This window comes from Janthinobacterium sp. SUN120, from assembly GCF_030397735.1.
GTDB lineage: Bacteria > Pseudomonadota > Gammaproteobacteria > Burkholderiales > Burkholderiaceae_D > Janthinobacterium > Janthinobacterium kumbetense.
The window spans coordinates 1,782,860-1,835,485 of record NZ_JAPUBW010000002.1; the positions used below are offsets into that span (position 1 = coordinate 1,782,860).

At 62.6% G+C, this 52,626-nt stretch carries 44 protein-coding genes and 1 rRNA gene; 9 read left to right on the forward strand and 36 right to left on the reverse strand.

Annotation, left to right across the window (positions count from 1 at the left end):
* Positions 1-92 precede the first annotated feature (92 nt).
* The 9 genes from O0879_RS17755 to O0879_RS17795 form a co-directional block, all read right to left on the reverse strand.
* Positions 93-1,073: a DUF2167 domain-containing protein gene (locus O0879_RS17755; protein WP_289917797.1), complete on the reverse strand. Its 981-nt coding sequence runs from the start codon at positions 1,071-1,073 to the stop codon at positions 93-95.
* 148 nt (positions 1,074-1,221) lie between these two features.
* Positions 1,222-2,253, reverse strand: a complete 1,032-nt coding sequence (locus O0879_RS17760) for a succinylglutamate desuccinylase (protein ID WP_289917799.1) — start codon at positions 2,251-2,253, stop codon at positions 1,222-1,224.
* Entirely contained in the window at positions 2,253-6,980 is a 4,728-nt protein-coding gene (locus O0879_RS17765; protein WP_289917802.1) for an NAD-glutamate dehydrogenase domain-containing protein, read from the reverse strand. Before O0879_RS17765 ends, O0879_RS17760 begins: the two co-directional genes overlap by 1 nt.
* A 153-nt stretch (positions 6,981-7,133) precedes the next feature.
* Positions 7,134-8,474 carry an N-succinylarginine dihydrolase gene (gene astB, locus O0879_RS17770; protein ID WP_289917803.1) on the reverse strand — a complete coding sequence of 447 codons (1,341 nt, stop codon included), beginning with the start codon at positions 8,472-8,474 and terminating at the stop codon, positions 7,134-7,136.
* A gap of 9 nt (positions 8,475-8,483) precedes the next feature.
* Positions 8,484-9,974, reverse strand: coding sequence for a succinylglutamate-semialdehyde dehydrogenase (gene astD, locus O0879_RS17775; RefSeq protein WP_289917805.1), 1,491 nt, complete (start codon positions 9,972-9,974; stop codon positions 8,484-8,486).
* The gene (gene astA, locus O0879_RS17780; protein WP_289917807.1) at positions 9,967-11,019 is read right to left on the reverse strand and encodes an arginine N-succinyltransferase; all 1,053 of its coding nucleotides are present in this window, start codon (positions 11,017-11,019) and stop codon (positions 9,967-9,969) included. Before astA ends, astD begins: the two co-directional genes overlap by 8 nt.
* Before the next feature lie 13 nt (positions 11,020-11,032).
* Positions 11,033-12,064: an arginine N-succinyltransferase gene (locus O0879_RS17785; protein WP_289912683.1), complete on the reverse strand. Its 1,032-nt coding sequence runs from the start codon at positions 12,062-12,064 to the stop codon at positions 11,033-11,035.
* Between the two features lie 107 nt (positions 12,065-12,171).
* A complete protein-coding gene (astC, locus tag O0879_RS17790; protein ID WP_099666216.1) occupies positions 12,172-13,413 on the reverse strand; it encodes an acetylornithine/succinylornithine family transaminase in 1,242 nt (413 codons plus the stop codon).
* Between the two features lie 141 nt (positions 13,414-13,554).
* Complete coding sequence (locus O0879_RS17795) at positions 13,555-14,499, reverse strand: helix-turn-helix domain-containing protein (RefSeq protein WP_289917809.1); 945 nt, start codon at positions 14,497-14,499, stop codon at positions 13,555-13,557.
* 131 nt (positions 14,500-14,630) lie between these two features.
* Here O0879_RS17795 and O0879_RS17800 point away from each other — a divergent pair, with 131 nt between their 5' ends.
* The 3 genes from O0879_RS17800 (at position 14,631) to O0879_RS17810 (ending at position 16,444) form a co-directional block, all read left to right on the forward strand.
* Positions 14,631-15,065 (forward strand): MarR family transcriptional regulator, encoded by a 435-nt coding sequence (locus O0879_RS17800; protein WP_289917811.1) that lies wholly within the window; start codon positions 14,631-14,633, stop codon positions 15,063-15,065.
* Positions 15,066-15,110: 45 nt separating this feature from the next.
* Complete coding sequence (locus O0879_RS17805) at positions 15,111-15,395, forward strand: hypothetical protein (protein WP_070220679.1); 285 nt, start codon at positions 15,111-15,113, stop codon at positions 15,393-15,395.
* Between the two features lie 200 nt (positions 15,396-15,595).
* Positions 15,596-16,444 (forward strand): HDOD domain-containing protein, encoded by an 849-nt coding sequence (locus O0879_RS17810; protein ID WP_046684532.1) that lies wholly within the window; start codon positions 15,596-15,598, stop codon positions 16,442-16,444.
* On the opposite strand, the gene O0879_RS17815 is transcribed toward O0879_RS17810, so the two are convergent.
* From O0879_RS17815 to queA, 9 genes are all read right to left on the reverse strand, one after another.
* Positions 16,441-16,605, reverse strand: a complete 165-nt coding sequence (locus tag O0879_RS17815; RefSeq protein WP_289912680.1) for a hypothetical protein — start codon at positions 16,603-16,605, stop codon at positions 16,441-16,443. The two genes, O0879_RS17810 and O0879_RS17815, sit on opposite strands and share 4 nt — an antisense overlap.
* A gap of 196 nt (positions 16,606-16,801) precedes the next feature.
* Positions 16,802-17,428 (reverse strand): glutathione S-transferase family protein, encoded by a 627-nt coding sequence (locus O0879_RS17820; RefSeq protein ID WP_289907242.1) that lies wholly within the window; start codon positions 17,426-17,428, stop codon positions 16,802-16,804.
* Positions 17,429-17,502: 74 nt separating this feature from the next.
* The gene (locus tag O0879_RS17825; protein ID WP_251351343.1) at positions 17,503-18,204 is read right to left on the reverse strand and encodes a YafY family protein; all 702 of its coding nucleotides are present in this window, start codon (positions 18,202-18,204) and stop codon (positions 17,503-17,505) included.
* Complete coding sequence (locus tag O0879_RS17830; RefSeq protein WP_289917813.1) at positions 18,201-18,950, reverse strand: hypothetical protein; 750 nt, start codon at positions 18,948-18,950, stop codon at positions 18,201-18,203. Before O0879_RS17830 ends, O0879_RS17825 begins: the two co-directional genes overlap by 4 nt.
* A gap of 74 nt (positions 18,951-19,024) precedes the next feature.
* Positions 19,025-20,047 (reverse strand): protein translocase subunit SecF, encoded by a 1,023-nt coding sequence (secF, locus tag O0879_RS17835; protein WP_289917815.1) that lies wholly within the window; start codon positions 20,045-20,047, stop codon positions 19,025-19,027.
* Between the two features lie 90 nt (positions 20,048-20,137).
* Entirely contained in the window at positions 20,138-22,003 is a 1,866-nt protein-coding gene (secD, locus tag O0879_RS17840) for a protein translocase subunit SecD (RefSeq protein ID WP_289917817.1), read from the reverse strand.
* A 97-nt stretch (positions 22,004-22,100) separates the two neighbouring features.
* Positions 22,101-22,433 (reverse strand): preprotein translocase subunit YajC, encoded by a 333-nt coding sequence (gene yajC, locus O0879_RS17845; protein ID WP_077408845.1) that lies wholly within the window; start codon positions 22,431-22,433, stop codon positions 22,101-22,103.
* 196 nt (positions 22,434-22,629) lie between these two features.
* The gene (gene tgt, locus O0879_RS17850; RefSeq protein ID WP_077408846.1) at positions 22,630-23,769 is read right to left on the reverse strand and encodes a tRNA guanosine(34) transglycosylase Tgt; all 1,140 of its coding nucleotides are present in this window, start codon (positions 23,767-23,769) and stop codon (positions 22,630-22,632) included.
* Position 23,770: 1 nt separating this feature from the next.
* Entirely contained in the window at positions 23,771-24,826 is a 1,056-nt protein-coding gene (queA, locus tag O0879_RS17855; protein WP_289917819.1) for a tRNA preQ1(34) S-adenosylmethionine ribosyltransferase-isomerase QueA, read from the reverse strand.
* A gap of 177 nt (positions 24,827-25,003) precedes the next feature.
* Between queA and recG the strand changes: the two genes are divergently transcribed.
* A complete protein-coding gene (recG, locus tag O0879_RS17860) occupies positions 25,004-27,106 on the forward strand; it encodes an ATP-dependent DNA helicase RecG (RefSeq protein WP_289917822.1) in 2,103 nt (700 codons plus the stop codon).
* 13 nt (positions 27,107-27,119) lie between these two features.
* Here the strand turns inward: recG and O0879_RS17865 are convergent, their stop codons facing one another.
* The 11 genes from O0879_RS17865 to O0879_RS17915 all read right to left on the reverse strand — a co-directional run bounded on the left by O0879_RS17865 (position 27,120) and on the right by O0879_RS17915 (position 38,273).
* Positions 27,120-27,245: a hypothetical protein gene (locus tag O0879_RS17865; protein ID WP_255206293.1), complete on the reverse strand. Its 126-nt coding sequence runs from the start codon at positions 27,243-27,245 to the stop codon at positions 27,120-27,122.
* On the reverse strand, positions 27,245-28,459 hold the full coding sequence (locus tag O0879_RS17870; RefSeq protein ID WP_289917823.1) for an MFS transporter: 1,215 nt from the start codon (positions 28,457-28,459) through the stop codon (positions 27,245-27,247). The genes O0879_RS17865 and O0879_RS17870 overlap by 1 nt, the downstream gene beginning before the upstream one ends.
* An 11-nt stretch (positions 28,460-28,470) precedes the next feature.
* Complete coding sequence (locus tag O0879_RS17875; RefSeq protein WP_289917824.1) at positions 28,471-29,460, reverse strand: Gfo/Idh/MocA family oxidoreductase; 990 nt, start codon at positions 29,458-29,460, stop codon at positions 28,471-28,473.
* 1 nt (position 29,461) lies between these two features.
* On the reverse strand, positions 29,462-30,280 hold the full coding sequence (locus tag O0879_RS17880) for a DUF3025 domain-containing protein (RefSeq protein ID WP_289917826.1): 819 nt from the start codon (positions 30,278-30,280) through the stop codon (positions 29,462-29,464).
* Between the two features lie 7 nt (positions 30,281-30,287).
* On the reverse strand, positions 30,288-31,352 hold the full coding sequence (pyrC, locus tag O0879_RS17885; protein WP_289917830.1) for a dihydroorotase: 1,065 nt from the start codon (positions 31,350-31,352) through the stop codon (positions 30,288-30,290).
* A gap of 150 nt (positions 31,353-31,502) precedes the next feature.
* Positions 31,503-32,951, reverse strand: coding sequence for an amidohydrolase family protein (locus O0879_RS17890; protein WP_289917832.1), 1,449 nt, complete (start codon positions 32,949-32,951; stop codon positions 31,503-31,505).
* 31 nt (positions 32,952-32,982) lie between these two features.
* Complete coding sequence (locus O0879_RS17895) at positions 32,983-33,708, reverse strand: amino acid ABC transporter ATP-binding protein (protein ID WP_099666201.1); 726 nt, start codon at positions 33,706-33,708, stop codon at positions 32,983-32,985.
* 19 nt (positions 33,709-33,727) lie between these two features.
* A complete protein-coding gene (locus O0879_RS17900; protein WP_152254769.1) occupies positions 33,728-34,420 on the reverse strand; it encodes an ABC transporter permease subunit in 693 nt (230 codons plus the stop codon).
* 1 nt (position 34,421) lies between these two features.
* Positions 34,422-35,171 (reverse strand): amino acid ABC transporter permease, encoded by a 750-nt coding sequence (locus O0879_RS17905; protein WP_077409318.1) that lies wholly within the window; start codon positions 35,169-35,171, stop codon positions 34,422-34,424.
* A 99-nt stretch (positions 35,172-35,270) separates the two neighbouring features.
* Entirely contained in the window at positions 35,271-36,227 is a 957-nt protein-coding gene (locus O0879_RS17910; protein ID WP_099666199.1) for an amino acid ABC transporter substrate-binding protein, read from the reverse strand.
* A 195-nt stretch (positions 36,228-36,422) separates the two neighbouring features.
* Entirely contained in the window at positions 36,423-38,273 is a 1,851-nt protein-coding gene (locus O0879_RS17915; RefSeq protein ID WP_289907231.1) for an ABC transporter ATP-binding protein/permease, read from the reverse strand.
* 61 nt (positions 38,274-38,334) lie between these two features.
* Here O0879_RS17915 and O0879_RS17920 point away from each other — a divergent pair, with 61 nt between their 5' ends.
* Together O0879_RS17920 and O0879_RS17925 are read left to right on the forward strand one after the other, a co-directional pair.
* Positions 38,335-38,775, forward strand: a complete 441-nt coding sequence (locus tag O0879_RS17920; protein WP_052139932.1) for an acyl-CoA thioesterase — start codon at positions 38,335-38,337, stop codon at positions 38,773-38,775.
* Between the two features lie 42 nt (positions 38,776-38,817).
* The gene (locus tag O0879_RS17925) at positions 38,818-40,410 is read left to right on the forward strand and encodes an alkaline phosphatase D family protein (protein WP_289917835.1); all 1,593 of its coding nucleotides are present in this window, start codon (positions 38,818-38,820) and stop codon (positions 40,408-40,410) included.
* Here O0879_RS17925 and O0879_RS17930 read toward each other — a convergent pair.
* Positions 40,407-41,273 (reverse strand): LytTR family DNA-binding domain-containing protein, encoded by an 867-nt coding sequence (locus O0879_RS17930; protein ID WP_289917836.1) that lies wholly within the window; start codon positions 41,271-41,273, stop codon positions 40,407-40,409. The two genes, O0879_RS17925 and O0879_RS17930, sit on opposite strands and share 4 nt — an antisense overlap.
* A gap of 158 nt (positions 41,274-41,431) precedes the next feature.
* Here O0879_RS17930 and O0879_RS17935 point away from each other — a divergent pair, with 158 nt between their 5' ends.
* Positions 41,432-42,604 (forward strand): acyltransferase family protein, encoded by a 1,173-nt coding sequence (locus O0879_RS17935; RefSeq protein ID WP_289917838.1) that lies wholly within the window; start codon positions 41,432-41,434, stop codon positions 42,602-42,604.
* Here O0879_RS17935 and O0879_RS17940 read toward each other — a convergent pair.
* From O0879_RS17940 to O0879_RS17955, 4 genes are all read right to left on the reverse strand, one after another.
* Complete coding sequence (locus tag O0879_RS17940; RefSeq protein WP_289917839.1) at positions 42,601-44,283, reverse strand: long-chain fatty acid--CoA ligase; 1,683 nt, start codon at positions 44,281-44,283, stop codon at positions 42,601-42,603. The two genes, O0879_RS17935 and O0879_RS17940, sit on opposite strands and share 4 nt — an antisense overlap.
* Before the next feature lie 55 nt (positions 44,284-44,338).
* Positions 44,339-46,021, reverse strand: coding sequence for a long-chain fatty acid--CoA ligase (locus O0879_RS17945; RefSeq protein WP_289912663.1), 1,683 nt, complete (start codon positions 46,019-46,021; stop codon positions 44,339-44,341).
* Between the two features lie 276 nt (positions 46,022-46,297).
* Positions 46,298-47,347, reverse strand: coding sequence for an aminopeptidase (locus O0879_RS17950; protein WP_289917841.1), 1,050 nt, complete (start codon positions 47,345-47,347; stop codon positions 46,298-46,300).
* A gap of 2 nt (positions 47,348-47,349) precedes the next feature.
* Positions 47,350-49,425, reverse strand: coding sequence for a molybdopterin oxidoreductase family protein (locus O0879_RS17955; protein WP_289917845.1), 2,076 nt, complete (start codon positions 49,423-49,425; stop codon positions 47,350-47,352).
* A gap of 207 nt (positions 49,426-49,632) precedes the next feature.
* Between O0879_RS17955 and O0879_RS17960 the strand changes: the two genes are divergently transcribed.
* Complete coding sequence (locus O0879_RS17960) at positions 49,633-50,826, forward strand: M20 aminoacylase family protein (RefSeq protein WP_289917847.1); 1,194 nt, start codon at positions 49,633-49,635, stop codon at positions 50,824-50,826.
* Between the two features lies 1 nt (position 50,827).
* Here O0879_RS17960 and O0879_RS17965 read toward each other — a convergent pair whose 3' ends face one another.
* Positions 50,828-51,712: an NAD(P)-dependent oxidoreductase gene (locus O0879_RS17965; RefSeq protein ID WP_289917904.1), complete on the reverse strand. Its 885-nt coding sequence runs from the start codon at positions 51,710-51,712 to the stop codon at positions 50,828-50,830.
* A gap of 119 nt (positions 51,713-51,831) precedes the next feature.
* On the opposite strand from O0879_RS17965, the gene O0879_RS17970 reads away from it, so the two are divergent.
* Complete coding sequence (locus O0879_RS17970; protein ID WP_289917848.1) at positions 51,832-52,392, forward strand: acyloxyacyl hydrolase; 561 nt, start codon at positions 51,832-51,834, stop codon at positions 52,390-52,392.
* Positions 52,393-52,518: 126 nt separating this feature from the next.
* On the opposite strand, the gene rrf is transcribed toward O0879_RS17970, so the two are convergent.
* Positions 52,519-52,626: ribosomal RNA gene (gene rrf / locus O0879_RS17975) — 5S ribosomal RNA — on the reverse strand; the annotation flags it as partial.

Genomic DNA, 52,626 nt, shown 5'->3' on the forward strand with positions numbered 1-52,626 from the left:
GAACGATGAGCCAGTGTACCCGAGGCGCCGTCTTCCGGCAGCGCGCACCATGCCACTCCTGTGCGCCAGCGCACCGAGCGGCACAGTTGCTATTACTTGTCCAGGTTTACCTTGCCATCCGGCGCATGGCCGGGCTGTTCCGCCGCTTCCGGCTGCAGTACTGGCTGCGGCTGCGGCGCCGGCTTATCCTTGCGCTTGCCGCCGAAAAACTTGACGATGGCCGCACCGCCGCCTACCACGGCCAGGATCAGCACTTTCTTGAAGGCCAGCAACAGCGCCAGCAGTTTGCCAAACAGGCCCAGCTTGCTGGCCACGCCACCTGCCACCAGCGCCGCCAGGCCATATTCGGCCACCTTGTCCGTCTTGCTGTCGAAATCCGTGTAGCGGTTACCCTCGGTAAATTCCGTGAACGCCGTCACTTGCTGCATCTCTTTCTTGATCGCCTCGATCTGCTGCATGCTGGCGATCGCGTTCAGGTTCAGCACGCCTTCGCGGCCCAGCACGCGCACGTTGTAGTTCAGTGAATGCTCGCCGCCATCGACCATCAAGTCCTTGGCCCAGTACAGCTTGTGCGTATCCTTGGCATAGCTGGGCTTTTCCGCCCAGCCCATCAAATGGATGCCCGGATAGCCCTGCTTCTTGCGCTCCGCATTGTTTTCCAGCACGGACGTCTGCATATCCTTGAGCAATTCGTCGTACTTGATGCTGTCCGCATCGTCATCCTTGATATGCCCTTCCTTTTCATACGTGACGATGACACCCCAGCTGTCACGCTCGAGCACGCTGGTCTTGGCGGGCACGATCATGCCCAGCGATACCATGCCCGGTGGATTGCCCCAGGCATCGACCAGCACGCGCTCGGCGTCCGTCGGCGACAGATAACGGAAGTTGGCGGGCAAATCCAGGGTAGCGATGCCGCCCGGCAAGGTGATCTTGCCGCGCTGCAGGTGCAACTGGGCGAGGAATTGCTCGGCCGTCATTTCCGGCGCAGAAGCCTTCTCATCGGCGGGGGCGGCAGCCGTCAGGCCGGAGAGGGTCAGGCACAGCAGGGCTGTCAGCAGGCGTTTCAACATGAACGGTCCAATAAATTGCAAAAGGGAAAATATTTTAAACCAGTTGATTGCCTAATGGATAATTATTTCTGTGCGGCATCTTTTTGGCAAAAAAAGCGCCAGGCGGGTTTCCCCGGCTGGCGCCTGATGCTGCGTGATGGCGGGACGATCAGGAGGTACGCACCACCATCAAGCCCGCGCGCAAGCCCACGCGCACGTCCGGGTTCGGGAACACCACCAGCTCTTCCGCATGCTGCACCGTGTAGACATGGTCGCCATCGCTGGCGATCACGGCGTGCTGCGGCAGGGACGTGAAATTCTGCGTGCTGCGATCGAACGCCATGCGGAATTCATCGCTGTGCTTGATGATTTCCTGCGCCACCTTGAACACGTGCGGTTGCGCCTTGACGGGCTGCGCAGGCAAGCCGCGCAGCAAGCCATCGAGCGCCCGCGACACATCGTCGAACAGGGACAAATCGTTCTGCCCCAGGGTACCCACGCGGCCCAGTTCCACCGTGCTGGCGGCCGCGCCGAAATGCTCGGCCGAGTAATAACTGTAGGTGCCGGCCGACTGCGGGTTCATGATGATGGCGCCGATAGCCGCCTGGCCCAGCCAGTCGATCAGCTGTGCCTTGGCGTCGTCGGCCACCAGGTCGGGCACGATGGCAAACGTGGGGTACACGGAAGGCCGGATGGCCGTGTGCAAGTCCAGGTGCCAGCGCACGGGGCCCGCCGCGTCAAAGAACGCTGCTGTCGCAGCGATCATTTCATCGGCGCGCGCGCTTTCCGCCGCTTGCGCCAAACTCCCCCGCACGGGACGGAACATGCGATTCAGGTCGGCGTCGATGAAACGCTTGCCGGCCCGGATCGCATCGACATTGCCCACGCAAACGAGCAGGTCGACGGCCAGCGCCGACGCATCGCGCGACAAGGCGTCGAGCAGATGCGCCAGCACTTCGATCGGCCCCGTTTCGTCGCCATGCACGCCCACCGAGACGGCCACGCTGGCGCGCCCCGCATCGGCCTGCGGCTTGACGACTTGCAGCATGCCGGGCGCTGGCAAGGCCACCGTGAAACCGGCGTTGGCGAACAGCTGCGCCACGCCGCTGAAATCGGCCTGCGCCAGTGCCTGCACGGCTGGCGGCAAGCCGCCAGCCCCCGCTACTACCTGGGTTACTACCTGCGTTACTGCTTGCGTCATTACACCGCCGCTTCCGCTATGGGTTTCGCCGTGATTTTATTCACGGCTTCCGACAAGGTCCACACGTCCAGCATGGCTTGCTCCAGTTCCGTCGCCGCCACATAGGCCGACAGGCCCAGCGCGCCCGTCACCGCATCGACGGCCTGGCCTGCATTGCCTTGCTCGGCGCGCGCCAGCACCTGCGTCAGCAGACGCTGTTGCGTGCGGCGCAGCGCTTGCTGCGCGTAGTTGCGCAACTGTTCCTGCGACTTGCCTTGCGCGGCCAGCTTCAAGCCACGCTCCAGCGTGCCGATACCCGCCTGGCTGCGCAGGGCCAGGCCCACTTGCAGGAAGGCCGCCAGGTCCATCGCCGCAGGACGGGGCACGGACAGGGCCGGGAACAGGAAGCCGGCGACGACTTCCAGCGCATCGACCGCATCCCACGCCTGCACGAAGGCTGGCGTCAAGCCCGGCACCAGCGCCGCTTCCGACTTGATGCCGACGGCTTTCAGCAGGTCGCGCTTCGATTCCGCGCCAAACAGGCGCGTGAGTTCGGCCAGGCCGGCGCCGCGCAACTGTTCGGCAGGCACCGACAGCACGCCGGCGATCATCGTCTGCTGCAGCACGCGCGTTTGCGCATCGACCTTGATCGACACGTCGCGTGGGATCGTCAGCGCGTCCGCATCGAGCGCGTCGAACACGGGCGCCAGGTTCAGCGCCACCCAAGCCTGGCCCCAGGCCAGGATCACGCTGGACTCGTCCACGCCGTGCTCCGCCGCCAGGTTGCGGATCATCAGCGGACCGCAACGGTTGATCACTTCATTGGCCAGCACGGTCGCCAGGATGGCGTTGGCCAGCGGGTGGTCGAGCGCCGAACGCGTTTCCACCAGCAAGGACGGGAAGTAAGGCTTCAGGACTGGCTCGGCCCAGGTTTCACCGGTCAACGGCAGGCTTGAGAGGATGCGCTTGAAGCGGTTCTTCACGTTGGCGATCACCACGGCCAGTTCCGGCGTGGTCAAGCCACGGCCGTCGGCCTTGCGGCGCGCCAGTTCGGCCACCGACGGCAGTTGCTCCAGTTCGCGCGACAGGGCACCCTCTTCTTCCAGGCTGGCGATCAGCGCGGCATAGCCATCCTGCACGGCGCTTTCGCTTTGCGCCTGCAATTCGCGCACCAGCAAATGCGTCTGCTGCGTGTTGTCGCGCAAGACCAGGCGCTCGACGTCGTCCGTCATCGCATACAGCTCGCGATTGCGGTCGGCTTCCGTCAGCTTGCCCGCATTGACTTCCACATCCAGCCAGATTTTCACGTTGACTTCATGGTCCGAGCAATCCACGCCGGCCGAATTGTCGATCGCATCGGTGAAGATGCGACCGCCCGTCAGTGCAAACTCGATACGGCCGGCCTGGGTCGCACCCAGGTTGCCGCCTTCGGCCACGACTTTCACGCGCAGCTCATTGCCGCTGACGCGGATATGGTCATTCGCGCGGTCCTTCACCTGTGCGTGCGTCTCGGTGGAAGCCTTGATGTAGGTACCGATGCCGCCGTTGTAGAACAGGTCCACGGGCGACTTCAGGATGCGGTGCATCAGCTCTTCCGGCGGCAGCGAGGTTTCGGCGATATCGAGTGCGGCGCGGATTTGCGGCGACAGGTCGATCGTGCGGGCGGAGCGCGGATACACGCCGCCGCCTGCCGAGATCAAGTCCTTGTTGTAGTCATCCCACGAGGAACGCGGCAAGGCGAACAGGCGCGCGCGCTCATCGAACGAGACGGCGACGTCCGGTGTCGGGTCAAGGAAGATGTGACGGTGGTCGAACGCGGCCACCAGTTTCAGCTGGCGCGACAGCAATACGCCATTGCCGAACACGTCGCCCGACATGTCGCCCACACCGACCATGGTGATCGGGGTGGTGTTCAGGTCGTGGTCCATTTCATAGAAGTGGCGCTTCACGGCTTCGAATGCGCCCTTGGCCGTGATGCCCAGTTTCTTGTGGTCGTAGCCGTTCGAACCGCCCGAAGCGAACGCGTCGCCGAGCCAGAAACCGCGCTGCACGGCGATGCCGTTGGCGATGTCCGAGAAGGTGGCCGTGCCCTTGTCGGCGGCCACCACCAGGTACGGGTCGGCGTCGTCGAAGCACACGGTGTCGACTGGCGGCACGATATTGCCCAGCGAGCGGTTGTCCGTCACTTCCAGCAGGCTGGAAATGAACAGGCGGTAGACGGCTTCGCCTTCGGCCGCGATGGTTTCGCGCACGGCGTCCTTCGGCATCATCTTGCAGACAAAACCGCCCTTCGCGCCGGCCGGCACGATGACGGCATTCTTCACCATCTGCGCCTTGACCAGGCCCAGCACTTCCGTGCGGTAGTCTTCCATGCGGTCGGACCAGCGCAAGCCGCCACGGGCGACAGGGCCGCCGCGCAGGTGCACGCCTTCGAAGCGGCGCGAGAAGACAAAAATCTCGCGGTAAGGACGCGGTTCTGGTACCAGCGCCAGGCTGCTGGTGTCGAACTTGAAGATGATCTTGTCGCCGGCTTGATTGTTCTGGAAGTAGCTGGTGCGCAGGGTGGCGGCCATCAGGTCGGCCAGCGCGCCGAGGATTTCCTCGGTGTCCGCATGGTTCACGGAGGGCAGGCCGGCCTTGATGGCGGCGATGGCCTCCAGGGCTAGCGCGTGCTGCGCGTCGGACAGCGCCGGATCGAAGCGCTGCAGGAAAGCGTCGACCAGGGCTTTGACCTGGGCCGGCTGCTTGCGCAGGCTTTCGGCAATGTAGCGCACCGAGAAGCGGCTGCCCGTCTGGCGCCAGTAGCTGGTGTAGGCGCGCACCAGTTGCACTTCACGCGTCGACAAGCCCCCTTCAATGACCAGGCCGTTCAGGCGGCCATCTTCGGCCGTGTCGTTGAACAGGGCGGCAAACAGGTCCTGCGCCACGGCGACGACGGATGGCTGCGCCAGTTTCGCCGCGCTGGCGGCATCGACCGTCAGGCTGGTGACGAAATAGCGCGTGCCGTCGGACAGCGAAACCGAATACGCCTGTTCGCGGTCGATGGCCACGCCCGCATTGTGCAGGGCCGGCAGGATGGTCGACAGCGGCGGCACCTTGTTGGCCGAGTACAAACGGATGGTGGTAACGGCGCCCGTCTCGATGCGCACGGCCACGTGCGCCGGATCGGTATTGCGCAGGATGGTGTCGAGGTCGCGGAAGGCGACGGCCGGCGCGGTGGCGGCCACGTAATCGAGCGGCAAAGTAGCGCACAGTTTACGCAGGCTGGTACGCAGTGCCACGTCGGGCACAGCGTCGGCCACGGCCGCAAAGCCGTTATGCCAGCCATCGAGCACGCCCAGCAACGGCTGTTCGATATCCGTTTCCAGGTCCAGCGGGTAGCGGGCAGCGTGGGCGATCAGGTAGACGCGCGCCAGGGGGCCGTCGGCCACCAGGGTCTGCGTGCTCACATGCGTGGCGCCGGAACTGGCTTGCAGGGCTTTTGCGAGGCTCGATGCCACGCTGGCGCTGTAGCGCTCACGCGGCAGGTAGACCAGCACGTTCAGGTGGCGCGCATACACGTCGCGGCGCGCGAAGACCTTGGTACGCGGCTGCTTGTACAGCGAGACGACGGCGCCGCACACTTGCGCCAGCCAGTCGAGGTCCGCTTCCAGCGCTTCCGTGCGCGGCAGGGATTCGAGGATTTCGCGGAACTTCTCGGCACGGAAGCCTTGCTGGCGCACGCCTGCCAGGCTCAATACCTTGGCCACGCGGCCGCGCGCAAACGGCAGTGCCGCCAGCGGAGTGGAATTGCCGGCGCGGGTGAACAGGCCGACGAAGCAATGCTCGCCCAGGATCGCGCCTTGCGCATCCATGTCGCGCACGCCGATGAAATCCAGCTGCTGGTCGCGGTGCAAAGTACCCGCCACGTCGGCCTTGACGATGGACAGCGCCGAGTCGCGCTTGGCCAGGGTGTCGAAGTCGCCCGGGATGTTCGCCAGGCAGGTGCCGTACACGGGGTGCGCCGTATCCTGCAGCACGCCGACGCGGCTCGGAATGTCGCGTTCGAGTTCGCGCACGCCCGGCTTGACGCGGTAGTAGGCGTAGCCGAACACTTCAAAGCCGCCGCTGCGTGCCCATTCCAGGAAGGCGGCCACTTCCGCGCCTTCTTCGCCATGCTGCGATGCGGCCGTGGCAACGGCGGCCAGGCGCTCGCTCATGGCAGCGGCATCGCGACGCACGATGGCGGCGTCACGCGCGACCGTCTCCAGGGCGGCGACCAGCGCGGCCAGGGCTTCCGGCGCCAGCTCTTCGTCGAGCAGCACCAGCACGTACGATTCGAGCGGGTCGCCCGACTGGCGCACCGCTTCCACGCTGCCGTCGGCGGCGCGGCGCACGGGCAGCACGGTGTTCATCACGCCGCGCACGGCCAGGTGCTGGCGGCGCATGGCCATGACGATGGAGTCGACCAGATAGGGCATGTCTTCGTTCAGGATCAGCAAGGCGCTCGCCATGCCGCCACGGCCATCCGCATAGCGCAGGGTGGCGATCTGGCAGCCGTTGCCGGTACGCTTGGCCGCTTGCGTGAAGCCGTCGACCAGCACGGGCGCCAGGCTGTCGGGCGCGATGTCGGCCAGGTCTTCGGCGTCGAGCGAATCGAGCCATGCCTGCACCAGTTGCACGACAGGCGCTGCCGCCTTGCCTGCCTTGCCAGCCGCGTTAATCAACTCCAGCGTTTGTGTACGCAAATCTTGTGGCGTGTGATTCATCTTGCATCTCCATTACGGTAATGTGAATGTCCAACGCTGTCGTTCGGGCTTGTGGCTGGGCGGCAGCGGTGTCAAGAGACGGGGGTCGCCCGTCCAATTCTGTCTGTGCTACGGATAGTCTGTCTCGGATTTTTTCTGTGTATTGTCTATCGCCTACAAGTCGTACAATCCCGGTAAGTTGAGGATGATCGTCAATTCTTCAAGCGCCGCATGCACTTCCAGCGCCAGTTGCGGATCGGCCAGGTCGCCCGGTTCCAGATGGTCGCGGTAGTGTTTTTCCACCCACTGCACCAGCCGATGGTACAGCGTTTCCGTCATGATCACGCCCTGGTGCATGGCGCGCGCTTCGGTTTCCGTCAGGGCCACGCGCAAACGCAGGCACGCAGGCCCGCCGCCGTTGCGCATGCTCTGGCGCAGATCGAAATGTACCAGTTCATCGATGGGATCACCGCTGGCCACCAGGCCTTCCAGGTAGCGCGACACGGCGCGGTTTTCCTGGCACTCCTGCGGTATCACCAGCGCCATCTTGCCGCCCTCTTTCGTCAGCAACTGGCTGTTGAACAGGTAGCTGATGACGGCGTCCGCGATCGGCACCTGGCCCGTGTCCACGCGCAGCGCCTGCAAATCGGCCCCCGTGGCGGCGACGGCGCGGTGCAGCTGCGACAGGCTTGCCTCTTCATCGGCAAACGCCTGCTCGTGATAGAACAGCACATTGCCATTGCCGACGGCGATGACGTCGTTATGGAACACGCCCTGGTCGATCACGTCAGGATTCTGCTGCACGTACACGGTGCGCTTCGCATCCAGGCCATGCAGGCGCACCACGGCTTGCGACGCTTCCAGGGTCTGGCGCGCCGGGTAGCGCTTCGGCGACGGCGCCGATGGGTCGAACTCCACGCGACCATACACGAACAGTTCAACCGATGGCGCGCCGTGGCTTGCGCCCAGGCGCGTGTGGTTGGCCGCACCCTCGTCGCCAAAGGCCGGCGTCGAGGGCAGCGCCTCGTGCACGGCGAAGTGCCTGTCGTCGCTGAAAATGGCGCGCAGGCTGCGCGCCGACTGCGCGTGCTCGAAGGCGCGGTGCAGCTTGTTATTCAGGTTGGCGGCCGTGAAATGCACGCGGCCATCCTGCGTGTCGGCCGACGGACTGACCGTGGCGGCATTCGCCGTCCACATGGGCGAGGCGGAATACGCGCAGGCCAGGATGACGGGCGACTCCTTGTAGGCGCGCGCCAGCACTTCGGCGTCCGTCCCAGTGAAACCGATGGAGCGCAGCAGGCGGAAATTCGGCCGGTCCTGCGGCGGCAGCAAGGCTTGCGCAAAGCCGCGCGCGGCCAGGGCGCGCATCTTGGCCAGGCCCTGCAAGGCGGCCTGCTTCGGATTCGAAGCGCTTTTCACATTGCTGAACGAGGCCACGTTGCCGAACGATAGTCCGGCATAGTTATGCGATGGCCCGACCAGGCCGTCAAAGTTGTATTCGCGCGTGCTGTGCATGGGATTTCCTTAAAAATTCAGGCCGGGCGACAGCTTGGCTGGCATTTCCAGCGCGCTGTTCTCGATCGAAGCGACCGGGTAGGCGCAGTAATCGGCCGCGTAATACGCGCTCGGACGGTGGTTGCCCGACTTGCCGATGCCGCCGAACGGCGCCGTGCTGGCCGCTCCCGTCGTCGGACGGTTCCAGTTGATGATGCCGGCGCGAGCACGCGTTTGAAAAGTTTGCCACAGGGCCGGATCGTCGGACAAGAGCGCCGCGGCCAGGCCAAATTCGGTGGCGTTGGCCACCTTCAGGGCAGCATCGAAATCGGCCACGCGGATCACCTGCAGCAGTGGACCGAACCATTCCTCGTCGGGGATGCCGGCGGCATCGGTGACGTCGACGATACCTGCCGTGACAAAACCCGCCTGCGGATTGAGCTGGCGCATCTGCAGCAAGGTGGTGCCGCCCTTGGCGACCATATCCGCCTGCGCCTGTACCAGGCGCGCGGCCACGGCACTCGATACGACAGGGCCCATGAATGGCTGCGGCTGCGCGTCGGAAGCGCCGATGCCCAGTTTCGCGGCCACTTCCACCAGGCGCTCGACAAACGCGGCACCGGCGGCGTTGTCCTGCACCACCAGGCGGCGCGCACAGGTGCAGCGCTGGCCGGCGGAGACAAAGGCGGAGAAAATCGCGTGGTGCACGGCCGCGTCCACGTCCTTCACGTCCCACACGACGAGGGCATTGTTGCCGCCCATTTCCAGCGCCAGCATCTTGCCCGGCTGGCCGCCGAACTGGCGGTGCAGGCTGATGCCCGTCTGGCAGGAACCCGTAAACAGCACGCCATCAAGGTGCGCATTGGCGCCCAACGCGACGCCCGTGTCGCGCCCGCCGTTGACGAGGTTGACGACGCCATCCGGCAAGCCGGCCTGCTGCCACAGCTGCACGGTTTTGATGGCCGTGCGCGGCGCATATTCGCTGGGCTTGAAGACGATGGTGTTACCGGCGATCAGGGCCGGCACGATGTGCCCGTTCGGCAGGTGGCCGGGAAAATTGTACGGGCCGAAGACGCCGAACACGCCATGCGGACGGTGGCGCAGCACGGCGTCGCCGTCGGCGATCTTGCTTTGCGTGATGCCCGTGCGCGCGTTGTACGACTGCACCGAGATATCGATCTTGTTGGCCATGGTGGCCACTTCCGTGCGCGATTCCCACAGCGGTTTGCCCACTTCTTCCGAGATCAGCAGCGCCAGCGCTTCGGCGTGCTCCTTCAGCAGCTCGCGGAAGCGCACGCAGATGGCGATGCGTTCTTCGACGGGCGTATCGGCCCATGCTTCAAAGGCGGCGCGGGCGGCCTGGCAAGCCTGCTCCACTTCGTTTTCCGTAGCTTCCAGGCTAGCCCAGGTCTGCTTGCCGTTCGACGGGTCGATGGTGACCAGTTCGCGGCCCGTGCCTGGCAGCCAGGCGCCGTTGATGAAGTTCGATGCTGCGGTAGACGAATTAAATACGTTAGACATGGGGATGCTTCCTCGGGTTGAGTGACAAGGTGCGCACGGTGTCGCCGTGATGGCAGCGCAGCAAATGCAGTTCATCGTCGTCCAGCGCGATCTTGCCGCTGTGCGGATTGGCGCTGGTGACGATCATGCGGAAATCTTTCAGGTCGGTATTCGACACCAGGTAAGGCTCGGCCTGGACGGCATCGCCGCACACTTCAGGCGCAGCGTCGGCGTCAAGCACGGCCGGCATGCTGTCGCGCATGGCGCGCAGTTCGGACACGCGCGCCTGCAGCACGGGACCGGCGTCGAAAATGTCAACATAGCCCTCGAAGTGCAAGCCTTCCTGCTCCAGCAGGCGGCGCGCGGGCGCCGTGCTCAGATGCACCTTGCCGATGACTTCCTGCGCCTCGTCGGGCAGGTAGGCCACGTACATGGGCTGGCGCGGCATCAACTCGGCGATGAAGGATTTTTTGCCGAGGCTCGTCAAGTCGTCGACGTGGTGGAAATCCATCTTGAAGAAGTGGCGCCCCAGGCCCTCGTAGAATGGCGAGCTGCCGTCCGGCGCCTGGTAGCCGCGCATCTCCGCGATCAGTTTTTCCGTGAACAGGTGCGGGAACTGGGCGATGAAGAGGAAGCGGCTTTTCGACAGCAGCTTGCCGTTATTGCCGCTGCGGTAATCGGGATGCAAAAACAGCGAGCACAGTTCCGTGCTGCCTGTCAGGTCGTTCGACAGGTACAAGGTTTCCATGCGCGTAAACACGTCAAGTTCGCGGCTGGAATGGACCAGGGTGCCGATGCGGTAGTTATAGAACGGTTCTTCCAGGCCCACGGCGCCCTTGATGGCGCACACGCCGGCCAGGCGGCCTGTATCCGTATCCTCCATGACAAACATGTAGTCGCGCTTTTCAGGCGGGATGGTTTCGGCGAACGAGGCGCAGGCGATGGCCAGGCGGTCGCCCAGCATTTTCATGTCCGGCTTGAGGGTGGTCATGCCGGTGCCGACCTGGCTGGCCAAGCCGTACAGGGCGTCCAGGTCAGAAGCGTTGATGGCGCGTACTACTAGCATAATGTTCTCTCGGTTAGATGCGCACGCAAATGACGCTGTCGCCTTCGGCCACGGCCAGCGCCTCGAGCAGCTCTGGCGGCAAGCCGACGGTGTCCTGCGCTTCGAGCGCATCGCAGGTAAAGGTGACGGCGCGGAAGTTGCGCTCTGCGCCCGAAGCGACCGCGTAATGCACTTTCAGGCCCGTGCGGCTGGGCGTGACGCCTGCGACGACGCGGCGCGTAAGCGAGCCCGTAAACGAGCGCAGCGCATGCTTGTGCGCCTGCAGGATCGGGCCGCCATCGAAGATGTCAATGTAATCGTCGGCTTCAAAGCCTTCTTCCGTCAGCAGATTGAAAGCCAGTTCGCCGCTCGGGTGGATCTGGCCCATGGCCGCCTGCGCGTCGCCGGGCAGCAGCGGCACGTACACGGGGTAATGCGGCATCAGTTCGACGATCAGGGTGCGGTTACGCGCGCCGCCGATGACTTTTTCGGCATCGAGGAAATCCATCTGGAAGAATTTGCGGCCCAGCGCATCCCAGAACGGCGACTGGCCGTCGGCGTCCGTGATGCCGGCCAGCGGCACGAAGAAGCGGTCGCCGAAACGGTGCGGTGCCAGCACGGCAAACAGCAGCCGCGCGCGCGACAGCAAGGCCGCTTCCAGGCCCGCCTGCTCCATGTTGCGCACATAGAAACCGGACAGCTGCGAATACGCCGTCAACTCCGAGCACAGGGTCAGCGCATGCACGCTGTGGCTGATGTTCAGGTCGCGCGAGACTTGCTGGATGACGTCGTTGCGAAAGGAAAAATAGGTGCCGTTCGAGCCGGCCGAGGCAAAGATGGCGGCCGTGCCGGCGATGCTCTTGTCGAGCAGGGATTCAAGCACGAAGAGATACGATTCTTCGCTGGGGATGTCGACATGGGCGGCAAACGAGGCGATGGAGCGCTCGACGGAGGCGGCGATTTTTTCGCGCGTCTTCGGCAGGGTATGGACACCCGGCATGGTTACCGCGGCCAGCGCTTCGAGGGCTGCAATATCCGCAATTTCTACCGGACGGACAACATACATGGGTACTCCTTCAATGCTGACGATACATGGGCTGAAAACCCGGGTAGAACCAAGCCGGCCCGCAGCAAAGCGGCGGGCCGGTGATCAAACAGGGAGCTCGGCTAGCCTCAAGCTTTCAGCATGCCGTCGATGGCGACGCGCAGCAGACGGCCCGCTTCGGCTATCTGTTCGTCCGAGACGATCAGGGCCGGCGCCAGGCGCACCACGTCCATGCCGGCGATCAGCACCATCAAGCCTTGCGCTTCGGCCGCTTTCTGGATGTCTTTCGCGCGGCCCTTGAAGGCATCGGTAACTACCAGGCCCAGCAGCAAACCGCTGCCGCGCACGACGGAGAACACTTGCGGGTAATCCGTGATCAAGCCTTGCAGCATGGCGATGGTGTTGACGCTCGCTTCTTTCACGCGCGCCAGGAACGCCGGCGTGTTGATCGTTTCCAGCACGGTCAGGGCCACGGTGGCGGCCAGCGGGTTGCCGCCGTAGGTGGTGCCGTGGGTGCCGACGGCCAGGGTTTGCGCCAGTTCATTCGTGGTCAGCATGGCGCCGATCGGGTAGCCGTTGCCCAGCGCCTTGGCGGCCGTCAGGATGTCCGGCGTGACGCCGTAGCCCATGTAGGCGAACAACGCGCCAGTGCGGCCCATGCCGCTCTGGACTTCGTCGAAAATCAGCAGGGCGCCCGTCTTGTCGCACAGGGCGCGCAGCTCCTTGAGGAATTCCGGATTACCTGGCACCACGCCGCCTTCGCCTTGTACCGGCTCGACGATCACGGCGCACACGTCATCGCCGATGGCGGCGCGCGCCGCTTCGATGTCGTTGTAGGCGATGTGGTCGATCGACGGCGGCAGCGGCTCGAAGCCTTCCGTGTACTTGGCCTGGCCGCCGACGGAGACCGTAAACAGGGTGCGGCCGTGGAAGGAGCTGAAGCACGAGATGATGCGCGACTTGTGCGCGCCAAACTTGGTGTGCGCATACTTGCGCGCCAGTTTCAGGGCCGCTTCGTTGGCTTCCGCGCCCGAGTTGCAGAAGAAGGCGCGGTCGGCGAAGGTCGCTTCCGTCAGGGCCAGCGCCAGGCGCAGGACAGGCTCATTGGTGTAGCCGTTGCCCAAATGCCACAAATTATTGATTTGCTTGGTCAGCACGTCGACCAGGGCGGGATGGCAATGGCCCAGGCTGTTGACGGCGATGCCGGAGGTGAAATCGAGGTAATGCTTGCCTGACTGGTCCCACAGATCCAGACCGGAACCGCGCACGGGCACCATGGCAGCAGGGGCGTAGGTAGGAACGAGGACCTGGTCAAAGGTTTCCCGGGTGACTGGACGAGCCGTTACGGTCGAATCAAGCTTGGCATTCATAGCATTTCCCCATCAATATGTTAGGTACTCCGCAGCTACGACAGCTACGTGTGTACTGCATTATAAAAAGCGGGATGCTAAAACTCTTTTGAATCTGCGACAAGGATTTTCACAATTCATCACAGCTGCCTTGACGCGGCGCTAGGCCGGCGGCATCAGCTTGCGCTGCCGCTCTTCACGGGGGGTATTGCCAAATAAAGTACCAAACGCCGTGGAAAAGTGGGAACCGGAGGAAAAGCCGCACATCAGGCCAACTTGCACGATGGAATAATGTGTATCAAGCAATAATTGCCGCGAGCGCTGCAGGCGCAGCTCCAGGTAGTAGCGCGACGGCAGGCTGCCCAGGTATTGCTTGAACAGCCGCTCGAGCTGCCGCCGCGACAGGCCCACCAGGCTGGCGATGTCGTCGGTCGACAGCGGTTCTTCGATATTGGCCTCCATCAAGGTCACCGCTTCGGACAATTTCGGCTGCAGCACGCCGAAGCGCGCCTGCAGGGCCACGCGCTGGCGCTCTTCCTTGCCGCGCACCTTGTCCACGCACAACGCCTCCTTGACGAGCGCCTGCACGTCGGCGCCAAAGATGGTCTCGATCAGGGTCAGCGAAAAATCGATGCTGGCCGCGCCGCCGCAGCAGGTAACGTGCGGACCGTCGATATCGAACAAATGCGGCGTCAAGATGGCCCGTTCGGCCTTCGCTTCCGCATCGGCATACAAGGCCCAGGGCAAGGCGATGCGCACGCCATCCATGACGCCCGCGTCGGCCAGCCACAGCACGGCAGCGCCCACGCCGCCCCAGAATGGCGCCGAGCGGCAGCGTTCGATCACGGCCCGGCACAGCTCGGCGCGCAGCGGCGCCTCCGTTTCATCGGCCACCAGCAGTGCGATATGCCAGTTGCCGCCCTGCGCGGCCACCTGTTCCGGCGTGCGCACGTCCAGCTGCAGTGCCTCCGGCCCCAGCGCCCGCGCGCACAGGCGCAGCGGCTGCACCAGGCCTGCCCAGGTAATCGATTCGGCATCGCCGGCATGCACCAGCAGCAAACGCAGCGGTTTGTCGAGGCCGATACGGGAAAGATTAGCGAAGGACATCGGCGAGGCGGGCCAGGGGCAAGGGCTGAGTTGCCCACATGATACCGGACTTCCGCCCCATCGAGCCCCTCATGCAAGGGCACATCCTGGCGCGGCGGAAAAAAGCGGGGCGGAAGGATATAATCCCCCCCATGGGTGAACGATATTTAAAAAGTATCCGGCTGCTGGCCGAATGCATGCAAGGCTTCGAGCGGTTTTCTGGCGACTTCGTGCGCCAGTACGGCTTGACGCATGCGCAATTCGACATCATCGCCACGCTCGGCAACACCTGTGGCATGTCCTACAAGGAACTGGGCCAGAAAACCCTGATCACCAAGGGTACCTTGACGGGCGTGGTGGACCGGCTGGAACAAAAGGGGCTGGTAATCCGCGAACGTTGTCCACGCGACAAGCGTTCCTATTACGTGCGCCTGAGTTGCGCGGGCGAACAGGTGTTCCATGACGTGTTCCCCAAGCTGACAAAGCAGGGCCAGCGCCTGTTCGACGGCTATACCGAAGACGATTTCATGCGGTTGGAAACCACCCTGGCGGGCTTGAAGCACGCCATCGCCAACGGCCACGGCTGACCATTCACCAAGCACAGACATTCAAACAAGACAAAGGAAACCAAGTTGAAAACCACACTGCTCGAAGGCAAAAAGCCCGCTCATTTCGATAAACACATCATCGGCAACCTGCTGCTCAACGCCAGCACGCCGGAACTGGTGCGCCAGGAAAAACTGATCATCGGCGTGCGCAACGAAGACGGCGAAATCTACCGCCTGATCGGCGCCACCAAGCACAACAGCTTCATGAACGCCGTCGAGGAATTGTTCGACCTGGGCCTGACGGATGAACTGGAAGACAGCGACGAGCTGGTTGAAGGCTGTGACGCCATCTTCAGCGAAGCTCTGTAGCAGCGCTTTCGACAGGACCTGCTGCGCGATGGTCCTGTCCAGCGCTGTGACGATCGCTGTCGTTAAAAAAGGCATGCCACCAATATAGGGGCATGCCTTTTTTCGTTTACGGGGCAGTTGCTTGCCTTTTGCTAAGCTGTTTGCGAAAAGATCATGGTTAAAAAGTTCCGCACGGAAATATTGCGAGTATAATTTTTTCAATGAACAGACTCGACGCCTTTAAAAGCATCGCCGCACAAGCCGCTCGTGGCGAGCTGACCTTTCCTGCCAATGTGGACGCTTCGCTCAAGCTGCAAGAGGCGCTGGCCGATCCCGACTGCCATATCGAGGCCGCAGCCAAGCTGGTGCAGGCTGACCCGTTGCTGGCCGCGCGTACGGTGGCCATCGCCAATTCCGTGGCGTTCAACCGTTCCGGCAATGAAATCACCAGCGTGCGCAACGCCGTGCAGCGGCTCGGCGTGCGTACCCTGCAGTCGGTGGTGGCATCGCTGATCGTGCGCCAGCTGGGCAGCACCATCACCGATCCCGTGCTGCAAGCGAAGGCCAACCAGTTGTGGGAGCATACGGCGCATGTGGCGGCCCTGTCGCAGGTACTGGCCCGCCGCGTCACCAAGGTGGACCCCGATACGGCCCTGTTTGCCGGCATCATGCATGAAGTGGGCGGGTTTTATCTGCTGTCGCGCGCGGCCGAATTCCCCGGCATCCTCGACGGCGAACCGGAGGACTGGGTCGAACATGGCGAACAAGCCATCGGCCATGGCGTCCTGACCAAACTGAAGGTGCCGGAAGCCGTGATGGGCGCCATCGATGCGCTGTGGGAAGGCTTGCGCGCCATTCCGCCCGAATCGCTGGGCGACACCCTGCTGCTGGCGAATGACCTGGCACCCGTCTCGTCGCCCCTCAACGAAAGCCCGGCCGCCATCGCCGTACGGGCCGCCCGCGCCGCGCGCAGCATCGATTGCCTGATCGGCGACGATGCGACCTTGTCGAGCATCATGGAAGAATCGGACGATGAAGTGCAGTCGCTGCTGAAGGTGCTCGTGCACTAGCCTGCCGGCTTGCTGGCTGCTGGCGGCGGTGCCGCCGGCTTGACCGTGTCGACGATCAGCACATGCTTGTCCATGGCCTGCGTTCCCTGCTTTTGCTGGACGACTTGCGTGGCGACCGCCTTGGTACTCAACAGGGGTTTCGGATGGCGTGGCATGAACATGGCGTACCTGCTGGCAGTGGGATAGGCCCCATATGTGCAGCAAGTATCAAATTATCAAGACCACCTCAAACGCCGGACAAAAAAAACCCGCTCGAAAGCGGGTAAAGTCCAAAGCTAGGGATGTCCTGAAAGAGACAGCCCTATCTTATGCGGTGCGCCGCGCCAGCTCCGTGCGCTGGCACACTTAGCGCGCAGATTATCCCGGCGATAGCTGCACGTCCGTTTCCTGCCAGGCGCGCAGCTGCCGCACGCGGGCAAACCACGCCTGGATGTGCTGGTACTGCGCCAGCGGCAGCCGCACGGCCTCGCTGTACATCAGCGGCGCGGCCACGGCGAAATCGGCCAGGGTCACGCCTTCTCCGCTGAGCCAGCCGCGTCCCGCCAGATGCGCGTCCAGCACCACGGCGCACTCATGCAGATCGCGCTCGCCGCGCGCTTCTTCCAGCGGATCCGCCGGACCATTGCCCGTCATGCCCTTCCAGGCGCGTTCCCAGGCCAGCACGCTGATGGCGGGCGCGAAGTGCTGCGCGGCCCAGAACAGCCAGCGGTTGACGTCGGCGCGGGCTTGCGGCGCCTGCGGATAAATCGTCTGGCCCGGCACCTGCTCGGCCAGGTATTGCATGATGGCGCACGATTCCCACAGCAGAAAAGCGCCATCGGCCAGCACGGGGACCTTGCCGTTCGGATTCAACTCGGACAGACGGCGGCGGTCATCCGCATTCATCAGGTCGACTTCCGCCAGTTCCAGCGGCAGGCCGAGGTGGATCGCCGTCATCAGGGCACGGCGGGCATTCGAGGACATGGGGTGGTGGTATAGACGCATGGCAGATGGCTCCGGTGAGTGAAGAAGCCACCATCGTAGTCGCCGTCACTGACAGTTTTTGTCAGGAGCGAATATCAGGATTCCGGATCGATATCGTGCGCCTTGCGCCAGGCATCCAGCAGCACATGGCGCCGCGTGGGATAGCGTTCGTCATGCTGCTGCACGCTGGCGATGCGGTCGATGCGGAAATGCCGGTAATCGCCGCGCAGCTCGCACCACGCAGCCAGCAGGCGCTTGCCTTCGAAAAACGCCAGGGCAAACGGCCACACCGTGCGCGAGGTGGCGCTGCCATGCTCATCCTGGTAGCCCAGGGTGAGCTTCTGTTCGTAGCGGATGGCCTCGCGCACGGGCTGCACGTAGCGGTCGGCCGGCTGCGTGCCATCGGCGGGGCGCCCCAGCGGCACCCACAAGCTGGTCTCGGCCATGCTGTCGCGCAAGTCGCGCGGCGAGGCGGCAGCGATCTTCGCCAGGGCATTGCTGGCCGCCTGCGCCAGGCCCGCATCGCCCTGCCGACGCACCCAGCGCGCGCCCAGCACCAGCGCTTCCAGTTCATCGGCGCCAAACATCAGCGGCGGCAAGAAGGCGCCACGGCGCAGCACATAGCCGATGCCGGCCTCGCCCTGCAGGGGCGCGCCCAATTCGGCCAGGGTCTGGATATCGCGATAAATCGTGCGCTCGGAAACGCCCAGCTGCTGCGCCAGCTGGGCTGCCGTGACGGGCACGCGCCTGGCGCGCATGGCGTCCATCAGCAGGAACAGGCGGCCGCTGCGGCTCATGGACAGGCCTGCAAAGCCTGGTCGCCCATGACCAGGGCCGACAGGGCCGGCACGTACAGATAGCCGTCGGACGCCAGGCGCGCCGCGCGCGTCCCCTCTTGCACGCCGGCGATGCCGTAGCAGCGCTGCAGCCGGCCGGCGGCAGGCCACCAGTAGACGGCCGCCTCCTGGTCGGGAAAGCGCTGGCGCACGCTCTCGGCCTGCGCCGCCACTTGCCGGAAATCGCGGTAAAAGGCGGGCGAGATGCCCAGCTCCGTGGCAAACGCCGTTTCCAGCGCTGCCGTCTCTGCCAATTGGGCCGCCAGCGCCGCCGTTTCACGGTCAAGCGCATCGGCCGGCACGTCCGCCTCGACCAGGCTGCGGCGCATGCGCTCCGGGCCAGCCTGCGCCCGCAGGAACGCCGATTCCTGCAGCGCCAGCACGGCACCGGCGGGGATATGCACATGGCGCGCGGCCGGGAAGACGTACAGCGCGCAGCTGCCCGCGCAGACGGTGTCGACGGACAAGTCCCACTGCTGCTGACGCAGGTAGCGCCCCAGCAACATTGCCGCCTGCGGATCGCCGCCGTCGCTATTCACGCGCAACATGGTGGTTTCCCCCATAGCCAGTTGCCGCACCTTGTCCACATCACCGCCAGCGATGGCGCCGCGCAGGACGATGGCATCGCCGGCCATCCGGCTGACATCCGCCGCGCCGGCCAGCGCGGTCACGCCCATCATCGCCGCCATCCATAAAAAACGCTTCATCGTCATCCGTCACAAAAAAAAACGACCACCGCGAGGGGTGATCGTTCTTGGGTTCGCTGTGCAAAAACCTGCGTTTACACCACGGCGCCGTCGGTTTCGTCTTTTTCCTTGATCGGCTTGATCAAGTCTTCGCGCTTGACGCCCAGCCACATGGCGATCGAGGCCGCGACGAACACGGAGGAGTAAATACCGAAGCAGATACCGATGGTCAGCGCCAGCGCGAAATGGTGCAGGGTCTGGCCGCCGAAGACCAGCATCGACAGCACCATCATCTGGGTCGAGCCGTGGGTGATGATGGTACGCGAAATGGTGCTGGTGATCGCGTTATCGATCACTTCATGCACGGAAGCCTTGCGCTGCTTGCGGAAGTTTTCGCGGATACGGTCAAAGATCACCACCGATTCGTTGACGGAATAACCGAGCACCGCCAGGATGGCCGCCAGCACCGTCAGCGAGAATTCCCACTGGAAGAAGGCAAAGAAGCCCAGGATGATGACCACGTCATGCAAGTTGGCGATAATCGCCGACACGGCGTATTTCCATTCGAAGCGCACGGCCAGGTAGATCATCACAAACACGACAACCATCACCAGCGCGTTCAAGCCGTTCTGCGTCAGTTCCTCGCCCACTTGCGGGCCGACGAATTCGACTTTCTGCAGCACCAGCGCTTCGTTGCCGGCAGGGTCCACGCAGGCGGTCTTGATGACGTGCTCGCCCTTGTCGGTGACGGTATCGATGCCCTTGGTCGTGCCTTGCTCGGCCTTGCACAGCGTTTCAAACACGCGCTGCGAGGTATTCGCGGCAGTCACGCCCTTTTCCACCGGCAGGCGTATCATCACGTCGCGCGCCGTATCGAAGCTGGTCACGCCCGGCTCTTCATAGCCGAGGCCGATCAGGGTGCCGCGTATGCCTTCAAGATTGGCCGCTTTCGGGTATTTGACCTCCATCAGGGTGCCGCCCTTGAATTCCACGGACAAGTGCAAACCCTTGTGGAACAAGAAGAAGACGGCGGCAATGAAGGTCACGGCCGAAATGACGTTGAAAATCAACGCATGGCGCATGAAGGGAATATCTTTTTTGATCCGGAAAAATTCCATGAAATCCTCTGAGTTCTATTCTGTGCGTCCGGCGACTGGGCCGCAGGACGCTATCGCTGTTGACGCTATTCGGTAAGTCGGAGCCCTGGCTTATTTGCTCGTGCCCGGTACCCAGACCGTGCCGATCGACAAGGTCGTCAGCTTTTTCTTGCGGCCATACCAGAGGTTGACCACGCCGCGCGAGACGAAAACGGAGGAGAACATCGAGGTCAGGATACCCAGGCAATGCACAACAGCGAAGCCGCGCACGGGACCGCTGCCGAAGGCCAGCAGTGCCAGGCCGACGATCAGGGTGGTCACGTTCGAATCGAGAATCGTGGCCCAGGCGCGGTCGAAGCCGGCGGCGATCGCCGCTTGCGGCGTATTGCCGGCGCGCAGCTCTTCGCGGATACGTTCATTGATCAGCACGTTGGCGTCAATCGCCATGCCCAGTGCCAGCGCGATAGCGGCGATACCTGGCAAGGTCAGCGTCACCTGAATCATCGACAGCAAGCCGACCAGCAGCAGCAGGTTGGTGGCCAGGGCCAGTACGCTGAAGGCGCCGAACAGCATGTAATAGGCGATCATGAAGATGGCGATGGCGATGAAGCCGTACAGGGTCGAGTGGAAGCCCTTGGCGATGTTTTCCGCGCCCAGCTGCGGTCCGATCGTGCGTTCTTCGATGACGGTCATCGGTGCGGACAGGGCGCCCGAGCGCAGCAGCAGCGCCAGTTCATTCGCGTTTTCCGCGCCGCCCATGCCTGTGATCTGGAAGCGCGAACCGAGTTCCTGCTGGATCGTCGCGACAGACAATACTTCCGGCTTGCCTTTTTCAAACAGCACGATGGCCATGCGCTTGCCGACGCGTTCGCGCGTCGCTTCGCGCATCTTGCGTCCGCCGTCGCCATTCAGGTCGATCGACACGGCCGCTTGCTGGTTCTGGTCGAAGCTGGCCGTGGCGCTGGAAATATAGTCGCCCGTCAGGATCACGTCTTTCGCCAGCACGACAGGGACGCCCTTGCCGACAGTGAACAGTTCCGAGTTGAACGGGATGGCGCTCGACAGTTCGGTGCCAGGCACGATGGTTTCATCGACCAGGCGCACTTCCAGGGTGGCGGTGCGGCCGATGATGGCTTTCGCGCGGGCCACGTCCTGCACGCCAGGCAATTGCACCACGATGCGGTCAGGGCCTTGCTGCTGGATCAGCGGCTCAGCCACGCCCAGCTCATTGACGCGCTTGGACAGGGTGGAGATATTCTGTTTTACGCCTTCGTCGATGGTTGCCTTCAGGGCCGCCGGTTTCAGGGTGATGCTCAGTTTCAAATCGCTGCCTTCGCCCGCATCGGCGAACGCCAGTTCCGTCATCTGGTCGGACAGGACATTTTTTGCCTTCAGGCGCGTCTCGGCGTCACGGAAGTTGATTTGCACGCTGTCGCCCACGCGTTCGATGCCGGCGTGGCGGATATTCTTGTCGCGCAACACGCTACGCGCGGCGGACTGGACGCCCTGGACTTTCTTGTTCAGTACGGCTTTCGCATCGACCTGCATCAGGAAGTGCACGCCACCGCGCAAATCCAGGCCCAGGAACATGGGCAAGGCATGCAATTTTTGCATCCACATTGGGGTATTGGCTTGCAGGTTGACCGTCACAATGAACGCGGGATCGGTGGAATCGGGATTCAGATCCTTTTCCAGCACCAGTTTTGCCTTGAACTGGGTATCGGGATCGGCAAAACGCACGCGCACGGAGGCGAGATTGCCGGCGCCATCCATGGTGACGCCTTCCGACTTGACGTTCTCTTTCGTCAATATTTGCTCGACTTGCGTCATCAGCTCGCCCGTCACTTTGACGGTCGACTTGCCGCTGGTTACTTGCAGCGCCGGTGACTCACCGAAATAGTTGGGCGCCGTATAGAGTGCGCCCAGCAATAAGGCGACGACGATGATGATGTATTTCCAGGCAGGATAGCGATTCATAGTGATTCAGCGTTCAGTGTTGAGCGTCGGAGGCGTCGCGAGGGGCGGCCGATAGCCGCCCCGGATCTGTCATTGCCGAGGCAATGACAGCGAGGAATTACAGCGCCTTCAGGGTGCCTTTAGGCAGCAAGGTGGTGATGGAGCTCTTTTGCACCGTGATTTCGGTGCCGGCCGCCACTTCGATGGTGACGTAAGCGTCCACTACCTTGGAAACACGGCCCAGCATGCCGCCGGCGGTGACGACTTCGTCCCCCTTGGCCAGCGCGTCCATCATCGCCCGTTGTTCTTTGGCGCGTTTTTGCTGTGGGCGGATCATCAGGAAATACATGACCACGAACATCAATACCAGCGGCAGGAAGCTGGTCAGGTTGCCGCCGAGGCCCAGGGCTTCGGTTGGGGCTTGCGCATAAGCGTTGGAAATGAAAAACACGGTGACTCCAGTTCTAATCAGTTTGAAAAAATAGCGCTGTATTCTAGCATTGGCTATACGTCATAACCCGAATTGCAGCCATGGCAACTTTAAATGGGGCTAAAAAAGCATTATGCAATGCTTTATCGCCCCAGTCCAAGCACCAATACACAAAACTTCCGGCCATGCCGCAGCCAGGGCTCAAGCTAAGCTTTTCTTAAGTTCCCCGTGCGCGTTCCGCATGGAATTGCAGGGTAAACGCGTGGAAACGGTCTTCGTCCAGCGCCTCGCGCATCTGACGCATCAAGTCCAGGTAGTAATGCAGGTTGTGGATGGTGTTCAGGCGCGCACCGAGGATTTCCTTGGACCGGTGCAAATGGTGCAGGTACGCGCGCGAAAAATTGCGGCAAGCGTAGCAGCTGCAGGTCTCGTCCAGCGGCGCCTGGTCTTCCTTGTACTTGGCGTTCTTGATCTTGATGTCGCCAAAACGGGTAAACAGCCAGCCATTGCGGGCGTTACGCGTCGGCATGACGCAGTCGAACATGTCGATGCCGTTCGACACGCCCGCCACCAGGTCTTCCGGCGTGCCCACGCCCATCAGATAATGCGGCTTGTTGGCCGGCAAGCGCGGTCCCACGTGAGCCAGCATGCGCATCATGTCTTCCTTCGGCTCGCCGACGGACAGGCCGCCAATGGCGATGCCGGGGAAATCGATCTCTTCCAGCTTGGCCAGCGACTCGTCGCGCAGCATTTCGAACATGCCGCCCTGCACGATGCCAAACAGCGCATTCGGGTTTTCGCCGCGGTGGAACTCATCCTTCGAGCGCTGCGCCCAGCGCAGGGACATGCGCATGGACTTGGCCGCTTCCTCGATGGTGGCCGGGCGGCCCTGGATTTCGTACGGCGTGCATTCGTCGAACTGCATGACGATGTCGGAATTCAAGACGCGCTGCACCTGCATCGACACTTCCGGCGAGAGGAACAGTTTATCGCCATTGATGGGCGAATTGAAATGCACGCCCTCTTCCGTGATCTTGCGCATGGCGCCCAGCGAAAACACCTGGAAGCCGCCCGAATCCGTCAAGATCGGCTTGTTCCAGCCCATGAAGCCATGCAAGCCGCCGAATTTCTCCATGACGGTGTTGCCTGGACGCAACCACAGGTGAAACGTGTTACCCAGGATGATCTGCGCGTCGATCTCGTTGAGTTCCAGCGGCGACATGGCTTTCACGGAACCGTAAGTGCCCACTGGCATGAAGATCGGCGTCTGCACGATGCCATGGTTGAGTTTCAAGGTGCCGCGGCGTGCCTTGGTCAGGCCGCTCGTGTCGGTCTTGAGTAGTTTAAATTCCAGCATGTCAGTCTTTCACGGGAGTATCAAGGTTCAGCGCAGCGCGCGATTGCGTGGTGAGCAGCATCGCGTCGCCATAGCTGAAGAAACGGTAATTCTGCGCGATCGCATGCGCGTAGGCGCTGCGGATCGGCTCATAGCCGGCAAAGGCCGACACCAGCATCAGCAGGGTCGACTTCGGCAAATGGAAGTTGGTGATCAGGCGCGTTACCGTTTTAAATGCATAGCCGGGCGTGATGAACAGGGCCGTATCGGCGCTGCCCGCCACCAACTGGCCGCTTTGCGAGGCCGATTCCAGCGCGCGCAGGCTGGTCGTGCCGACGGCGACCACGTCGCGCCCGGCAAGTTGGGCGGCGCGCACGGCGTCGACGGTTTCCTGCGGCATGGTGTACCACTCGGTATGCATCTTGTGTTCGGCCAGCACCTCCGTGCGCACGGGCTGGAAGGTGCCGGCGCCCACGTGCAGGGTCACATAGGCAAAGTTGACGCCCTTCGCTTTCAGCTGGTCGAGCAGGGCCTGGTCGAAATGCAGGCCGGCCGTCGGTGCCGCCACGGCGCCGGGCACCTTGTTGAACACGGTCTGGTAGCGCGTTTCGTCAAATTCGTCCGCATCGTGCTCGATGTAGGGCGGCAGCGGCAAACGGCCATGCGCCTCGATCAGCTCGAACACGTCGGCGTCGAAGTGCAGCGTAAAGAATTCGCCGGCGCGCTGACCGACCGTCACGTCGAAGGCGTCGGCCAGGCGGATGCGGCAGCCGGGCGGCGGCGACTTCGAGGCGCGCACCTGGGCCAGCACGGTGCGGTCGTCCAGCACGCGCTCGACGAGCGCCTCGATCTTGCCGCCGCTTTCCTTGACGCCGAAGAAGCGCGCTTTGAGCACGCGCGTATCGTTCATCACCAGCAGGTCGCCCGCCTGCAACAGCCCGACGATATCGGCAAAGCTGCGGTCAACCAGGGTATCGCCGTCCAGATGCAACAGGCGCGAGGCGCTGCGCTCGGCCAACGGAGTTTGCGCAATGTTTTCTTGCGGCAAATTAAAATCGAAATCGGAAAGCGAATACATGCGTTTTGCTTCAAAAGTACGTCAAAAATGATTAGGAGTGCGCAATGGAACATCTGGCACTATACTGTGCGCCTATACAGGCATTACAATAATCCGCCGCAACAACTACGACTGCGGTACGCACAGGGTGTGCCGGACAACCCTCTATTTTACGCTAGCGGCACCAAAACCTTGCATATGTCCGATCCAAAGCCCGATCTTCCTCCCGCAGCCAAGCCCGCCGCGAAGCCGAAAGCCGCCAAAAAAGTGGTCAGCACGGAAAGCCGGCTGGCCAAACTGGGCTTGCGCACGGATATGGACCTGGTGCTGCACCTGCCGATGCGCTACGAGGACGAAACCAAGGTCTACACGATACGCGACGCCTGCCTGCGCGGCGGCGAGTCGTGGCAAGTCGAGGGCATCGTCACCAAGTGCGAAGTCAATTTTAAGCCGCGCAAGCAATTGCTGGTGACGATCGCCGATGAAACGGGCAATTTGCTGCTGCGCTTCATGAATTTCTATGGCAGCCAGGTCAAGCAACTGGCCGAAGGCACGCGGGTCCGCGCGCGCGCCGAACTCAAACACGGCTTTTTCGGCGCCGAGATGGTGCACCCGACGTATAAAGTTGTCAACGAAGGCGCGCCGCTGCCCACAGCCCTGACGCCCGTATACCCATCCGGCGAAGGCCTGTCGCAGCACGTGCTGCGGCGCGAAATCGCCGACGCCATGCGCCGCATCGACTGGCAAGACACCTTGCCCGATCATCTGCTGCGCGACATGCAGCTGTCGCCGTTCCGCGCCGCCGTGCACCTGCTGCACTATCCGCCGCAGGACATCGATGAAAGCGCGCTGATGGACCGCTCGCACCCGGCCTGGGTGCGCATGAAGTTCGATGAGCTGCTGGCGCAGCAGCTGTCGCTGAAACGCGCCCAGCGCGCGCGCCGCTCGAAAGGCGCCGCCTCGCTGCCCGTCGTCGGGACTTTATCGAAGGCCTTCGGCGCCGCCCTGCCCTTCAAGCTGACGGGTGCGCAGGCGCGCGTGCTCGAGGAAATCCGCGCCGACCTGCGCCAGCCGTATCCGATGCAGCGCCTGCTGCAAGGCGACGTCGGCAGCGGCAAGACGGTCGTCGCCGCCCTGTCGGCCACGCAAGCCATCGACAGCGGCTACCAGGCCGCGCTGATGGCGCCCACGGAGATCCTGGCCGAGCAGCACTTCCGCAAGATCGCCGCTTGGATGGAGCCGCTGGGCGTGAAGGTGGCCTGGCTGACGGGCAGCTTGAAGAAAAAAGAAAAGACGGCAGCGCTGGCCCTGATCGAATCGGGTGAAGCGCAGCTGGTGATCGGCACGCATGCGCTGATCCAGGACAATGTGCTGTTTGCCAAACTGGGCCTGGTGATCGTCGACGAGCAGCACCGCTTCGGCGTGGGCCAGCGCCTGACCTTGCGCAACAAGGGCGACAGCGCGGCCGTGCCGCACCAGCTGATGATGTCGGCCACGCCGATTCCGCGCACCCTGGCCATGACATATTACGCCGACCTGGAAGTGTCGGTGATCGACGAGCTGCCGCCGGGCCGCAGCCCCATCGTCACGCGCGCCATCGACCAGAACCGGCGCGACGAAGTCATCGCCCGCGTGTATGCGGCCGCACTGGAAGGCCGGCAGGTGTACTGGGTCTGCCCGCTGATCGAGGAATCGGAAGCGCTGCAGCTACAGACGGCCACCGACACCTACATGATGCTTGCCGAAGCCCTGCCCGCGCTACAGGTGGGCCTCGTGCACGGCCGCCTGAAGCCGGCGGAAAAGCAGGAAGTGATGGATGCCTTCATCGCCGGGCATATCCACGTGCTGGTGGCCACCACCGTCATCGAGGTGGGCGTCGACGTGCCGAACGCTTCGCTGATGGTGATCGAGCATGCCGAGCGCTTCGGCTTGTCGCAGCTGCACCAGCTGCGCGGGCGCGTGGGGCGAGGATCGGCGGCCAGCGTCTGCCTGCTGCTGTACCAGGGCCCGCTGGGCGGCGTGGCGCGCCAGCGCTTGATGACCATGCGCGAAACGACGGACGGTTTTGAAATTGCCCGCCGCGACCTGGAAATCCGCGGCCCCGGCGAATTCCTCGGCGCGCGCCAGTCCGGCCAGGCCATGCTGCGCTTCGCCGACCTGGAAACGGATCAATGGCTGGTCGATCAGGCGCGCGACGTGGCGCACGACCTGCTGCACGCTACCACGACGGCCGCCGCGGCCACCGTGGAAGCGCACCTGGCGCGCTGGCTGGGTGGCAAAGAGGAATTTTTGAAGGTGTAAGGCCGGATGCCCGCTACATGCACATCCAGAAGCGGTTCGCCAGGTCCAGCATGAAATCGGGACGCAGATAGGCCAGGAAGACGAGAGCCAGCAGCGCGGCGCCAGCCAGGCGCCATAGCCAGGTGCGCCAGCTGGCCATTACGCGGCCACCGCCACGCGCTTGACGGCGCGCTCGTCGATGGGCAGGTTGATCAGCGCGGCCAGCAAGCCCAGGCCGATGGTGATCATCCACACGATGTGGTAACTGCCCTGGTGCTCGTACAGATAGCCGCCCAGCCACGCGCCAAGGAAACTGCCCACCTGGTGCGAGAAGAACACCATCCCCGCCAGCATCGACAGATGCTTCACGCCGAAGATGCCGGCGATGATGCCGTTCGTCAGCGGCACGGTCGACAGCCACAGCACACCCATGCCGGCGGCGAACAAGTACACGGACCACGCCGACAAAGGCGCCAGCAGGAACACGGTGATGACCACGGCGCGCGTCACGTAGATGGCCGACAGCAGGTAGCGCTTGGCGATCTTGCCACCGAGTTTGCCCGCATAGTAGGAGCCGACGATGTTGAACAGGCCGATCAGCGCCAGCGCCGTGACGGCGATATTCGGATTCATCAGGCCCTGGTCCTTCAGGTAGGCCGGCAAGTGCACGCCGATGAACACCAGCTGGAAGCCGCAGACGAAATACCCTGCCAGCAGCAGCCAGAACGAACGGCTGGCGATGGCTTCGCTGAAGGCGGCGCCCACGCTTTGCTGCGGACCGCTGGCGTGCGACACGGGCGGCTCGCGCAAGTAGAAGGCCATCGGGATCATGGCCAGCAGCACCAGCGCGGCCAGCACATAAAAGGCGTTTTGCCAGCCCACGGCGGAAATCAGTTGCTGCTCGACCGGCATCATCAGGAACTGGCCGAACGAGCCGGCCGCCGACGAAATGCCGAAGGCCCACGAGCGCTGCTCGGGCGGCGCGCTGCGGCCGATGATGCCGCTGATGGCGCCAAAGGCCGTGCAGGCCAGCGCCAGGCCGATGAAGATGCCGGAACCGACGATGAACAGCGTGGGCTGCGTCACGAGCGCCATCCACACCAGGCCCGCCATGTAGCTGATGGCGCCGACGATGACGACGCGCATGGTGCCGAAACGGTCGGCCGCCATGCCGGCGAACGGGCCGAAGACGCCCCACATCAGGTTTTGCATGGCCAGCGCCAGCGAATACGTTTCGCGCGTCCAGCCATTCGCTTGCGAGATCGGCTGCATCCAGAAACCCAGGCCATGGCGCACGCCCATCGCCAGGGTCAGCACGACGCCGCTGGCGATGAGGACAGTTTTCAGGCTGGGACGGGATGGGTGCAATGTCATGGGATTCCTGTTCACGCCTGGTCGGCTCGGTAAACGAGGCCGATCTGGCCACGCATGGTGTCAAGGTTATGCATCAGCGCCACGCTGTCCGCATGCAGCATGACGGGACTTTCCAGCAAGCCGGCACGGATGCAGCGCATCGCCTCGATCGCCTCGTGCGCGTAGCCGTTGCCCAGGTGCGGCATGGCGACGACGCGGCGCCCGCCATCCATCGTTTCGACGATCAGGTGGTCGGGTTTGTAAAAACGGTTGGGCAGCCGAATCCGCCCCAGGCTGCCGGAAATGGTCATTTCCGTCGGCGTCTGCGCGCGCAGGCTGCAGGCGCAGGACGAGGTGCCCCCGCCCGCGTGCCGCAGCGAGAACACGACCTGCTCATCGACGCCTGTGGCGCCCATCTCGGCCAGCGCCTGTACCTGCGATACGGAGCCGAGGAAGAAGGCCGCCATCGACAGCGGATAAATGCCCACGTCGAGCAGCGCGCCGCCGCCGAGTTCCGGATTGAACATGCGGTGCTCGGGCGGGAAATTGGCGACAAAACCGATGTCGGCCTGCACCTGCTGCAGCACGCCGATTTCGCCGCTGGCGATGATGCGCTGCGCTTCCTGCACGGCGGGCAGGAAACGGCTCCACATGGCTTCCATCAAAAACAGTTTTTTGTCGCGCGCCAGGTCGACCACGGCCTGCGCTTCGCGCGCATTCATGGTGAACGGTTTTTCGCACACGACGTGCTTGCCGGCGGTCAGGCACAGCATGGCATTTTCAGCATGCAGAGTGTGCGGCGTGGCGATATAGATCACATCCACGTCCGGGTCCATGGCCAGCGCCTGGTAGGAACCGTGGCAACGCTCAATGCCGAATTCGGCGCCGAAGGCCTGTGCGCCAGTCTCGCTGCGCGAAGCCACCGCCACCAGTTGCGCACCGGGTGCATCGCGCAGGCCATTGGCCATCGCGCGGGCGATCTTGCCGGTGCCGAGGATGCCCCAGCGGACGGTATTTTCCATGCTATTGATCTCTTTCTGCGCCAGCCACCTTGCGCTTCGGGCGGAACACCGCCGCGTCATTGTAAAAATCGTCGTCCTGGCCCTCGCACCAGCCGGGCAAACCGAGCACGGGCAGCGGCGTGAAGTCCGCCGTGGTGAGGCTTTGCTGCGCCAGGTCCTGCGCCACCCGCTCGTCGAGCCAGGCGCGGCGTGCCGCATCGTCCAGGGTGAAATAGGCGTCGCCGGCGAAGATCACGCGCGTATGCGCCGTGATGGCCTTGCGCGGCGCCACCAGTTTTTCCATCAGCGCGTGGCCGAACAGCCAGACCTCGGCGTCGCCGCCGGCGTCAAACTTGTCGCTCTGCGCAATGAACGCGCTGCGCCAGTCATGCCCGCGCAGCGCCGCTTCCAGCGCGCGCCCCGCATCGCTGTCGCGCAGCACCAGCAGGGCGGAATTTTCGTCAAAAATCGTCGCGCCATCGCGTGCGGGACCGCGCGATTTGCCGACGCCGGACAGGGCGATCTGCGCCGCCTGCAGCGCGTTCAATTGCCGCTTGATGCGTGGGAAAGTGAGCCACACGAGCGCGTTGAAAAAATCGTGCAGATTGTCGCGCGTGGGCACGCCGCCCGTCGCGCCGATGAACTCCTCGTAGGCGACGCCATCGGGCAGGTCCGCTTGCGGCACGAAAGCCAGCGGCAGGCCGGAGGGATTGCGCAAGTCCAGCTCCCGCGCCCGTCCGTTCAGCGCGGCGATCACCGTGTCGCGCTGCAGGTCCAGCTGCCGTCGCGCCGGCAGCACCGTGGCAAACCAGGGGCGGGTCCAGTCTATCGATGGCAGCATGGAGTAATTACACCATTTTCCAGTTGATCTGCTCGCCCGCATTGAGCGGAATCACATGGCTGTCGCCCAGCGGCAGCGAAGCTGGCAAGGTCCAGCTTTCGCGCTTCAGGGTGATGGTGTCCGTGTTGCGCGGCACGCCGTAAAAGGCGGGGCCGTGGAAGCTGGCGAACGCTTCCAGCTTGTCAAGCGCGCCGGCCCGTTCGAACGCTTCCGCATACATTTCCATCGCATGCAGGGCCGTGTAGCAGCCGGCGCAGCCGCAGGCCATTTCCTTGGCGCCTTGCGCGTGCGGCGCCGAGTCGGTGCCGAGGAAGAAGCGCTCGTCGCCGCTGGCCGCCGCCGTCATCAGCGCCAAGCGGTGCTCTTCGCGCTTGAGGATGGGCAGGCAGTAGTAATGCGGGCGGATGCCGCCCTTGAAAATCTCGTTGCGGTTGTACAGCAGATGGTGCGCAGTGATGGTGGCGGCGATGGGGCCTTCCGCTTCGGCCACATACTGCGCCGCATCCTTGGTGGTGATGTGTTCGAACACGACGGACAGGGCCGGGAAGGCGCTGCGCAGCGGGCGCATCACGCGCTCGATGAAGACGGCTTCGCGGTCGAAAATATCGATTTCCGGATCCGTCACTTCGCCGTGCACGAGGAAGGGCATGCCCACTTCCTGCATCACTTCGAGCACCTTGTAGCAATTTTTCAAATCCGTCACGCCCAGGTCGGAATTCGTCGTGGCGCCGGCCGGATACAATTTGACGGCCTGCACGATGCCGCTATCCTGCGCGCGGCGGATTTCGTCGGGCGAGGTGTTGTTCGTCAGGTACAGCACCATCAGCGGATCGAAGTTCACGCCTTGCGGCACGGCGGCCAGGATGCGCTCTCGATAGGCGGCGGCATCGGCCGTGGTGGTGACGGGCGGTTTCAGGTTCGGCATGACGATGGCGCGGCCGAACTGGCGCGCGCTGTGCGGCAGCACGCTGGCCATGACGGCGCCATCGCGCAGATGCAAATGCCAGTCATCCGGACGGGTGATGGTGATGGAGGATGGAACGGCGGTCTGGGTGTGATCGAGTTTGGACATGGCGGCTGCTCTCAGGCGGTCATTGCGAATAGCGCCATTTTACCAGCCGCGAGGCTGCAGCACAGGCCGGGGAAGCCGGTGCCCCGGCCTAGCAGACAACAAAACGGTCGGTAAGCACCGGCCGTTTTCAACCGCAGGATCACATGCGAATCAGGACTTGGCCGGTACCAGCTCCTGCTTCGCCACCCAGGCGCGGATATCGGCCAGCATCCGGTCCAGCGCGGCGCGGTCGTACACCTGGCCACGACTGACCACCAGGCGGATCTGGCGCGTGGCGCCGATGTCCTGCAGCGGATTCGCGTCGAGCACCAGCAGATCGGCCGCCTTGCCCGCCGCCACGCTGCCGTAGCGATCCAGCTTGCCCAGGAAGCGGGGACCGTTGATGACGGCCGACTGCAAGGCTTGCTGCGGCGTCAAGCCATACTGCACGTACAGGCCGATTTCATCGTGCAAGGCCTGGCCCGGGTAGTCGAAGGAATTCAAAAAGCCCGCATCCGTGCCCGCGATGATGCTCATGCCCTGCTGCTGCAAGATCGGCAGCAGCTTTGCCGATTGCTCGAACTGCGCGTGACGCAGGGCGATCGCTTCCGGGCCATCCTTGGCGGCGCGCTGCACGCGCCAGTCGTAGGTGGCGCGCAAGCCCTTGCCGATGTATTGCAGGGCCGGATCGTGCGTGTGATCTTCGCGGTCCAGGTAAGCCGTCACGCGCGAACCCCACAGGGTAGGCACGATGGCCGTGCCGCGCGCGGCCAGATAACTGAAGGCCTTGCGCGCCGTCGGTTCGTCGTAGCTTTGCACGCTTGCGTGCATGGCTTCCTTGCCCGTCATCGCGCCGGCGGCCACCTTGTCCGTCAGCTCCTGCTCGCGCGGCGTGGTGGCGCGCAGCAAATACGATTGATGTTCGATCGTGCCCAGGCCCGCATCGGCCATCTGCTCCAGTGTGAGCTGCACAGGGATATGGCCCGAGGTGCGCATGCCCCGTTCGCGCGCCTGGCGCAGCGCTTCCAGGTACAACTCAGGCTTCAGCGTGTTTTCCGTGATCTTCACGAAGTCCACTTGCTGCGCCTGCAGGCCGTCGAGCGCGCGCGTGACTTCCTGCGGTGTGCCCACTTCGATGGTGCCCTTCCACAGCGGCTTGATGCCTTCCAGCTTGGCGCCCGACGTGAAGATGGTCGGGCCTTGCAACTGGCCTGCGTTGATCTGCCGGCGCCATGCCAGCACCGTGTCGGGCAAGTCGCCCGAGCAGTCGCGCACCGTGGTGATGCCGTGCGCCAGGTACAGGGGCAGCAACTGCTTGTTCTCGTCGATCAGTTCGGGGCCGCCGCCAAAGTGCACATGCGTGTCCCACAGGCCCGGCATCAGGTATTTGCCGGGCAGGCGGATGGTCTGCTTCGGCGCATAGCTGCGCAACTGCGCGTCGTCGACGACGGCGACGATGCTGTCGCCCTTGAGCAGCACGGTCTTGCCGTTGACGGCGCGACCGCCAGCAACGTCGATCAGGGTGGCGTCGCGCAAGGCGATGTCAACGGCGATCTTGTCGGCCGCGTGGGCATGGGCGAGCAGGCCCAGCGCCAGCATGGCGTCGGCTATTTGTTTCATGACAGGCATTCGTACTCAACTTCAAAAAAAATTAATGGATGATCTTGGCCAGGAAGTCGCGCGCGCGGTCCGAGCGCGTCGTGTTGAAGAAGTCATCCTTGCTGCAATCCTCGATGATCTTGCCCTGATCCATGAAGACGATGCGGTTGGCCACGCGCTTGGCAAAGCCCATTTCGTGCGTGACGACCATCATCGTCATGCCTTCCTGCGCCAGGCCTACCATCACGTCGAGCACTTCGTTGATCATTTCGGGGTCCAGCGCCGACGTGGGTTCGTCGAACAGCATGGCGATCGGGTCCATCGACAGCGCGCGGGCGATCGCCACGCGCTGCTGCTGGCCGCCCGACAGCTGGCCCGGGAACTTATCCTGCTGCGACAGCAGGCCCACGCGGTCCAGGTATTTCAAGCCCTTGGCATTGGCTTCGTCGGCGCTGCGGCCCAGCACCTTGATCTGGCCGATGGTGAGGTTTTCGCGGATCGACAAATGCGGGAACAGCTCGAAATTCTGGAACACCATGCCGATGCGCGCGCGCAGTTTCGACAAATTCGTTTTCGGATCGTTGACGCTGATGCCGTCGACGATGATCTGCCCCTGCTGGATCGGCTCAAGGCCGTTGACGGTCTTGATCAGGGTCGACTTGCCGGAGCCGGAAGGGCCGCAAATGACCATCACGTCGCCCTTGGCGACATTGGTGGTGCAGTCGGTGAGTACCTGGAACTGGCCATACCATTTGCTGACGTTATTGAGTTCAATCATCTTGTTCTTTCTTTTTCGGTTAGCGAATGATGGCGACGCGTTTCTGCAGGCGTTTTACCAGGAACGACAAGGCATAGCACAGCACGAAATACACGACGGCGACAAACACGTACATCTCCACCAAGCGGCCGTCGCGCTGGGCGATCTTCGAGGCGGCGCCGACAAAATCGGGAATCGACAGCACGTACACGAGCGACACGTCCTGGAACAGCACGATGGTTTGCGTCAGCAGCACGGGGATCATGTTGCGGAACGCCTGCGGCAGCACGATGCTGCCCATCGTCTGCCGGTAATTCATGCCCAGCGCCTGGCCGGCCCACACCTGGCCACGCGGGATCGACTGTATGCCGCTGCGCATGATCTCGCAATAGTAGGCCGCCTCGAACATGATGAAGGTGATCAGCGCGGAAGAAAACGCGCCCACTTTCACGGGTTCGTTCGCGCCGATGACCCAGGCGGCGATGTACGGCACCAGGAAGTAGAACCAGAAGATCACCAGCACCAGCGGGATCGAGCGTATCAGGTTGACGTAGCTCGACGCCACGCCCGAGACGATGCGGTTGCCGGACAGGCGCATCAGCGCCAGCAGGGTGCCCAGCACGATGCCGCCGACCATGGCCAGCGCCGTCAGTTTCAGGGTGAAGACCATGCCGGTCTGGAACAGGTAGACCCACGAGCGGGAGATGACATCGAAGTCGAAATTACCGAACATATCAATGTCCTCCCGTCTTGGCGCCGGCGACGATGAAGCCCGGGATGGCGACCTTTTTTTCGATCAGGTGCATCAGCACCACCACCAGCAGGTTGACGACGACGTAGATGATGGTGGCGGCCGAAAACGCCTCGAACACCTGGAAGGAAAACTCCTGGATGGCGCGCGCGCTGGCCGTCAGTTCGATCAGGCCGATGGTCAGCGCCACGGAACTGTTCTTGATGATGTTCAAAAATTCGCTGGTCAGCGGCGGCATGATGACGCGCGCGGCCATCGGCAGCAAAATGAAGCGGTAGGTTTGCGGCAGGGTCAGGCCCAGCGCCGTGCCGGCCAGTTTCTGCCCGCGCGGCAGCGCCTCGATGCCCGTCGTTACCTGCACGGCCACGCGCGACGAAGTAAAGAATCCCAGGCACAGCACGGCCGTGACGAAAGGCGCATTCGGCAGCGACTTGACCCAGGCGCCCAGGTCAGGCGGCAGCAGCTCCGGCATGACGAAATACCAGAGGAACATCTGCACCAGCAGCGGCACGTTGCGGAACAATTCGACGTAGGCATTGGCCACGCCCACCAGCCATTTGTTCGGCAGGGTGCGGATGGTGCCGATCACCAGGCCCAATATCAGCGCCATGATCCACGCCGCACCGGCCGTGGCCAGGGTCCAGACGAGGCCAGACCACAGGGTGTCCATGTACGTGCCCACGCCATCGGGAGAAATCTCCCAGAAAATGCGCCAATTCCAGTTGTAATTCATGATCATCCTTCCATGCAGCTCAAGGAAAGCGGCTTGTCCGCCACCCGTCCCGTAAATAAAACGGGAGGCTTGCGCCCCCCGATTTGTTACGCACTCTTGTTATTTTTTCCGTTTGTCCGAGGTCTTCTGCGCTTCCGGTACGGCCGCATAAGCAGCCGGGTCGCCCGAATCGGTCGGATTCGTGAAGACCGCCTTCAATTGCGGCGGCATGGGGAATTTCAGGTTGATGTTTTTCGGCGGGATCGGCGAGGTAAACCATTTCGCGTAGATGCGGTTGATGTCGTCGCTCTTGTACAGGCGGATCAGCGCATCATCGACCACTTTCTTGAAGGCGGGATCGCCCTTGCGCAGCATGATGCCGTACGGCTCGACCGACAGCGCTTCCTTGGTGATTTCGTAGTCGTTCGGGTTTTTCGAGTTGGCCACTTGCGACGCCAGCAGGATATCGTCATTGGCTTCGGCCACCGCACGGCCCGTTTCCAGCATCAGGAACGATTCAGGGTGGTCCTTGCCGACGGCAATCGTCATGCCCAGGTTTTTTTCCTTGTTCAGGATGGTCATCTGCTTGATGGTCGACGTGCCGGCCGTGGCGACCAGGGTCTTGCCGCGCAAGTCTTCCAGGGTCTTGATATTCGAGGTTTTTTTCGACAGCACGCGGTTGCCGATGACGAACATGGTAGGGGCGAATGCCACCTGCTGCTGGCGTTCCAGGTTGTTCGTCGTCGAGCCGCATTCGAGGTCGATGGTGCCGTTGGCCATCAGCGGGATGCGATTGGCCGACGTGACGGGGCTCATCACCACTTTCAGTTCGCTCAGGCCCAGGTGCTTTTGCAGGGCCGTGACGACTTTCATGCACAGGTCGATCGAATAACCCTGGTATTGCTGCTTGTCATCGAGATAGGAGAAAGGCACGGAGCCGTCGCGCACGCCGAGGGTAACGGAACCGGCTTTCTTGATCTTGGCCAAGGTGCCGGTCAATTCCTGAGCCTGGACTGGCGACATGCTGCTGATGACACCGACGCTGAGCAGCGTGGCGATGATTTTGGTCAATTTCATAAATTCTCCTGGGCGGACAAACCGGATGGACTCCGAACGAAACAACTGTGGTGCAGACGCCACCAATGGAATTAATTTTATTTCATTTTCAGCGCTGGACTAGCCGTTTTCTGCGATTGCCCGCAAATAGGCGCTATACGCGCGCCTGAATCGGCGCGGCTGTAGCATTTTTCCTACTGATTTCGCCTTCCCGATTTATTTTGCCGGCGCCAGCCCCGCCAACTCGTCCTCTTGCGCCTCGTCGTCCATATTTGCCTGCTGGCGTTGCCACATCTGCGCGTACAGGCCATCGAGCGCCAGCAATTGCGGATGCGTGCCCCGCTCGACGATGCGGCCATGGTCGAGCACCAGGATTTGCTGGGCATCCGCCACCGTCGACAGGCGGTGCGCAATGACCAGGGTGGTGCGGTTTTTGGCGATGTCCTTCAGCTGAGACTGGATCGCCTGCTCGGCCTTGGAGTCGAGCGCCGAGGTGGCTTCGTCGAAGATCAGGATGGCCGGGTCTTTCAGCAAGGTGCGGGCGATGGCCACGCGCTGCTTTTCGCCGCCCGACAGTTTTAGCCCTCGCTCGCCCACCATGGAGTTGTAGCCATCTGGCAAGCTTTCAATAAAATCATGGATCGACGCCGCTTTCGCCGCCGCCACGATGGCTTCCTTGCTGGCGCCCGGCTTGCCGTAGGCAATGTTGTATTCGATGGTGTCGTTGAACAGCACCGTATCCTGCGGCACGATGCCGATGGCCGCGCGCAGGGAATCCTGCGTGATGGCGCGCAAGTCCTGGCCATCGATGGTGATGCCGCCGCCATCGACTTCATAGAAGCGGAACAGCAAACGCGACAGGGTCGACTTGCCCGAGCCGCTATGCCCCACCACGGCCGTCGTGGTGCCGGCGGGAATCTGGAAATCCACGTCGAACAGGATTTGCCGCTTGGCTTCATAGCTGAAATCCACATGCGCAAAGCGCACGGCAGCGCCCCGCGTGACGAGCGGCTTGGCTTCCGGCGTATCGGCGATTTCGCGGTTCTCGTTCAGCAGCGAAAACAGGCGTTCCATGTCGGCCAGGCTTTGCTTGATTTCGCGGTAAATGACGCCCAGGAAATTGAGGGGAATATACAGCTGGATCATGAAGGCGTTCACCAGCACCAGGTCGCCCAGGGTCATCGTGCCGGCGATCACGCCCACCGTGGCGCGCCACAGAATCAGGGTAACGGCCGTGGCGATGATCAGCGACTGGCCCGTATTGAGCAGGGACAAGGAAGTCTGCGATTTCACGGCGGCCGATTCATAGCGCTGCAAGCCCTCGTCGTAGCGCTTCGCCTCGTAATCCTCGTTGCCGAAATATTTGACGGTTTCATAGTTGATCAGCGAATCGATGGCCTTGGTATTCGCCTTCGAATCGAGGTCGTTCATGGTGCGGCGGAAATGCGTACGCCAGTTCGTCACCAGCACGGTAAACGCGATATAGGACACCAGCGCCACCGCCGTGATGACGGTAAACCAGATGTCGTAGTGCAAGACCAGGTAGCCGAGCACGAGGGTGATTTCCACCAGGGTCGGCAGGATGTTGAACAGGGTGTAGGAAATGAGCGAGCCGACGCTGCGCGTGCCACGCTCGATGTCGCGCGTCATGCCGCCCGTTTGCCGGTTCAAGTGAAAGCGCAGGGACAAGGCATGCAGGTGGCGGAACACTTGCAGGGCGATGGTGCGCACGGCCCGCTGCGTGACCCGCGCGAACAGGAATTCGCGCAATTCCGTAAACAGGGTGGTCGACAGGCGCAGCAAGCCATACGCCACCAGCAAGCCGACCGGCAACACCAGCAACGCTTGCGGATGGGCAGCCGTGATCGTCATGGCGTCGACGAGTTTTTTCAGGATCAGGGGCACGCCCACGTTGGCCAGCTTGGCGCCCACCAGGCATAGCAGCGCCAGCAGCACTCGCCATTTGTAGACCCATAGATACGGCAGCAAGGTCTTGATGGTGGCGAAATCGCTGTGGCTGGCGGAGGCTGGCGAGCGGGGCGGAGGGGGAGTCTGGGAACGGCGCATGGCGAAGGTCGGCTTTTTATGGTTCAATCGGGGCAATTGTAGCCTTTCATGAGAATAAAAGATGAGCACCTCCCCCGACCGTCCCGACAACTGCCTCGCCTCCGGCCTGCCCGCCGGAAAAATGCCGGAATTGCGCATGATGCCAGCGCCGTCCGACGCCAATGTGTACGGCGACGTGTTCGGCGGCTGGATCATGGCGCAGGTCGATATCGCCGGTTCCCTGCCGGCCACGCGGCGCGCTAACGGCCGTGTCGCCACCATCGCCGTCAACTCCTTCGTCTTTAAAAACCCCGTCTTCGTCGGCGATCTGCTCTCCTTCTACGCCGACATCGTCAAGGTTGGCAATACCTCGATCACCGTCAATGTCGAGGTGTATGCCGAACGCAACCGCCTGCAGGCATGCATCGTGAAAGTCACGGAAGCAACCCTGATCTACGTGGCGACGGACTCCGACCGCAAACCGCGCAAAGTGCCGCCGATCGAGACCTTGCTGTCGCCTTGATTGTCGCTGTTACATTAATCCCACGTTTTATTTTCAGACGGCATGGATAGCCAGCGCCGCATCTTCCTGCAGAGCGCCGCCCGCATCGGTGCGCTGGCCGCCGCCGGCAGCGTGCTGTCCGGTTCCAGCGCGAGCGCCGCCACGCGCCTGAATGGCGCCGGCTACCCGTTTGCGCTCGGCGTCGCTTCCGGCTCGCCCTTGCCGGACGCCGTCGTGCTGTGGACGCGCATCTGCTACGACCCGCTGCATGCCAGCGCCACGCCCGCCATCGCCCTGAACGTGCGCTGGGAAGTGGCGGACGACGAGGCGTTCCGGCGCATCGCCGCCAAGGGCCAGGCCACGGCCACGCCCGCCCTCGCGCATAGCGTGCACGTCGATGTGGGCGGCCTGGCGCCCGGACGCTGGTACTGGTACCGCTTCATGCTGGGCGACGCCGTCAGCCCCGTGGGCCGCACGCGCACGGCGCCCGAGCCTGGCGCCATGCCTTCTTCGCTGAAACTGGCCGTCGCCTCGTGCCAGCACTGGGAATTCGGCGCCTACGCGGCGCACCGGCACATCGCCGCCGCCGCGCCCGACCTGGTGGCCTTCCTTGGCGACTACATCTACGAATGGGGTCCATACCAGCTGCAGCACCCGAACCGGGCCGTGCGCACGCATGAAAGTTTTACCCTGGACGACTACCGCGCCCGCTACGCGCAATACAAGAGCGACCGCGACTTGCAGGGCGCGCACCTGGCTGCGCCGTGGATCGTCACCTGGGATGACCATGAGGTGGCCAACGATTATGGCAATGACCGCGACGAGTTGCTCACGCCCACCTTTTTGCAGCGCCGCGCAGCCGCTTACCAGGCATTCTATGAACACATGCCGCTGCGCCTGCTGCCGCTGGGCCGGCGTGGCTTTGTCGACATGCGCATCTACCAGCGCTATGACTGGGGCCGCCTGGCGCGCTTCCACGTGCTGGACGACCGGCAATACCGTGCCTACCATGCGTGCGCCAGGCCGGGCCGCGGCGGCTCGAATTCCGTCACCACGCGCAACTGTCCCGACTTGCGCAAGCCCGAACGCACGATGCTGGGCGAAGAACAGCAGCGCTGGCTGCAAGCGGGACTCGACAATTCTCCCGCGCACTGGAATATTTTGGCCCAGCAAACCCTGATGGCACAATCGAGCCAGGTGCCCATCGCGCGGCCAGGCGACGAGCGCATCTGGACCGATGGATGGGATGGCTACCCGGTGGCGCGCCAGCACCTGCTCGATGCCCTGCGCAGCAGCGGCGCGCGCAACCCGCTGGTGCTGTCGGGTGACGTGCACACCTTTTATGCCACGGAACTGAGCCGCAACGCCATGCGCCCCGCCAGCAAGGATAATCCCGTGCTGGCCACCGAATTCTGCGGTACCTCAATCACCTCGAGTTCCCGCCCGCAGGCGCGCACGGAGCAGTACGTGGCGATGAACCCGCACATCCGCTACGGCCGCAGCGACAAGCGCGGCTACATGCTGCTGGACATCACGCCAGAGAAAACCACGGCCCTGTTCCAGGGCCTGGAAAACGTGCGCGACAGCGCGTCGGCCATCGCGACACTGGCCAGTTTCACCGTCCAGGACGGCAAGGCTGGCGTACAACGCATCTAGCCTATGCTTTTCAAGGCGTCGCGGTAGCGCCGGCTGACGGGTACTTCGCCACCCGTGGACAGCACCGCGCGCGCATCTCCCGACTCCAGCGGCACGATGCTCCGCACAAAGTCGAGGTTGACGATGTAACTGCGGTGCACGCGCAGGAAGCGCTTGCCGTCGAGGCGGCGCTCGATGGCGGCCATGGTCGAGCGCAGCGGATAGTCGTGGCCGCGCACATGCAGGTTCACATAATTGCCCCACGCCTGTATCCATTCGATCTCAACGGCCGGCAACAGAAAATCCTTGCCCAGCTTGCGCACCAGAAAGCGTTCCGGCTGCTGCACCGGTTCCACGGCAGGCCCTTCATCGGGCTCGCCCAGCAGGGTCGCTTCGCCTTGCCAGCGCATCAGCAGCAACTGGTAAAAGCCCGTGAACAATAAAATGGAGAAGTAAGTACGTACATCCTTGATATATTCATACGGCAACTCGCGCCACCAGTTACCGAAATCGTAGTCGCTGCCCTGACTCCAGTAAGCCAGTTTGCGCAAGGCCACCATGGCCAGCACATGCACGAGGCTGTAGACGAGCGACGCGGCCAGATGCCAGCGCAGGTTCTGGCGCTGGAAAACCAGGTGCAAGGGGCGAAACTGGTTAGCCAGGATCACCACAGGTACCAGCGCCAGCAGCACCAGGTTGCTGCTCCACTCCCACACGGCCACTTCCCAGAAGGGCGTATCGAGCCCGGCGCGCACGCGGTCGGCCCAGCTGATCCAGCAGTTGAGCGACGTTTGCAGCAGATACAGGACGATCCAGAAAGCTGGCTCGGCGATCTGGCGCCAGCGTTGATATCGTTGCAACAAATCGGTGGAAGACAGGCGCATGGCGGCGGACAGTGAATAAGTTGCATGATTGTAAGGTCCCAAAGCCGTCCCAGCGCCACCGCTCGTCACAAACAGCCCGCGATTGATCACTTTTCGCTGGTTCCCCCCGGGCGGCCTGCCTATGCTGGGGCATTCCCTGACCGACGGACCCCACAACCATGACCACAGATTCCCGCCGTTACGATATCGATGCCTTGCGCTTTCTTGTCTTCAGCCTGCTGATCGTCTACCACACGGCCATGCTGTACCTGGATGGCGCCGCGTTCCACATGAAAAGTACTTACCTGACGGAAACATTGAACTTTCCCATGGTCTTTATCAACCGGTGGCGCATGGAAATCGTGTTCCTCATTTCCGGCGTGTCCTGCGCCATGATGACGCAGGCGTCCAGCGGTGCGTTCCTGTGGCGCCGGGTCAAGCGCCTGTTGCTGCCCTTGCTGTTTGGCGTGCTGGTGGTGATCCCCGTGCAACCGTATTGCGAGGGCGTCAGCAACGGCCTGGTCGAGCCTGGCTATGGACCATTCCTGCTGCATTACTTTGGCGGCCATGCCTGGCCGGCCGGCGCATTTACGGGCTGGAAGACCAGTTTTACGTGGAACCATCTGTGGTATCTGGTGTACCTGCTGCTGTACACCATCGTGCTGGTGGCCTTGCAGCCGCTGCTGGCCAAGGCAAGACCGCTGTTTGCGGGCCTGCGCGGCTGGCGCCTGCTGGTCCTGCCCGCCCTGCCAACGCTGGCGGCAACGGCTTTCCTGAAGCTGCGCTATCCGGAAACCCATGCGCTGCTCAAGGACTGGTACGCGCACGCCATCTATTTCACCATGTATCTGTATGGCTGGTGGCTGGGCAATGACAAGGGAGGGTGGCAGGAACTGGCGCGCTTGCGCTGGCAGGCGCTGCTGCTGGCACCCTGCGCGTTTGCCGTGTATCTTGGTTTTGACCTGGTGGCTTCGGAAAACCTGCTGACCTGGGCCTCGTTTGGCTCCTGGCCCATGCGCAACCTGTACATGTGGCTGGCCATCTGCGCCATCCTGGGCTGGTCGCACACCTTGCTGAATAAACCGTTTGCCTGGCTGCCATGGGCGCGCCAGGCCGTCTTTCCCTGGTACATCTTGCACCAGAGCGCGATCGTGCTGCTGGCCTACTGGCTGGTGCCGTTAAAACTGGGCCCCGTGCTCGAGCCGCTGCTGATTTTGGCAGGCACGGTGGCGACCTGCTGGCTGGGGACGTCGCTGCTGATCAGCAAGGTGAGCTGGCTGCGTCCCTGCTTCGGCTTGCCCGCCCGGCCACGGCAAGCCGTGGCGGCGGACACAGCCCTGGCGGCGAGTTAAGCCGCTTTCTTTTCGTCGCGCAATTGACGGCGCAAGATCTTGCCGACATTGGTTTTCGGCAATTCATCGCGGAACTCGATGTATTTCGGCTTCTTGTACGCCGTCAACTCATGCTTGCAATGCTCGCGGATCTGTTCCACCGTCAGGTTCGGATCCTTGCGCACGACAAACACTTTCACGGCTTCGCCCGAGTTGGCATCCGGCACGCCGATGCAGGCGCATTCCAGCACGCCCGGGCACGACGCAACCACGTCTTCCACTTCGTTCGGATACACATTGAAGCCGGAAACGATGATCATGTCTTTCTTGCGGTCCACGATCTTCACGTAGCCGCGCTCGTCCATGACGCCCACGTCGCCCGTCTTGAAATAGCCGTCGGCCGTCATCGACTTGGCCGTCTCGTCCGGACGCTGCCAGTATCCCGCCATCACTTGCGGGCCACGCACGGCGATTTCGCCCGGTTCGCCCAGCGGCACTTCCACGCCATCGTCGTTCAAAATCGCCACTTCCGTCGACGGGAAAGGCAAGCCGATGGTGCCCGTGAATTCCGTGATGTCGACACGGTTACCCGTCACCACAGGCGACGTTTCCGACATGCCATAGCCTTCGATCAGCGGGCAGCCCGTCAATTTCAGCCAGCGTTCGGCCACATTGCGCTGCAAGGCCATGCCGCCGCCATTGCACACTTTATAGCTGGAAAAATCGAGCTTGGCGAAGTCGGCATTGTTCAGCAGCGCGTTATACAGAGTATTAACTGCCGGGAAGACGACGATCTTGTGCTTGGACAACTCCTTGACGAAACCGGGGATGTCGCGCGGGTTGGGGATCAGCACGCTCATGCCGCCCAGGCGCATGCCCATCAGGGCGCTGACCGTCAGCGAATAGATGTGATACAGGGGCAAGGCACACATGAAGCCCATCGAGGTGGCGCGCATTTCCTTGGTCATCACGGGCGACATCCACGCCTCGTTTTGCAGCACGTTGGCGATCACGTTACGGTGCAACAACATCGCGCCTTTCGACACGCCCGTCGTGCCGCCCGTGTACTGCAGGAAGACGATATCGTCATGTCCCTGCTGCACCGGCGTCAAGGTCAAACGCGCACCCTCGGCCAGCATCTTGTTGAAGCTGATGGCGCCCGGCAAGGAAAACGCGGGCACCATTTTCTTGATCTTGCGCACGACAAAGTTGACGATGGTGCCCTTCAAGCCACCGAGCAAGTCGCCCATGGTGGCGACGATCACATGCTTGACCTGGGTGTGCGGCAATACCTGTTCCACCGTGGTGGCGAAGTTTTCCAGCACGATGATCGCTTCGCTGCCCGAATCGATCAGCTGGTGCTGCAATTCGCGCGGCGTGTACAGCGGATTGACGTTCACCACGGTGTAGCCGGCGCGCAAGATCGCCGCCATGGCCACCGGATACTGCAACACGTTCGGCAACATGATCGCCACGCGCGCGCCCGGTTGCAGGCCCTTGCTTTGCAGCCAGGCGCCCATCTGCTGCGACAGCTGGTCAAGCTCGCGGTAAGTGAGGAATTTATCCATGCACACGAAGGCGTTGCGGTCCGCATATTTCTGGAACGACTCTTCCAGCAAATGCGTGACGGAACGGTATTGCGTGCAATCAATCTCTGCGGGAACGCTGTCCGGGTACGACTTCAACCAAATCTTGTCCATCTCGCCTCATCTTTATCTGTAAAAGGGACGCGCCTCCTGGCGCATCCCACACTGTTTATGCTGCTATCTTTGTTTCGTCACGCAGGGCGCGACGCAAAATCTTGCCGACGTTGGTCTTCGGCAGTTCATCGCGGAACTCGATGTATTTCGGCCGCTTATAACCCGTGAATTGTTCCTTGCAGTACGCGGCCAGCACTGCCTGAGTCAGGTTCGGATCTTTGCGCACAACAAACACTTTCACGGCTTCGCCCGAGTGTTCGTCCGGCACGCCCACGCAGGCGCACTCGAGCACGCCAGGATGGGCCGCGATGACGGCTTCGACTTCGTTCGGATACACATTGAAGCCGGAGACGAGAATCATGTCTTTCTTGCGGTCGACAATTTTCACGTAGCCGCGCTCGTCCATGATGCCCACGTCGCCCGACTTGAAGTAGCCATCGGGGGTCATCACCTTGGCCGTCTCGTCGGGACGGTTCCAGTAGCCGCTCATCACTTGCGGCCCACGGATGGCGATCTCGCCCGTCTGGCCCAGCGGCACTTCCTTGCCGTCGTCGTCGAGGATGGCGATGTCGGTCGAAGGCACGGGCAAGCCGATGGTGCCGGAAAACGCCGTGCTGTCGGCGCGGTTGCAGGTGGCGACGGGCGATGTTTCCGACAAGCCATAGCCTTCGATGATGGACACGCCCGTCACTTGCAGCCACTTGTCGTTGACGGCTTGCTGCACCGCCATGCCGCCGCCATTGGCGATCTTCAAGCCCGAGAAATCGAGCTTGGCGAAATCGGGGTGGTTCACCAGTGCGTTATACAAGGTATTGACCGCTGGCAGCAGGTTGAATTTGTACTTGCCCAGCTCCTTGATCAGGCCCGGGATATCGCGCGGATTCGGGATCAGGATATTCAGGGCGCCCACGCGCGTGCCCCACATCGCGCACGCCGTCAGCGCAAAGATATGGTACAGCGGCAAGGCGCAGACGACGATCATCTGTTCCTTGCTGTTCTGGTCGAGCGCCGCGCCGGACCACGCTTCGCTCTGCAGCACATTGGCGATCACATTGCGGTGGCTCAAGGTCGCGCCTTTCGACACGCCCGTCGTGCCGCCCGTGTATTGCAGGAAGGCAGCGTCATTGACGCTCAGCTCGACGGGCGTGAGTTTCATGCGGCTGCCCAGCGCCAGCGCCTGCTTGAAGCGCATGGCGTTCGGCAAGGAATACGCGGGCACCATCTTCTTGACGTTGCGCACGACAAAATTGACGATCATGCCCTTCAAGCCACCGAGCATTTCGCCCATGCTGGCGACGACGACATGCTTGACGGCCGTCTTGCCCAGCACCTGTTCCAGGGTATGGGCGAAGTTTTCCAGCACGATGATGGCTTCGCTGCCCGAATCATTGAGCTGATGCTCGAGTTCGCGCGGCGTATATAAAGGGTTGACGTTGACCACCGTGTAGCCGGCGCGCAAGACGGCGGCGATGGCCACCGGATACTGCAGCACGTTCGGCATCATCAGGGCGACGCGCGCCCCCTTCTTCAGGCCGCGGCTTTGCAGCCAGGCGCCCAGCTGGCGCGAATAGGTATCGAGTTCGGCATAGGTGAGGAATTTGTCCATGCAGACATAGGCATTGCGATCCGCATATTTCTGAAACGCTTCTTCCAGCAAATGCACCAGCGAACGATATTGATCAGGATCGATGTCGGCGGGGACGCCGGGAGGATACGACTTCAGCCAAATTTTTTCCATCCTGTGCCTCTTGTCTCGAATAATCGTGGGGGAGCCGGCGCACCCTGCCGGCGCGGATCATTGCTGCGGATTCTGTCGTCCTGCAGTCAGTTTGAGCATTCTGACGAGCAATTGCTCTATGCTACTAATGCGATGCTATCGGGCGCCGGGCTTCCATGCAAGCGCTTTCAACAGTATTCGAGCGGCAACTCTAGGGGTATTTTGTGCTGCACTGCAACATGATAAATACGCTGTTGCAGGATCGTTCGCCTTGATGTCCGGGACAATCTTTACGGGTCACGGGCTGGATAATTGTTCCAGCGCCTGCCTGCGCTCAGGCTTCTTGATCTGGGCCATTGTGTGCACTGCAGCATAAAAAGCACGAAAGTTCTTTTTTTCTTCCAGCAATTTTTTGAAGGCAGGCAAAAATTCATTGTAGGTAGACACGGAAGCCAGGTGCGCATTGCTCAATGGCTGCTCGAACCAGCGGTCGTAACCGGCAAAACCACCCCAGTTTTGCTTCAGGACCTGATACGCTTCTTGCAATGCCGCAAATACCTGCGCCTTGCGCACGCGCTTGTCCGCATCGCTGGCGTCGCTCGCATACACGGACTCCAGTTCGCCCCGGTATTTCAATAGCAAGGCCAGGAAATCCTGGCGCCGCGCCGCATACTGGGCATACGCCGCGCGCATGCTGTCATTGCCCTCGCGCGCCAGCCAGCGCTGCACGCCGGCCTCTTCCACGGCACTGGCAAACGACTCGTTGAAGGCCGAGTCGCCAGGCACGTACACCACCTGGTGCGCCAGCTCATGGAAGATCAGGCGCGCCAGTTCCGCATCGTTGTAGTGAATAAAGGTCGACAGCAGGGGATCGTCGAACCAGCCCAGGGTGGAATACGCGGGCACGCCACCCACCTGGACGTCGTAATGCTGGGCCCGCAACTCGTCGGCATACGCGAGCGCCTCCTCCTTGCTGTAATAGCCGCGATAGCTGACGCAGCCGGCGATGGGAAAACACCATTGCAGCGGCTGCAGCGACAATTCCGGCGTGGCCACCACGTTCCACAGCACAAACGGGCGCCGCAATGCCGCATAGTTCTTGTAGCTGCCATTGTCGGGCAAGTCCAGCTCGCTGACGGCAAAGCGGCGGATCTGCTGCGCCTTGGCCAGACGCACTTTCAGGTGCGGCTCGGTAGCCGGGTCATCGAGCCAGTCGCCGATAGGGCGCGCGCCGGACCACAGTGCATATTGCCCCTGCGCCGCTTGCGTGTAGTAGCGCAACTGCGTGCAGCCGCCCAGCAGCAGGCATACCGTGCCGACGAGCAAGCGGGCCGGCCAGCGCGCCATGGTCAGGCAGCCTTTTCCACTTCAACCAGCGTATCGTAGAAGGTCGGCGCGCGGCCCATGTCCGTCAAGCGCTGGCTGGTCACTTCGTTGGCGTTCTTGCCATCGCTGGCAAGTTTCTTCCACCACACGGACAAGCCCACCACCAGGCCCCGTCGCGCCTTGTCCGTCACCCTGGCCTTGGCCACAAAGCTGCCGCGGTCATTGAAGATGCGCACCATGTCACCGGCCACGATGCCGCGCGCGGCGCCATCGTCGGGATGGATATCGAGGTGCGGCTCGCCTTCGGCCGCGCGCAGGCTTTTCACGTTCACGAAGGTGGAATTGAGGAAATTGCGCGCCGGCGGGGAAATCATGGCCAGCGGATAGCGGGCCGCCAGCGCGGGATTGCTGGCTTGCGATTCGTGCGGCGCGATATACGCCGGCAAGGGATCGAGGCCCGCCAGCGCCATGGCTTCCGAATACAACTCGCACTTGCCCGATGGCGTGGGGAAACCGCCCTCGGCAAATGGCGCTTCCGGCATGACCAGCTTTTGCCAGCCCGTGCGCTTCAGCGATTCCCAGTCGAAATGCACGGCGCGCGCATCCGTCGCATCGAATGCCTTGGCCGCCAGCGCATCGTCGCTTTCCTGGAAGCACGGGTCATCAAAGCCCATGTATTGGGCCAGCAGGCGGAAGATTTCCGTATTCGCCTTCGCTTCGCCCAGCGGCGCCACGGCCGCATTGTTCGCCATCATGTACAGGTGGCCATAGGTGGCATGCGTATCGACGTGTTCCAACTGCGTGGTGGCGGGCAACACGATGTCGGCGTAGTCGACGGTATCGGTCTGGAAATGTTCGAGCACGACCGTAAACAAGTCTTCGCGGGCAAACCCCTGCGCCACTTTCGAGGAATCGGGCGCCACGGCCAGCGGATTCGAGTTGTAGACGATCACGGCTTCGACTTGCGGGCCAAACTCGGGCGACGCCGTTTTCAGCAGATCGTCGCCGATGGTGCTCATATTGATGGTGCGCGGCGTGCCTTTGAGCAAATCGGGGCGCTGCAGGGCCTTGCGGTTGATGGGGAAGGAACCCGAACTCGACAGCTGCATGCCGCCGGCCGGATGGCGCCAGGCGCCCGTCAGGGCGGGCAGGCAGGCGATATTGCGCACGGCCATGCCACCGCCATGCACGCGCTGCACGCCGTAGTTGGCCCGGATGACGGCGCCCTCGCCGGAGCGGCACGCCTGGCCGTACAGGCGCGCCAAGTCGACCACTTCCGTGGCCGTGATGCCGCACACTTCGGCCACCCGCTCGGGCGGCCATTCCAGCGCCCGCTGTTTCAAGGCATCGTAGCCAACAGTGTAGCGCTCGATGTAATCATGATCGAGCAAATCTTCCACAATCAAGACATGCATCAAACCCAGCGCCAGGGCCGCATCGGTCCCCGGCAGCAAGGCGACGTGCTGATGGCACTTTTCCGCCGTCAACGAACGGTAGGGGTCGATGGCGATCAGGGTGGCGCCATTGCGTTTGGCTTCCTGCGCGCGCATCCAGAAGTGCAAATTCGAGGCGATCGGGTTGCCGCCCCAAATGATGATCAACTTGGCGTTCTGGAACTGTTCCAGGTCCGTGCCGATGCTGGCGCCCACCGTGTAGCGGTAGCCCGTGGCGCCCGCCGAGGCGCAGATGGTGCGGTCCAGCAAGGAAGCACCGAGCTGGTTGAAGAAACGCGACGACATCGACTCGCCCTGCACCAGGCCCATGGTGCCGCAGTAGCTGTACGGCAAGATCGCCTGCGGATCGCGCGCGGCGATCGGTTTCAAGCGGGCCGCGATGGTCTGCAGCGCTTCTTCCCAGCTGATACGCTCGAACTTGCCTTCCCCCTTCTTGCCCACGCGGCGCAGCGGATGCAGCAGCCGGTCCGCATGGTAGGTGCGCTCCGTGAAGCGCGACACCTTGGTGCACAGCACGCCCGCCGTGGTCGGATGGTCGGGATCGCCCTTGACGGCTGTTGCCACCCCGTCGGTCACGGTGACCAGCAAGGCGCAGGTATCGGGGCAGTCGAGCGGGCAGGCGGCGCGCACTTGGGTGGTGGTCATGGGGGCAATCCAAAAACGTTGGGGGAAGGCGATACTGTAAACCATTCCGCGCGCTTGCTGTTGGCGCCGTGGCAAGCACGTCCGTGCGCTGGATTTACCCGGCAAACAAGGGCTACAATGCACTATTAGCCGCGTCTGTTTTTGATCAAACAAGCGCGGTTCGGCGCGCCATACATTGCTGCGCGCCAGCATCCACAGGAGAGTCCCATGAAACTAGTTGATCCGATCTTGGCGTTTCAATCCGAGCTGCAAGGTATCCGCCGCGACCTGCACGCGTATCCCGAGCTGTGCTACGAAGAACAGCGCACCTCGGACGTGGTCGCCGCCAAACTGACGGAATGGGGCATTCCCGTGGTACGCGGCTTAGGCCGCACTGGCGTGGTCGGCATCATCCAGCATGGCACGTCCAAGCGCGCCATCGGCTTGCGTGCCGATATGGATGCCTTGCCGATGCAGGAAATGAATACCTTCGAGCATGCTTCACGCCATCCGGGCAAGATGCACGCCTGCGGCCACGACGGCCACACGGCCATGCTGCTCGGCGCCGCCCATTACCTGGCGCAACACCGCAACTTCGATGGCACGGTCTACCTCGTCTTCCAGCCGGCGGAAGAAGGCGGCGCCGGCGCGCGCGAAATGATAGCAGACGGCTTGTTTACACGCTTTCCCATGGATGCCATCTACGGCATGCACAACTGGCCAGGCGCGGAAACGGGTACCCTGAGCGTGGTGGAAGGGCCAATGATGGCGTCCAGCAATGAATTCCACGTCACCGTCAAAGGCAAGGGCGCGCACGCTGCCCAGCCGCACAAGGGCATCGACCCCGTCATGGTGGCCGTGCAAATCGCGCAAAGCTGGCAAACCGTCATCACGCGCAACAAGAGTCCGCTCGACACGGCCGTGCTGTCGATCACGCAAATCCATGCGGGCAGCGCCACCAATGTGATTCCCGATGACGCCAGCCTGGTCGGCACCGTGCGCACCTTCACCACGCCCGTGCTGGACCTGATCGAAGAGCGCATGCGCGACATCGCCGTGCACACGGCCGCCGCCTTTGGCGCGGAAGTCGATTTCCACTTCAAGCGCAACTACCCGCCGCTGGTCAACCACGCGAAGGAAACGGCGTTTGCCGTGGAAGTGATGAAAAGCGTGGTGGGCGCCGACAAGGTCAACGCGAATGTCGAACCGACGATGGGCGCGGAAGACTTCGCGTTTTTCCTGCAGGAAAAAGCTGGCTGCTATATCTTCATCGGCAACGGCGATGGCGAACACCGCGATGGCGGCCACGGCCTGGGTCCGTGCGTCTTGCACAATGGCAGCTACGACTTCAATGACAATCTGCTGCCCATCGGCGCCAGTTTCTGGGTCAAGCTGGCCGAAGCGAGCCTGCCCGTCACGTAAGTCAGCTCAGCTTATCCGGACCGGTGCCCAGGCGCTGGCCCGGATTCAACGCTTCCAGGGCCAGCAAGGCAGCAGCGTGGTCTGCCGTCGGGTGGCTGGCGGCGAGGGTTTCATAGCGCTGCGTCACCAATTGCGTCACCGGCAAGGTGACGTGGGCCGCTTCCGCTGCCGCGAGGATGTTGTGCATGTCCTTGATCTGGCTTTTCACCTGTCCACCGGCAACAAAATTGCGTTCCAGCATACGTTGGCCATGCACCTCCAGAATCTTACTCTCGGCAAAACCGCCGCGTATCGCTGCCCGTACGGCGCTCGCATCGGCGCCGGCCGCCTGCGCCAGCAATAACGCTTCCGCCACGATATTCAGGGTGGCGCCGACGATCAGCTGATTGCACAGCTTGGCAACCTGGCCGCTGCCGGCCGGCCCCACCAGGGTCGGGCGCCCCATGGCCGACAGAATCACTGCAACCCGCGCGTAATCGCTGGTGCTGGCACCGGCCATGATGGCCAGGGTGCCCGCCTGTGCCCCGCCGACGCCACCCGAGACGGGCGCATCGATGAAGGCATGGCCTGCCGCCTGCAAGGTGGCATGGAATTGCTGGGCTTCTGCTTGCTTGGTGGAACTCATATCGACCCAGAGCGCCCCTGCACGCAAGGCTGGCAGCGCCTCTTGCAGCACCTGCGCCACGATGGGCCCGGCTTCCAGCATCGAAATGACCACGTCCGCGCCATTGACCGCCTCGGCCACGGAAACGGCGGGCTGCGCCCCTGCCTCACGCAGGACTTGGGCCTTGCTGTGCGTGCGATTCCAAATTGTGACAGAATATCCAGCGCGCAGCAGGCACCGGACCATCGGATCCCCCATCAGACCGATACCGAGAAATGCGATTTTTGTAGAGAATGTCAATTGAACCTCTGAAATCAAACGGGTGGCGGGAACACTGTGCAAAACTGGGTGTCTGCGCAAACAAGACGAGCCTTACGGCCAATTTTACGATGAAAGCCTCTATGTCCTTCAAGAAGAATATCCTCAAATCCATCGCTGCCATTACCGCGCTGATGGCAGCCAACGCCGGCTTTGCCGCTGACGACAAACTGATCGACTCCGTCTACGGCGAATATGCCAAGGGCGTGAAGGTACAAATGGTACGCGCCGGCGTGACCTCGAACTGGGATAAGGCCTGGTTCGTATCGAATGGCACACAACTGAGCGGTTACTGGGATGCCAGCATCGGTGGCTGGGATGGCAAGAGCTATCGCAATGTCCCTGGCCAGCATCAAAAACTGTGGGATCTGGGCTTTACCCCCGTGTTCCGCTTTGAAAACACGAACAAGCTGGGCTTCTATGCGGAGGGCGGCATTGGCGTGCACATGCTGTCCAAGCTGTACGATAACGACGATAACCGCCTGTCGACGCACTTCCAGTTCGGCGACCATATCGGCGTTGGCTATATCTTCAATAACAAATGGGAAGTCGCTGCGAAGATCCAGCATTTCTCGAACGGCGGCTACAAGAAACCAAATAGCGGCGTCAATTACATGAACATCAAAGTCGCTTACCATTTTTAATGGCGATGACAAATGAGCAAGGCACCGCGTAGCGGTGCCTTTTTTTACACCTGTCTGCTGATAAAAACGCCAGACGAAAAAAACCCCGCCATTTCTGACGGGGTTTTTCTCTACTGCGAATAACAAGCCTGACGATAACCTACTTTCACACTGGTTGCAGCACTATCATCGGCGCAAAGTTGTTTCACGGTCCTGTTCGGGATGGGAAGGGGTGGGACCAACTTGCTATGGTCA

What these genes read in the sequence shown, in the direction of transcription:
- O0879_RS17820 (WP_289907242.1), bottom strand. Translation starts at nt 17,428, where the DNA reads ATGCGTCTATACCACCACCCCATGTCCTCGAATGCCCGCCGTGCCCTG.
- O0879_RS17895 (WP_099666201.1), bottom strand. Translation starts at nt 33,708, where the DNA reads ATGATTGAACTCAATAACGTCAGCAAATGGTATGGCCAGTTCCAGGTA.
- astC (WP_099666216.1), bottom strand. Translation starts at nt 13,413, where the DNA reads ATGAATGCCAAGCTTGATTCGACCGTAACGGCTCGTCCAGTCACCCGG.
- O0879_RS17815 (WP_289912680.1), bottom strand. Translation starts at nt 16,605, where the DNA reads ATGTTCATGCCACGCCATCCGAAACCCCTGTTGAGTACCAAGGCGGTC.
- O0879_RS17785 (WP_289912683.1), bottom strand. Translation starts at nt 12,064, where the DNA reads ATGTATGTTGTCCGTCCGGTAGAAATTGCGGATATTGCAGCCCTCGAA.
- O0879_RS17935 (WP_289917838.1), top strand. Translation starts at nt 41,432, where the DNA reads ATGACCACAGATTCCCGCCGTTACGATATCGATGCCTTGCGCTTTCTT.
- astD (WP_289917805.1), bottom strand. Translation starts at nt 9,974, where the DNA reads ATGTCTAACGTATTTAATTCGTCTACCGCAGCATCGAACTTCATCAAC.
- O0879_RS17915 (WP_289907231.1), bottom strand. Translation starts at nt 38,273, where the DNA reads ATGCGCCGTTCCCAGACTCCCCCTCCGCCCCGCTCGCCAGCCTCCGCC.
- pyrC (WP_289917830.1), bottom strand. Translation starts at nt 31,352, where the DNA reads ATGTCCAAACTCGATCACACCCAGACCGCCGTTCCATCCTCCATCACC.
- secD (WP_289917817.1), bottom strand. Translation starts at nt 22,003, where the DNA reads ATGAATCGCTATCCTGCCTGGAAATACATCATCATCGTCGTCGCCTTA.
- O0879_RS17945 (WP_289912663.1), bottom strand. Translation starts at nt 46,021, where the DNA reads ATGGAAAAAATTTGGCTGAAGTCGTATCCTCCCGGCGTCCCCGCCGAC.
- O0879_RS17955 (WP_289917845.1), bottom strand. Translation starts at nt 49,425, where the DNA reads ATGACCACCACCCAAGTGCGCGCCGCCTGCCCGCTCGACTGCCCCGAT.
- queA (WP_289917819.1), bottom strand. Translation starts at nt 24,826, where the DNA reads ATGTATTCGCTTTCCGATTTCGATTTTAATTTGCCGCAAGAAAACATT.
- astA (WP_289917807.1), bottom strand. Translation starts at nt 11,019, where the DNA reads ATGCTAGTAGTACGCGCCATCAACGCTTCTGACCTGGACGCCCTGTAC.
- tgt (WP_077408846.1), bottom strand. Translation starts at nt 23,769, where the DNA reads ATGCTGGAATTTAAACTACTCAAGACCGACACGAGCGGCCTGACCAAG.
- O0879_RS17875 (WP_289917824.1), bottom strand. Translation starts at nt 29,460, where the DNA reads ATGGAAAATACCGTCCGCTGGGGCATCCTCGGCACCGGCAAGATCGCC.
- O0879_RS17760 (WP_289917799.1), bottom strand. Translation starts at nt 2,253, where the DNA reads ATGACGCAAGCAGTAACGCAGGTAGTAACCCAGGTAGTAGCGGGGGCT.
- O0879_RS17900 (WP_152254769.1), bottom strand. Translation starts at nt 34,420, where the DNA reads ATGTTCGGTAATTTCGACTTCGATGTCATCTCCCGCTCGTGGGTCTAC.
- O0879_RS17940 (WP_289917839.1), bottom strand. Translation starts at nt 44,283, where the DNA reads ATGGACAAGATTTGGTTGAAGTCGTACCCGGACAGCGTTCCCGCAGAG.
- O0879_RS17825 (WP_251351343.1), bottom strand. Translation starts at nt 18,204, where the DNA reads ATGAGCCGCAGCGGCCGCCTGTTCCTGCTGATGGACGCCATGCGCGCC.
- O0879_RS17870 (WP_289917823.1), bottom strand. Translation starts at nt 28,459, where the DNA reads ATGACATTGCACCCATCCCGTCCCAGCCTGAAAACTGTCCTCATCGCC.
- O0879_RS17800 (WP_289917811.1), top strand. Translation starts at nt 14,631, where the DNA reads ATGGGTGAACGATATTTAAAAAGTATCCGGCTGCTGGCCGAATGCATG.
- recG (WP_289917822.1), top strand. Translation starts at nt 25,004, where the DNA reads ATGTCCGATCCAAAGCCCGATCTTCCTCCCGCAGCCAAGCCCGCCGCG.
- O0879_RS17865 (WP_255206293.1), bottom strand. Translation starts at nt 27,245, where the DNA reads ATGGCCAGCTGGCGCACCTGGCTATGGCGCCTGGCTGGCGCCGCGCTG.
- O0879_RS17970 (WP_289917848.1), top strand. Translation starts at nt 51,832, where the DNA reads ATGTCCTTCAAGAAGAATATCCTCAAATCCATCGCTGCCATTACCGCG.
- O0879_RS17920 (WP_052139932.1), top strand. Translation starts at nt 38,335, where the DNA reads ATGAGCACCTCCCCCGACCGTCCCGACAACTGCCTCGCCTCCGGCCTG.
- O0879_RS17925 (WP_289917835.1), top strand. Translation starts at nt 38,818, where the DNA reads ATGGATAGCCAGCGCCGCATCTTCCTGCAGAGCGCCGCCCGCATCGGT.
- O0879_RS17795 (WP_289917809.1), bottom strand. Translation starts at nt 14,499, where the DNA reads ATGTCCTTCGCTAATCTTTCCCGTATCGGCCTCGACAAACCGCTGCGT.
- O0879_RS17810 (WP_046684532.1), top strand. Translation starts at nt 15,596, where the DNA reads ATGAACAGACTCGACGCCTTTAAAAGCATCGCCGCACAAGCCGCTCGT.
- O0879_RS17765 (WP_289917802.1), bottom strand. Translation starts at nt 6,980, where the DNA reads ATGAATCACACGCCACAAGATTTGCGTACACAAACGCTGGAGTTGATT.
- O0879_RS17910 (WP_099666199.1), bottom strand. Translation starts at nt 36,227, where the DNA reads ATGAAATTGACCAAAATCATCGCCACGCTGCTCAGCGTCGGTGTCATC.
- O0879_RS17830 (WP_289917813.1), bottom strand. Translation starts at nt 18,950, where the DNA reads ATGAAGCGTTTTTTATGGATGGCGGCGATGATGGGCGTGACCGCGCTG.
- O0879_RS17890 (WP_289917832.1), bottom strand. Translation starts at nt 32,951, where the DNA reads ATGAAACAAATAGCCGACGCCATGCTGGCGCTGGGCCTGCTCGCCCAT.
- O0879_RS17905 (WP_077409318.1), bottom strand. Translation starts at nt 35,171, where the DNA reads ATGAATTACAACTGGAATTGGCGCATTTTCTGGGAGATTTCTCCCGAT.
- O0879_RS17755 (WP_289917797.1), bottom strand. Translation starts at nt 1,073, where the DNA reads ATGTTGAAACGCCTGCTGACAGCCCTGCTGTGCCTGACCCTCTCCGGC.
- secF (WP_289917815.1), bottom strand. Translation starts at nt 20,047, where the DNA reads ATGGAATTTTTCCGGATCAAAAAAGATATTCCCTTCATGCGCCATGCG.
- O0879_RS17960 (WP_289917847.1), top strand. Translation starts at nt 49,633, where the DNA reads ATGAAACTAGTTGATCCGATCTTGGCGTTTCAATCCGAGCTGCAAGGT.
- O0879_RS17930 (WP_289917836.1), bottom strand. Translation starts at nt 41,273, where the DNA reads ATGCGCCTGTCTTCCACCGATTTGTTGCAACGATATCAACGCTGGCGC.
- astB (WP_289917803.1), bottom strand. Translation starts at nt 8,474, where the DNA reads ATGCACAGCACGCGCGAATACAACTTTGACGGCCTGGTCGGGCCATCG.
- O0879_RS17880 (WP_289917826.1), bottom strand. Translation starts at nt 30,280, where the DNA reads ATGCTGCCATCGATAGACTGGACCCGCCCCTGGTTTGCCACGGTGCTG.
- O0879_RS17950 (WP_289917841.1), bottom strand. Translation starts at nt 47,347, where the DNA reads ATGGCGCGCTGGCCGGCCCGCTTGCTCGTCGGCACGGTATGCCTGCTG.